41 protein-coding genes, 6 pseudogenes, 1 riboswitch and 1 other annotated feature (2 of these 49 cut by a window edge) are annotated in these 57,671 nt (G+C 49.0%); of the genes and pseudogenes, 41 read left to right on the top strand and 6 right to left on the bottom strand.

Translation table 11 applies throughout. From position 1 onward, the window contains the following. The 5 genes and pseudogenes from hisC to DW965_RS00290 all read left to right on the top strand — a co-directional run. Nucleotides 1-855, top strand: the 3' portion of a protein-coding gene (hisC, locus tag DW965_RS00270; RefSeq protein WP_117510360.1) for a histidinol-phosphate transaminase. Its footprint begins 225 nt before the window's first position; 855 of the gene's 1,080 nt are visible here — the last part of the coding sequence; the start codon falls outside the window, past its left edge; its stop codon occupies nt 853-855. A 160-nt stretch (nt 856-1,015) separates the two neighbouring features. Beyond that, nucleotides 1,016-2,392 carry an MATE family efflux transporter gene (locus tag DW965_RS00275; protein ID WP_117510359.1) on the top strand — a complete coding sequence of 459 codons (1,377 nt, stop codon included), beginning with the start codon at nt 1,016-1,018 and terminating at the stop codon, nt 2,390-2,392. 136 nt (nt 2,393-2,528) lie between these two features. Beyond that, a complete protein-coding gene (locus tag DW965_RS00280) occupies nt 2,529-2,813 on the top strand; it encodes an HPr family phosphocarrier protein (protein WP_117761450.1) in 285 nt (94 codons plus the stop codon). 239 nt (nt 2,814-3,052) lie between these two features. Further along, nucleotides 3,053-3,264 (top strand): annotated as a pseudogene (locus DW965_RS21895) (small, acid-soluble spore protein, alpha/beta type). A 113-nt stretch (nt 3,265-3,377) separates the two neighbouring features. Continuing rightward, nucleotides 3,378-4,181: an alpha/beta hydrolase gene (locus DW965_RS00290; protein ID WP_117761449.1), complete on the top strand. Its 804-nt coding sequence runs from the start codon at nt 3,378-3,380 to the stop codon at nt 4,179-4,181. 116 nt (nt 4,182-4,297) lie between these two features. Here the strand turns inward: DW965_RS00290 and DW965_RS00295 are convergent, their stop codons facing one another. Then, nucleotides 4,298-5,569, bottom strand: a complete 1,272-nt coding sequence (locus DW965_RS00295) for a prolyl oligopeptidase family serine peptidase (protein ID WP_117761448.1) — start codon at nt 5,567-5,569, stop codon at nt 4,298-4,300. Nucleotides 5,570-5,938: 369 nt separating this feature from the next. On the opposite strand from DW965_RS00295, the gene DW965_RS00300 reads away from it, so the two are divergent. From DW965_RS00300 to DW965_RS00320, 5 genes are all read left to right on the top strand, one after another. After that, nucleotides 5,939-7,402, top strand: a complete 1,464-nt coding sequence (locus DW965_RS00300) for an alpha/beta hydrolase domain-containing protein (protein WP_117761447.1) — start codon at nt 5,939-5,941, stop codon at nt 7,400-7,402. 146 nt (nt 7,403-7,548) lie between these two features. Continuing rightward, the gene (locus tag DW965_RS00305; RefSeq protein ID WP_117761446.1) at nt 7,549-9,162 is read left to right on the top strand and encodes an apiosidase-like domain-containing protein; all 1,614 of its coding nucleotides are present in this window, start codon (nt 7,549-7,551) and stop codon (nt 9,160-9,162) included. A 175-nt stretch (nt 9,163-9,337) separates the two neighbouring features. Continuing rightward, complete coding sequence (locus tag DW965_RS00310) at nt 9,338-10,891, top strand: ABC transporter substrate-binding protein (RefSeq protein ID WP_117761445.1); 1,554 nt, start codon at nt 9,338-9,340, stop codon at nt 10,889-10,891. 126 nt (nt 10,892-11,017) lie between these two features. After that, nucleotides 11,018-11,956 carry an ABC transporter permease gene (locus DW965_RS00315; protein WP_117761444.1) on the top strand — a complete coding sequence of 313 codons (939 nt, stop codon included), beginning with the start codon at nt 11,018-11,020 and terminating at the stop codon, nt 11,954-11,956. A gap of 10 nt (nt 11,957-11,966) precedes the next feature. Further along, the gene (locus tag DW965_RS00320) at nt 11,967-12,866 is read left to right on the top strand and encodes a carbohydrate ABC transporter permease (RefSeq protein WP_117761443.1); all 900 of its coding nucleotides are present in this window, start codon (nt 11,967-11,969) and stop codon (nt 12,864-12,866) included. Between the two features lie 65 nt (nt 12,867-12,931). Here DW965_RS00320 and DW965_RS00325 read toward each other — a convergent pair whose 3' ends face one another. Beyond that, the gene (locus DW965_RS00325) at nt 12,932-14,512 is read right to left on the bottom strand and encodes a response regulator transcription factor (RefSeq protein ID WP_119197879.1); all 1,581 of its coding nucleotides are present in this window, start codon (nt 14,510-14,512) and stop codon (nt 12,932-12,934) included. A 36-nt stretch (nt 14,513-14,548) separates the two neighbouring features. Continuing rightward, the gene (locus DW965_RS00330) at nt 14,549-16,264 is read right to left on the bottom strand and encodes a sensor histidine kinase (RefSeq protein ID WP_158568557.1); all 1,716 of its coding nucleotides are present in this window, start codon (nt 16,262-16,264) and stop codon (nt 14,549-14,551) included. 298 nt (nt 16,265-16,562) lie between these two features. On the opposite strand from DW965_RS00330, the gene DW965_RS00335 reads away from it, so the two are divergent. The 18 genes and pseudogenes from DW965_RS00335 to DW965_RS00420 all read left to right on the top strand — a co-directional run bounded on the left by DW965_RS00335 (nt 16,563) and on the right by DW965_RS00420 (nt 44,058). Next, nucleotides 16,563-18,026 (top strand): DUF5060 domain-containing protein, encoded by a 1,464-nt coding sequence (locus DW965_RS00335; RefSeq protein WP_243036227.1) that lies wholly within the window; start codon nt 16,563-16,565, stop codon nt 18,024-18,026. Next, nucleotides 17,999-18,118 (top strand): DUF5605 domain-containing protein, encoded by a 120-nt coding sequence (locus DW965_RS19485; protein WP_243036228.1) that lies wholly within the window; start codon nt 17,999-18,001, stop codon nt 18,116-18,118. Before DW965_RS00335 ends, DW965_RS19485 begins: the two co-directional genes overlap by 28 nt. A gap of 414 nt (nt 18,119-18,532) precedes the next feature. After that, nucleotides 18,533-18,677: a sequence feature (ribosomal protein L10 leader region), on the top strand. A gap of 37 nt (nt 18,678-18,714) precedes the next feature. Then, nucleotides 18,715-19,224, top strand: a complete 510-nt coding sequence (gene rplJ / locus DW965_RS00340; protein WP_055227784.1) for a 50S ribosomal protein L10 — start codon at nt 18,715-18,717, stop codon at nt 19,222-19,224. Between the two features lie 71 nt (nt 19,225-19,295). After that, nucleotides 19,296-19,669 (top strand): annotated as a pseudogene (gene rplL, locus DW965_RS00345) (50S ribosomal protein L7/L12). Between the two features lie 92 nt (nt 19,670-19,761). Next, on the top strand, nt 19,762-20,244 hold the full coding sequence (locus tag DW965_RS00350; protein ID WP_119197880.1) for a helix-turn-helix domain-containing protein: 483 nt from the start codon (nt 19,762-19,764) through the stop codon (nt 20,242-20,244). Between the two features lie 190 nt (nt 20,245-20,434). Continuing rightward, nucleotides 20,435-21,787, top strand: coding sequence for an acyclic terpene utilization AtuA family protein (locus tag DW965_RS00355; RefSeq protein ID WP_119197881.1), 1,353 nt, complete (start codon nt 20,435-20,437; stop codon nt 21,785-21,787). Nucleotides 21,788-21,920: 133 nt separating this feature from the next. Further along, the gene (locus tag DW965_RS00360) at nt 21,921-22,220 is read left to right on the top strand and encodes an AtuA-related protein (RefSeq protein ID WP_119197923.1); all 300 of its coding nucleotides are present in this window, start codon (nt 21,921-21,923) and stop codon (nt 22,218-22,220) included. A gap of 3 nt (nt 22,221-22,223) precedes the next feature. Further along, the gene (locus DW965_RS00365; protein WP_119197882.1) at nt 22,224-23,915 is read left to right on the top strand and encodes a CocE/NonD family hydrolase; all 1,692 of its coding nucleotides are present in this window, start codon (nt 22,224-22,226) and stop codon (nt 23,913-23,915) included. A gap of 149 nt (nt 23,916-24,064) precedes the next feature. Further along, complete coding sequence (locus DW965_RS00370) at nt 24,065-25,738, top strand: alpha-glucosidase (protein ID WP_119197883.1); 1,674 nt, start codon at nt 24,065-24,067, stop codon at nt 25,736-25,738. Nucleotides 25,739-25,974: 236 nt separating this feature from the next. Beyond that, on the top strand, nt 25,975-26,817 hold the full coding sequence (locus DW965_RS00375) for a helix-turn-helix transcriptional regulator (RefSeq protein ID WP_119197884.1): 843 nt from the start codon (nt 25,975-25,977) through the stop codon (nt 26,815-26,817). A 368-nt stretch (nt 26,818-27,185) separates the two neighbouring features. After that, nucleotides 27,186-28,580: an MFS transporter gene (locus tag DW965_RS00385; RefSeq protein ID WP_119197886.1), complete on the top strand. Its 1,395-nt coding sequence runs from the start codon at nt 27,186-27,188 to the stop codon at nt 28,578-28,580. A gap of 100 nt (nt 28,581-28,680) precedes the next feature. Continuing rightward, nucleotides 28,681-31,179 (top strand): GH39 family glycosyl hydrolase, encoded by a 2,499-nt coding sequence (locus DW965_RS00390; protein WP_158582767.1) that lies wholly within the window; start codon nt 28,681-28,683, stop codon nt 31,177-31,179. Nucleotides 31,180-31,344: 165 nt separating this feature from the next. Continuing rightward, nucleotides 31,345-32,895, top strand: coding sequence for a carboxylesterase/lipase family protein (locus DW965_RS00395; RefSeq protein ID WP_117761434.1), 1,551 nt, complete (start codon nt 31,345-31,347; stop codon nt 32,893-32,895). A 350-nt stretch (nt 32,896-33,245) separates the two neighbouring features. After that, nucleotides 33,246-37,083 (top strand): annotated as a pseudogene (gene rpoB / locus DW965_RS21900) (DNA-directed RNA polymerase subunit beta). 38 nt (nt 37,084-37,121) lie between these two features. Beyond that, a pseudogene (gene rpoC / locus DW965_RS00405) lies at nt 37,122-40,837 on the top strand (DNA-directed RNA polymerase subunit beta'). A gap of 129 nt (nt 40,838-40,966) precedes the next feature. After that, nucleotides 40,967-41,200, top strand: a complete 234-nt coding sequence (locus DW965_RS00410; RefSeq protein WP_117804634.1) for a hypothetical protein — start codon at nt 40,967-40,969, stop codon at nt 41,198-41,200. Between the two features lie 159 nt (nt 41,201-41,359). Continuing rightward, the gene (locus tag DW965_RS00415) at nt 41,360-42,586 is read left to right on the top strand and encodes a hypothetical protein (protein ID WP_147342469.1); all 1,227 of its coding nucleotides are present in this window, start codon (nt 41,360-41,362) and stop codon (nt 42,584-42,586) included. 395 nt (nt 42,587-42,981) lie between these two features. Continuing rightward, nucleotides 42,982-44,058 carry a polysaccharide deacetylase family protein gene (locus DW965_RS00420; protein ID WP_158568314.1) on the top strand — a complete coding sequence of 359 codons (1,077 nt, stop codon included), beginning with the start codon at nt 42,982-42,984 and terminating at the stop codon, nt 44,056-44,058. 87 nt (nt 44,059-44,145) lie between these two features. Here the strand turns inward: DW965_RS00420 and typA are convergent, their stop codons facing one another. Further along, nucleotides 44,146-45,975: a translational GTPase TypA gene (typA, locus tag DW965_RS00425; protein WP_119197888.1), complete on the bottom strand. Its 1,830-nt coding sequence runs from the start codon at nt 45,973-45,975 to the stop codon at nt 44,146-44,148. A 405-nt stretch (nt 45,976-46,380) separates the two neighbouring features. On the opposite strand from typA, the gene DW965_RS00430 reads away from it, so the two are divergent. From DW965_RS00430 to dapB, 3 genes are all read left to right on the top strand, one after another. Next, the gene (locus DW965_RS00430) at nt 46,381-47,010 is read left to right on the top strand and encodes a single-stranded DNA-binding protein (RefSeq protein WP_055220802.1); all 630 of its coding nucleotides are present in this window, start codon (nt 46,381-46,383) and stop codon (nt 47,008-47,010) included. A 55-nt stretch (nt 47,011-47,065) separates the two neighbouring features. Then, nucleotides 47,066-47,240: riboswitch (Lysine riboswitch) on the top strand. Between the two features lie 151 nt (nt 47,241-47,391). Continuing rightward, complete coding sequence (dapA, locus tag DW965_RS00435; protein ID WP_022461866.1) at nt 47,392-48,282, top strand: 4-hydroxy-tetrahydrodipicolinate synthase; 891 nt, start codon at nt 47,392-47,394, stop codon at nt 48,280-48,282. Nucleotides 48,283-48,317: 35 nt separating this feature from the next. Continuing rightward, the gene (gene dapB / locus DW965_RS00440; protein ID WP_117510456.1) at nt 48,318-49,079 is read left to right on the top strand and encodes a 4-hydroxy-tetrahydrodipicolinate reductase; all 762 of its coding nucleotides are present in this window, start codon (nt 48,318-48,320) and stop codon (nt 49,077-49,079) included. 148 nt (nt 49,080-49,227) lie between these two features. Here dapB and DW965_RS00445 read toward each other — a convergent pair whose 3' ends face one another. Beyond that, nucleotides 49,228-50,145, bottom strand: coding sequence for a metallophosphoesterase family protein (locus tag DW965_RS00445; RefSeq protein ID WP_119197889.1), 918 nt, complete (start codon nt 50,143-50,145; stop codon nt 49,228-49,230). 109 nt (nt 50,146-50,254) lie between these two features. On the opposite strand from DW965_RS00445, the gene DW965_RS19000 reads away from it, so the two are divergent. Continuing rightward, nucleotides 50,255-50,413: a hypothetical protein gene (locus DW965_RS19000; protein WP_158565022.1), complete on the top strand. Its 159-nt coding sequence runs from the start codon at nt 50,255-50,257 to the stop codon at nt 50,411-50,413. Nucleotides 50,414-50,500: 87 nt separating this feature from the next. Then, nucleotides 50,501-51,144: pseudogene (locus tag DW965_RS00455) on the top strand (DUF4317 family protein). 131 nt (nt 51,145-51,275) lie between these two features. Here the strand turns inward: DW965_RS00455 and DW965_RS00460 are convergent. After that, nucleotides 51,276-51,704 (bottom strand): hypothetical protein, encoded by a 429-nt coding sequence (locus tag DW965_RS00460; protein WP_117761427.1) that lies wholly within the window; start codon nt 51,702-51,704, stop codon nt 51,276-51,278. A 167-nt stretch (nt 51,705-51,871) separates the two neighbouring features. On the opposite strand from DW965_RS00460, the gene DW965_RS00465 reads away from it, so the two are divergent. The 8 genes and pseudogenes from DW965_RS00465 to prmA form a co-directional block, all read left to right on the top strand. Then, the gene (locus DW965_RS00465) at nt 51,872-52,105 is read left to right on the top strand and encodes a MarR family transcriptional regulator (RefSeq protein ID WP_022461854.1); all 234 of its coding nucleotides are present in this window, start codon (nt 51,872-51,874) and stop codon (nt 52,103-52,105) included. Between the two features lie 37 nt (nt 52,106-52,142). Then, nucleotides 52,143-53,366 carry a chloride channel protein gene (locus DW965_RS00470; RefSeq protein WP_022461853.1) on the top strand — a complete coding sequence of 408 codons (1,224 nt, stop codon included), beginning with the start codon at nt 52,143-52,145 and terminating at the stop codon, nt 53,364-53,366. A gap of 265 nt (nt 53,367-53,631) precedes the next feature. Further along, nucleotides 53,632-54,521, top strand: a pseudogene (gene rfbA, locus DW965_RS00475) (glucose-1-phosphate thymidylyltransferase RfbA). A 180-nt stretch (nt 54,522-54,701) separates the two neighbouring features. Further along, on the top strand, nt 54,702-55,571 hold the full coding sequence (rfbD, locus tag DW965_RS00480) for a dTDP-4-dehydrorhamnose reductase (protein WP_119197890.1): 870 nt from the start codon (nt 54,702-54,704) through the stop codon (nt 55,569-55,571). A gap of 337 nt (nt 55,572-55,908) precedes the next feature. Then, entirely contained in the window at nt 55,909-56,739 is an 831-nt protein-coding gene (locus DW965_RS00485; protein ID WP_117804627.1) for an MFS transporter, read from the top strand. Next, nucleotides 56,727-57,059 (top strand): hypothetical protein, encoded by a 333-nt coding sequence (locus DW965_RS00490; protein WP_119197891.1) that lies wholly within the window; start codon nt 56,727-56,729, stop codon nt 57,057-57,059. Before DW965_RS00485 ends, DW965_RS00490 begins: the two co-directional genes overlap by 13 nt. After that, complete coding sequence (locus tag DW965_RS00495) at nt 57,056-57,268, top strand: hypothetical protein (RefSeq protein ID WP_119188685.1); 213 nt, start codon at nt 57,056-57,058, stop codon at nt 57,266-57,268. Before DW965_RS00490 ends, DW965_RS00495 begins: the two co-directional genes overlap by 4 nt. Nucleotides 57,269-57,380: 112 nt before the next feature. Next, nucleotides 57,381-57,671: the start of a 50S ribosomal protein L11 methyltransferase gene (prmA, locus tag DW965_RS00500; protein ID WP_022461849.1), read on the top strand. 666 nt of this gene lie beyond the right edge of the window; 291 of the gene's 957 nt are visible here — the first part of the coding sequence; the start codon lies at nt 57,381-57,383; the stop codon falls past the right edge of the window.

The following is a 57,671-nucleotide window of genomic DNA, read 5'->3' on the forward strand; positions in this document are numbered from 1 at the left end:
AGCACAAAGCAGGTTTTTGTCGGCGTTGGTTCGGATGATGTTCTGGCGATGGCGTTTATGACGTATTTTAACTCTGACAAACCGATTCTTTTCCCGGACATTACGTATTCCTTCTACGATGTCTGGGCGGAGGAATTCCGCATTCCGTACGAGCAGATCCCGCTCGATGAAAATTTCTGCATTGTGCCGGAGCAGTATTTTGCAGAGAATCATCCAAATGGCGGAATCGTGTTCCCGAACCCGAATGCACCGACGGGTGTGGAGCTTTCGCTTTCTGCGATCGAATCGATATTACAGAACAACCCGGATGTGGTTGTAATTGTGGATGAGGCATATGTGGATTTCGGAGCAGCCACTGCGCAGCCGCTGCTGGAAAAATATGAAAATTTGCTGGTTGTGCAGACAACATCAAAATCCCGTTCGCTTGCCGGCATGCGCATCGGCTATGCAATCGGAAATGAGAAGATGATTTCGTATCTGAACGATGTGAAATATTCATTCAATTCCTACACCATGAATCAGACCACAATCGCCGCCGGAGCCGCAGCGATCCGCGATGTGGAATATTTCCGCAAGACGGTGAAAAAAGTGATGGAAACGAGAGAGTGGTCGAAGGAGGAGCTGAAAAAGCTGGGATTTTCTTTCGAAGATTCGAAATCGAACTTTATTTTCGCAACGCACAAAAGCGTACCGGCCGGGAAGATTTTTCAGGCACTCCGGGAACGCCATATTTATGTGCGGTATTTTGAGAAACCCCGCATTGACAATTATTTGCGTATTACGATTGGTACGCGGGAAGAAATGCAGACGCTGTTTGATTTTTTGAAAGATTACTTAACCGAATCAAGCAAGTAGCGAAGCGGATTGCAAATATCCGCTTGCCAAGAGGGATGAAGCAGCTGAAAATATAAAACAGAAGAAGAGTATCTGCAGAGGAGCAGAAGAAAATTTTAAAGGGGGACTGCCGTCGGAATCAGCCATGAGATCCGGCGGCAGTTTTAGAAGGTATTTGGGTATGAACAAAGAGAAGAAAGAAGTAGTAAAGGTAAATCAGATTACAGAGGGTGTTATCTGGCAGCAGATTCTGATCTTTTTCCTGCCGATTCTGTTCGGAACGTTTTTCCAACAGCTTTACAACACGGCAGATGCCATGATTGTCGGACATTTTCTCGGAAAACAGGCACTTGCGGCGGTCGGCGGAACGACAGGTACGCTGATCAATCTGCTGGTCGGATTTTTCGTCGGCCTTTCGAGTGGTGCGACGGTTGTTATTTCACAGCATTACGGAGCCAATAAAGAGGACAAGGTGCAGTGGGCAGTGCACACGTCCATTGCCTTTTCCATTCTCGGAGGTATTGTGCTGACAGTAGTCGGCATTGGATGTTCGAGATGGATGCTCGATCTGATGAACACGCCGGATGATGTTGTAAATTATGCGCTGATTTATATGCGTGTTTATTTCCTTGGAACCATCGGAAACCTGATTTACAACATGGGTTCCGGTATCCTGCGTGCGGTCGGCGACTCGAAACGTCCGCTGCTGTATCTGATCATCTGCTGTATGACCAATATCGCGCTTGACTTTTTATTTGTTGTCGGTTTGCAGATGGGTGTTATGGGCGCGGCGCTTGCGACCATTCTGTCGCAGATCATCAGTGCGGTTCTTGTTATGGGCTCTCTGATGCGGACCAGAGACATTTACCGGCTTCATCTGCGGAAAATCAGCATTGACTGGATTATGCTCAAACGGATTATCCGCATTGGTTTTCCGGCAGGCGTACAGTCAATTCTGTACTCGGTATCGAACGTGATCATTCAGTCTGCTGTCAACTCGCTGGGAACCAACAATGTGGCTGCGTGGGCGGCTTACGGAAAGGTGGACGGTCTTTTCTGGATGATGATCAATGCGCTCGGTATTGCGGCGACAACCTTTGTCGGTCAGAACTACGGTGCGAAAAAGATGGATCGTGTACACCGCGGTGTGCGCACCAGCATGATCATGGCATTCCTGATGACGGGTCTGATGGTTGTGTTTATGTGGTTTATCGGTGATACACTGATTTCTCTGTTTACCACAGATACGGCGGTGCGTGAAATCTGTCACGGACTGATCCATTTCCTGGTGCCGACCTTCTTCACCTATATTTCCATCGAAATCCTTTCCGGTGCACTCCGCGGTGTCGGAGACGCATGGATTCCGATGTTTATCACCGGAATAGGAATCTGCGGAGTACGTATCGTGTGGATGACGGCGGTTCTGCCGCATTTCCACTCCTTAAAAGGAGCGGCCTTCTGCTATCCGCTGTCGTGGGTAATCACAACGATTGCATACTTTATTTATTACCTGTTCTTCAGTCAGCTGAGTAAGCGGAAAGAATTGAGGAGTATCTAACAGAATGTTCAAACTGTTTTAACAAAACTGTGTTATACTATGATGATACCAGGGTCAAAAGGTCAAAAAATGAGTAAGTAGCCATTTTTCAAAGAAAAATGAGCGGATTACAAAGGAAAGACAGGTGGAACGTAAGATGGTAAGTGAAAAAGTAACGATTGTCAATCCGTCAGGACTGCATCTTTTAAACGCGGTAAATTTGTCAAACAGTGTAAGCCGGTACAAATCTTCCATGTCGTTTACCTATGAAAACAACGGGATGCAGGGAACGGTTAATTTAAAGAGTATTTTGAGTATCGTCGCCGCAGGAATCAGGCAGGGAGACACTATTGAGATCTGCAGCAGCGGGGAGGATGAAGAGGAAGCACTTCAGGCGGCCGTTGCCGCAATTAAAAGCGGGCTCGGAGAGACGCCGGAGTGAGGAGATAGGAACATAGAATAGAAATAAAGAAAAGGACCTCGCTTTTTGAAAAACGGAATGGGAAACCGAACCGTGTTTCAAAAGCGAGGTTTTTTCAAATACGCTTTCGGGAAAGCTGCGGTGGTCGGTTTCGCAGACACATCGTCAGAAAAGTTTCCTAAACAGGAGGTATAAGGCCGGAAAAAATGTTCACACTCTGAATAAAGCAAAAAATGCAGAGAAAAGGAGTGCAGAACAAAATGGCAAAGCAGAAGAAAATTGATCTGGGACATATGACGGAGGAAGAAAAGATGAAATACGAAATCGCAGGCGAGCTGGGGCTTTAGACCGCGTGCTGAACGATGGCTGGCGGTCGCTCACTGCAAAAGAGACGGGGCGGATCGGCGGCCTTGTGACACGGCGGAAGCGGCAGATGGCGGCGGAAGAGCAGAAAGAAGCAGGAGAAAGATAACCGGTTCCTTTTTAATTCGTGTCTATTGGAATATCAGAACAAAAGGTTTATACTGAATGCATGGGGCCGCAAAAGGTCAATAAAAATTCTAAAGACAGGAGAAAAATGGAGAAATGGCAAAACTTGTATGTAACTTTATTTCTTATGCGTTAAAAAGAACCGTGGATATCACGGTCGTTCTTCCGAGCGTGACGATTCCGGAAGCAATGCAGCTTCCAATGCCGGGAAAGGAGAACCCGGTGCCGCCGACACATGAGGTGAAAGAAAAATATCCGGTGCTGTACTTACTGCATGGTATGGGAAACAACCACGCACAGTGGACCGGTTATACGAATGTGGAACTGTTTGCAGAAGAGAGAAACATGGCAGTTGTAATGATTTCGGGGGAAAACAAATTCTATCATGATTCTCTGGACGGCGAACCGTTTTTCGATTTCGTAGCAAAAGAAGTTCCGGAATTTGTGACCAATTACTTCCCGATTTCCGCGGAGCCGGAGCACAGCTATATCGCAGGATTATCGATGGGTGGTTACGGCGCACTGCTGCACGGCCTTTCCAATCCGGAACGGTTTGCAGCGATTGGTTCCTTCTCCGGCGCAGTCATGCCGGTGGGCGATCCGGAAAAAGTGGAAGGTCTGATTGACGGTCCTCTCGATGTGAAATGGCTGGTGAAAAAAGCTATTGCGGACGGAAAAAAGATTCCGCCACTGTATGTGACCTGCGGCGAAGAGGATATGCTGTATGAGATTAATACAGAGTTTAAGGATTATCTGAAGGAAAATGGAGTGGATGTCACCTGGGTATCCGTACCGGGATACACCCATGAGTGGAGATTCTGGAATCTGGCAGTCGAGGAGTTTCTAAAATGGATTCCGAGAACCGACGGCTATGCCGCTGGTGGAAAGCGGCAGATCTGATAAGGCCGATGAAAACAGAAAAATGGTGTGGAGACAACCTCTTTGGAGGCGTCTCCGCACCATTTTTTTGACTTTACAGGAAACTTCATTGAAGTGTGCTATACAGTTTTATAAAATTACGCTTTTTTCTGTGCAGCCATCCACTCCAGAATCGGAGTCTCTTTTCCGTCTGTCATAACCGGTTTGCCGTCATAATCAAGAACACATTCATCGTTCAGCATCGGGATCCAGGACCAGTGGCCGATGTATTCGAATGGGGTGCCATCTGCATTTTTCTGTGTTCCGGTGTGATCGAGTACCTTGTCCCAGTAGGTGAAGTGTGCATTCGGGTTGACCTTTGCCAGACGCTCATAGGTCGGAACGACAAAGTCATCCGGAACGACAACGGGGTCGGTTTTTGCGTGTGTAAACCAGATCGGCAGATCTTTGAGCTTCAGGATGTCTTCATCGGAGATAAATGCATCCGCCAGAGCCTCGCAGACCGGATATGCGGCAGCGTAGCGGGACGGGTTGAAAATGATCTGTTTCATGGTCATAAAGCCACCGTTAGAGCAGCCGCCGATGTAGATGCGGGAGCGGTCGATCTGCGGATGGGCATCCACGAAAGCACCGATCAGGGCATCGAGAACTTCGGTATATTTGGAAGAACCGTCTTTGGTATATTCGCCGGTTCCGTCATCCATCCACATGGTCGGAGCCTGCGGAGCGAGCAGGTAGGTCTTGCCGCCGAAAATTTTCTGAACCTTTGGGGAAATCAGGTTTACAACTTTATTTCCGATTGCTGCAATCGGCGGCTCCTGTCCGCCCTCACCTGCGCCGTGCAGCCAGATGATCAGCGGGATTTTTTCATCCGCATCCATTTCCGGCTCGTAGTAAACGTAGGAGAGCGGAATCTGCGGATCCTCGTAGCGGTCTTCTTTGAGCCATTCACCGTAGATGACGCGGTTTCCGCCGTCTACGTCGAACGTCTGCGGAGAAATGGCACCATCGTCTGTTGCAATTTCAGAGACTTGTGTCACATCGTAAGCGACATTGACAAATACATTAAAATTACCATTGAATTTGATGATCGAGCCGATTCCTTCCATGATAAAACACGGCAGCTCCAGCGTCAGGCAGGTGCCGTCCTCGCACGGTGCACCGGTTTTATCAGAAACGTAAACGTTCGAAACGCGGCGGATTCCGTCCATCGAGTCATCTGGTTTGTCGCCCATAAAATTCGGCCATACAAAATCCTCGCCCTCGGTGGATGTACGGGTAACGTGTACCGTAAACTGCTCCGGAGATGGGGCCGCACCCTTCATGCTTTTGCCATAATCCAGAATTACTTTCGAAATATGCGGACCGAAATCAAAAACTTCGGTAATGGTATAATAAGTTCCGTTCATTTGTAAAAACCCTCCTTTGGTACGGAATGTACGCTCAGCGTCTTTCTGCACTCGCTTTTGCGACTGACAAAAATCATCTCACAAAATCAGGTACAGAAAAAGCTTGAGAGTACAGTTGTTTACATGGGCAGAAAAGACGGTATTGGTAATGGTAGAATTTTTTTCTGCCCGACAATATCAGTTTACTACAGACATTTCAAAAGAAAAAGTACAAATCAGAGATAAATTTGCACGGAGATGCTTTTTCATTGCTGTTTCACTGCGTAAGAAACCGCAGAAAAGTGTCAAAAAACCGCAGAATCGTTGTTTTCTGCGTTGAAGCGATATGAAATAATAAAATTATACAAGGTAAAAGGGAGGTTTTACGAGATGATTACAAGACTAGAGGAGATTCCGGTAACGAAAGAAAGCTATCCGTTTGCCAGTGCGGAGCGTTACCTGAAGCTGTCGGAGCGCGGTTATGTGGAGAAGGAATATTATATGTATGGAACGGCCAATGTCTATGAGACTGCAGACGAGCGCGGCGGCGTCCGTGTGCGCACTGTGGATGCGCCGTATACAAACCGCATCATCGTCCGTGCACCGCAGGACACTGCAAAATGCAGCGGAAACGTTGTAGTGGAGATCATCAACCCAACGAGTTTTATGGAGATTGACCGCATGTGGATTCTCGGCTGGAAGAAATTTGTGCGGGACGGAGATATCTATGTGGGAATCACAAGCAAACCGAATACGATCGCCAAAATGGTAGAGTTTGATGAAAAGCGTTACGGCCGTCTTTCCTGGGCCAACCCGACGCCGGATGTGCCGTTCTCGGAGCGACTGCAGGCCACAGGCGGCCTTGGCGATCTGAATCACGACTATGAGACCGGGCTCTTCTGGGATATGCTGACAGATCTTGCGTGGCTGCTGCGAGGTGAAGAGGAGCAGAATCCGATTCGGGAATATAAAAGAGAATACGTCTATTTGACGGGTTGGTCACAGTCGGGATCCTATCTTTTCCGCTATCTGAACAGCTTTGCCTACCGCCCGGATGCAGCACGCGGCGCGCGTGTGTTTGATGGCTATCTTTCCGGTGGCGGAGTCCATTCCCTTGGTATTCCGGTCAACCAGTATGAAACCATGGCTCCGTACCATTACAGTCTGACACGTGTGGAAAAGGCGCGCGAGCCGTTTATCGCTGTGCAGACGGAGAGTGAAAACGGAAGAATGGAAGCATGGCGCATTGCCCAGCCGGACAGCGATGATCCGGAGTTCCTGTTCCGCCAGTATGATATGACGGGTGCAAGCCATGACACTTCCTATAGCTACGTGGACTACTATCAGAACGATCCGGATCTGGTGCGGATCAATCATCTGCCATTTTATATGGGAAAAAATGAGGAAGGAAACGACTATCCGTCCCAGATTCTTTTTGCGGCAGCATTTCGGAATCTCTTTACCTGGGTACGGACAGGCGCAGCTCCGGCGCACTGTGACCGGATTGCGATTGACAGCAACGGAGAGAACAAAAAGGATGCTTTCGGAAATACAATCGGTGGACTGCGTACCTGCCTCCTTGACTATCCGACCGGAAGATACAGCAATACCAGCGATATTGAAAAAGGCCAGAATTTCCTGGATCCGGAATCGGAAAAAGAAGGATTGTTCGGTTATCAGCAGGCGTTTTCGAAAGAAATGATAAAAGAGCTGTATGGAACATTGGCACATTACCGGGAAATGGCGGAGAAAAACACGAAAGAGCAGGTAACGAAAGGCTTTGTCTGCCGCGAGGATGCGGCGGAGCTGGTTGAGATTGCCGTGGAGCTTGCAAAAAAACGCGGGCTGGAATAAAAAAATAACAAACAGATACAGCCGGCTTTTGAACAGAATAAAGGTTGCCGTTCACCGGAAGTGAACGACAACCATAAAATCAGATTTGAGGAGCGTACCCGAAAGAAAAGCCGGGCGCGCTCTGTGCAGATAAAGGAGAAAACAAAATGGGGATGAAAGCAGAACAGTGGAGACAAATTATTTTATCGTTTCAAAGTGAGAAAACATACGACAATCCATTCCTCGATGTTTCGGTCCTGGGAATTTTTACAGGGCCTTCCGGCCGAAAGATCAGAAGAGAAGCATACTGGGACGGCGGAAATACCTATCGGATTGCCTTTGCGCCGACCGAAACCGGAATGTGGAGCTATAGGCTGGAAGCACCGGAGGAGACGGGACTTTCCGGAGTGCAGGGAACAATCGAATGTATTCCATACGAAGGAAAGCTTGCTATCTATCAGCACGGATTTCTGAAAGTGCATCCATCAGGAAAATATCTGACGTATGCAGACGGAACACCGTTTTTCTGGCTCGGCGATACGCACTGGGAATTTGCTTTCGGTGAGCGCTGGGACGAGTCGAACCATCCGCAGATGATGAGCATGTTCCGCGGTATGGCGGACCGCAGGAAGGAGCAGGGCTATAATGTTTATCAGACGAACCTTCGAAGCGACAGCTGGCGGGAGCAGAAGAGCCGTTACTGGGAGGCAGATGCCGCGGACGATGTGCCGAATGTGGCATTCTATCAGAACGAGCTCGACCGCCGTATGCAGTATCTTGCGGATCTCGGCTTCGTCAACGCACTTGGTTTTGCCTGGTCCGGCTCGATCGAGCAGGGCGTGGAGCATCAGAAACATCTGGCGCGTTACATCATCGCGCGTTACGGCGCCCTTCCGGTTGTGTGGACACTGGCAGGCGAAGTGGCAGGCTACTTCCCGGGCGAGCCGCGCGAGCGTGCGATTAAGGGCTGGCGCGAGGTCGCAGAATACGTGGAGGAGATGGACGGCTACGATACCCTGCAGACCGCACATTACACGAATGAGCGTCCGTTTGCAGATTACTATTATGATGAACCGTGGTTTGACTTTGTACTGAACCAGGCCGGTCACGGCGATTTCCCGATCAATGTGTCCTGGTACCGTTCTTATCAGAAAGAGCATGGAACAAAGCCGTTCATCGAGGGCGAGTCTCTATACGAATATTGTTCCACGCTGGAAGAAAACGGAACCCGTCTCTGCACCGATGCCATGCTGCGCCGCGTGGCATACATGGCGATTCAGACTGGTGGCTGCGGCTATACATACGGCGCACAGGGCATCTGGGATAATATCTGGGAGGTAAGTGACATCAACCCGTACTTTAATGCATTCAACAAATTCGGCATCACCTGGGCAAAAGCGATTGATGGACCGGGCGGTGCGCAGATGGGATATCTGAAACGTTTCTATGAAGAGCACCACTTCGAAGAGATGGTGCCGTACGATCCGGCAGAAGCGGAAGAGAACATCAGCCCGTTTTCCAATAAGCTGGCGGCTGCCACCATCAGCCGGGATAAGACGAGAGCGCTGATTTATTACGGCGAGATGGACGGAATGAGCACACGGATTGCAGGCCTTTGCGACGGAATCTATGCAGTTTCCTGGTTTGATCCGAGAACGGGAGAGACAGAAAAAGCAGAAGAACAGGTAGAAGTGCGGCAGGAATCGTGCATTATGCCAAAGAAACCGGCGGCGGGAGACTGGATGCTGATAGCGGAATGTATAGAAAAAACGGAAAAGTGATAAAAAACTATACAAAGTGCAGAAAGAAACCGCAGAAAAGTGCAAATTCATCGCAGAATTGTTCTTTTTTGGAGGTAGGAAAGCCGATATAATAAGATCATCAAATGAGTCACGGCCGAGGCTCAAAACGAAACAGAGAAACAAAACAAAAAGATAAAAAAGCGAGGATGAAAGAATGAAAAAGAAAGTAGCAGCGATTTTCATGGCGTCAATCATGGCATTTTCCCTGGCTGCCTGCGGAAGCAACGGTGGAAGCTCTGATTCCGGCAAAACAGATTCCGGAGATAAGAGTACAGCAGCAAGCACAGCAGATACCGGAAGCGGAGAAGTAGAGAAAATCATCGTAAGCTTCCCAACCTGGACCGGCGCTCCGGCAGATACCGAGAAAGTACAGGAAGCCATCAACGATATCACACGTGATAAGATTGGCGTTGAGGTCGAGCTTTCTATCACTGATTTTGGTTCCTTCAACCAGAACACCACACTGGCACTTTCTGCGAATGAGGAGATTGATGTTCTGGCATGCGTAGGATTTTCTTACACCACAGGAGTCCAGCAGGGATATCTCTCCGATCTGGAAGAGAATGATCTGCTTGCAACATACGGACCGGACATTGCAGATGCAGTAGGACAGCAGAATATTGATGCCTGCCGTGTCGGCGGAGTTCTGTACGGACTTCCAAGCAACCGCGATATTGCACAGGGACGTGGATGTGCAGCAATTGCAACCGAGTATCTGGATGGAATCGGCTACGAAGTAAACAGTGATGATGAGATCGTAAAAATCAGCCTGGATGAATTAAACGATATTTATGCAAAACTGCATGAGGCATATCCGGACAAAGAAGTATATCGTCCGGGGACAGGCTCTATGAATCAGTTCTCCAATGTAGATGCTCTTGGCGGAAACGTATTCGGTGTTCTTCTTGACTACGGTCAGAATCTTGATGTTGTCAACCTGTTTGAGAGCGATTTCTACAAAGACTACTGCGCAAGACTGTACGACTACAACCAGAAAGGCTACATCAGTGCCGATGCATCAACGGATACTACAGCAGTCGGCGAGCTGGTAAAAGCCGGAACCCTGATGAGCTACACCACAGGTGGAAAACCTGGCATCAAAGCACAGGAGACAACCCTGACAGGCCGCGATATGACGATCTTCCAGACTCTGGATGACTATATCGGATCTACTTCCGTGGCAGGTATGCCTTGGACTATTCCGATCTCTGCACAGCACAAAGAAGCAGCCATGAAATTCCTGAATGAATGCTACAGCAATGCCGATGTTGCAAACCTTCTGGCATGGGGCATTGAGGGAACTCACTATAAAATTGGTGATGACGGACTTGCTACTTACGCAGACGGCGTAGACGCATCCAACTCCGGATGGAACCACTCCATGGGATGGATGATGCCGAACCAGTTCCTGACCCATGTATGGGAAGGAAATGATCCGGATCTGTGGGATAAGATGAGAGATTTCAACAACAATGCAAAAGTTTCCAAGGCAAGCGGCTTCTCCTTCGACAGCACAAACGTTGCAAACGAGATCACAGCAGTACAGAATGTATACAACGAGTATCAGACCAGCGTAGAGTACGGCTTCGTAGATCCGGAGACCGGAATTGCCGAAATGAATGACAAGATGATGGCTGCAGGACTTCAGAAGATTATCGACGAGAAAGCAGCACAGCTTGCAGCATGGCAGGAAGCAAACAAAAAGTAAAGAAAGAAAAATGCTGCGCCGTCCGAAATAAGGGCGGCGCAGAGTATAAGAAGTAAAAAAGAAGAAATCTGTCAAAACCGGAACGACAAGGACCGGCTGCGGATGAGAGAAAAGGAGAATGAAAACATGGCAAGAGTGAAAAGTCAGAAGAGCCAGAAAAGACGAAAAGCATTTGTACGCTTTCTGCCGATCTATATTCTGATGCTGCCGGGCCTCATTTATCTGTTTATCAACAATTACATGCCTCTGCCGGGCCTTGTAATTGCATTCAAACAGTACAATGCCGGAAAAGGCATCTACGGAAGTCCATGGGTAGGACTGAAAAACTTTGAATATCTGTTTACAACAAGCGATGCCTTTGTTATTACACGAAATACCATTCTCTACAATGTGGCATTTATCGTAATCAACACAACACTGGCAATCGCAGTAGCTATTATCTTGAGTGAGCTGGAAGGAAAACGGAAAAAAGTTTACCAGAGCGCCATACTTCTTCCGAACCTCCTCTCCACCGTTATCATCGGATATCTTGTTTTTGCATTCTTCAGCGTAGAAAACGGATTCATTAACAACACGATTTTAAAGGCGCTGGGAAAAGATCCGGTTTCCTGGTATTCGGAACCGAAATACTGGCCGTTTATCCTGGTTTTTGTCAGTGCATGGAAGTCGGTTGGTTACAACTGTATTGTATATCTGGCAACACTGATGGGATTTGATAAATCCTTCTATGAGTCAGCCAAAATCGATGGTGCGACGAGATGGCAGCAGATCAAATATATCACCCTGCCGCTTCTGCGTCCGACCATTATCATGCTGACCATGATGGCAATCGGAAGAATTTTCTACTCTGACTTCGGACTCTTTTATCAGGTGCCGATGAACCAGGGAGCCCTGTATTCCACAACAAACACAATTGATACCTACGTATACCGCGGACTGCTTCAGATGGGCAACGTTTCGATGTCTGCCGCAGCCGGTGTTTACCAGTCTATCGTAGGATTTATTCTGGTGCTTGGCGCAAACCTGCTGGTACGTAAAATTGACCGCGACAGCGCGCTGATCTAGGAGGAACGGTATGAAAACAAGAGAAGATAAAATTTATAGCTTTTTCGGTCATCTGGTCATGACAATCCTGACACTGCTCGCGATCATTCCGATTCTGCTGATGTTCATTTCCTCATTGACTGACAATGCAACCCTGTTACAGAATGGCTACTCTTTTCTGCCGGAAAAGTGGAGTACCTACGCTTATGAGTGGGTATTCACATCCAGCAGCTCCATGGTAATCAAAGCCTATGGAATGTCCTTTATCCTGACCGCAACCGGCGTTGTATGCAGCCTTGCATTGACAACCTGTCTGGCCTACGGCCTTTCGAAAAAGGGGCTGCCGGGACGAAATGTCCTGACTTTCCTGGTATTCTTTACCATGTTGTTCAATGGAGGCCTTGTACCGACTTATATCAATTACACGACCGTATTTCATGTGAAAGATACGTTCTTTGGACTGCTGGTTCCGTCTCTGATGATGAGCGCATTTAACGTTCTCCTGATGAAGAGCTACTTTGTCACCGGTGTGCCGGATGAAATTCTCGAGGCTGCCTACATTGACGGTGCAAACGAATTTCAGACCATGTGGAAAATCGCGATTCCGCTGTCCAAACCGATTATCACAACGGTTGCCATGTTCTCCGGTATTGCTTACTGGAACGACTGGAACAATGGTTATATCTATCTGACAAAGAGAACGGATCTCTACAGTATCCAGAACCTGCTGAACCGTCTGATGCAGAACATTCAGGCGCTGACGCAGAACGCCAACAACATGGCGCAGGCAGGCGAAGGTCTCTCCCAGATTCCATCCGGAACGGTTCGTATGGCGATGGCAGCACTTGGTATTCTGCCGATCATGATCATTTATCCGTTCATTCAGAAAAACTTTGTAAAAGGTATTACCCTTGGCGGTGTTAAGGGCTGATAAAAAAATGTGAGTGACTCCAAAAAATCCGGCTTTCCGATATGCAAAAGGAAAACCGGATTTTTTTAATTTTTAAACTGCCGTGGTGTCATGCCCGTCGATTTTTTGAACTGGCGGGAGAAGTACGAAATATTCTGGAAGCCGCAGGTGATGGCAATGTCACGGATGCTCATTTCACCTTTGGCGAGAAGCTCTTTGGAGTGCGCAATCCGGCGGTCGATGATGTAGTTGATCAGAGAACTGCCGGTATCCTTCTTAAAAAGATGGGACAGATAATCGGCGTTCAGGTACACCATGGCTGCAAGCGTATCGCGATCCAGCTCATCGGAGAGGTGCGATTCGATATATGCTTTCACGGTGGCAACAGCTGTATCCTGGGAAGCGGCTGCCTGACGGCTTTGTGTGAACAGCAGAAGGCTGTTGGAAATCCATTCTCTTAAAGCACCAAATGAGGAGAAGGTCTGTTCCGGGGAAGCAACGGTAATCTGGCGGCGGAAGGCTTCGTCTTCGCTGCCCGGATGATCCATCTGGCGGAACAGCAGCTGCAGGAACTGATAGTAAAAGCCGGTCAGAAATTCCCGTGTGGCTGTTCCGGAGCTTTTTAACTGATTCAGAAAAGCAAATACTTCAATCTGAAGCTGTTCTGTTTTTCCGGCAAGAAGAAGATCGGACCAGCGGTCGGATGGGATTGGCTGTGAAGAAGCCGGAACCGCCGTCCGGGTCTCCTGGGCAAGATCAAAAACATGGTTTTCATACGTGACATTTTTGGCAGCAAACTGTTTCAGGGCAAGAAAAGCATCCAGCAGACTTTCCGGCAGACAGATCTTCTGGAAAACAAAAAAATTGATGGAAAACGGAAAATGTGTCACAAAATCTGTCAGCGCCTGGCGGCATCGTCCCACGACAGAATCGCGGGTGTGTGTGGAGGCCGGGAGAAGCAGAAGATAAAAACCATCGAGCACGCGGATCGTCAGCGGCAGCTCGCCGGGTTCAAAAAAATATTCCCGGGCAATATTTTTTAAAGCAAATTCATACAGTGTGCGGTTGTCAGATGCTGCAAAAACACTCTTTTGTCCGGTCTGGATCAGAAGCGGACAGAAGGGCTGATGAATCAGTTCGACATTCAGACGGCGATAGCGGATTTCATCCATCACTTCGGAAGGAGCAGAGGAAATACTGCCATTTAGCAGGTCGAGGAAGAACTGCTCTGCAAGCGGGAGCTCACTTTCCTTCCAGTAATTAGCATGAAGGGTGTTGACGCGGTCCTTCTGCTGCTTTTCACATTGCGCACAGGCTTTGTCAAGGGCTTCCAGAAGGGCATGGTCATCCAGCGGCTTCAACAGATAGTCACTGCTGGAAAGCTTCATGGCGCGGGAAATATATTCAAATTTTGCATAGGCGGTCAGAAAAATACAGACCGTTTCGTAGTGTGCCTGACGGATCTGGTCCAGCAGTTCGAGGCCGGAACCGCCGGGCATCTCGATATCACAAATCATCAGGTCAATCGGATGTGTGGAAAAGATTTCCAATGCCTGCGTCAGATTGTAGGCACAGAAAATCTCAAAAAAGTCCGGCCGCAGTGTGCGGATTTTGTTGGAAATGCTTTCGACGGTATAATATTCATCGTCTACGATTAACAGGTTCATGATAACCTCCCAAAATATATTTTTTTACCGTTCCGGTTATCCGTCGATGCGGAAAAAGGGAACGTAAGGAAAATCAATGGTAATCTGAGCGCCTGCGCCGGAACGGTTGCAAAAAGTAAAAGCCGCGTCGGGAAAAATCTGGCGGAGGCGGAGTACAACGTTTGTGATGCCGATGTGTTCCTGCTCGGAATTTACATAGGTATCAAGATTTTGCAGCACGGCAAGCATATCCTCCGAAAAACCGCGTCCGGTATCCCAGATACAGATATGAAGGCGGGTGCACTGATTTTTTTCTCTGGCGGTGACGTCGATATGGATGTCCAGAACTTTCCCCATAACGACCTCATATTTGACCGTGTTTTCCACAAAGTTCAGAAGCATCAGCGGCACAACCGTTGCATTGTGCAGCGATTCCTCGCAGGAAGGGAGCAGGCGCAGCGAGCCGGGATAGCGGATGGAGGAAAGCTCCACGTAGTTTTTTACAAGCTTCAGCTCTTCTAAAAGCGAAACGGTCTGACCGGAGGAAAGCGTATAGCGCAGATGCACACTCAGGTTCTGAAGCATCTGCCGTGCCAGGTCCGCGTGGTTATTTTCAGTCAGCTGATAAATGGTGTTCAGGCAGTTGATCATAAAATGCGGTGTGATCTGCTGCTTCAGGTAAAGCGCCTCCAGCTTCTGACGGGAGAGCTGTTTTTCGTAATTCTCAATTTTCAGATCATCGATCTCCTCGACCATATCGTTGAAAGCGGTCGTCATTTCCCGGAATTCATCGAGCATAGCGTCGTCGGGGATACGCACCTTGAGATCTCCGCCGCGGAGCTGCTCCAGCGCATGCGTCAGCATGTGAACCGGGTGAAGAACCCAGCGGTACAGGGAGGCAGACAGAAGCAGCCAGACTACGAACAGACCGAGCGAAACAATAAAGGCAATGATATAAAAGTTTGTCTGATATTTGGTATATTCCGAATCCTTCAGAAGCAGGGTCAGCGACAGCGGTGTTTCCTTCAGTTCATGTGAAACCGCCATCCAGGAGGTTCCGTCGATTTCGTAGGAAGGATACCGTCGCCATTTCAAGCGGGGAGCCTCCAGGCGGACATCGTTTGACGGGGTGCGCAGAAGAAGAGAACCATCGGAAAAATACAGAAGGCTGTCCTGCGTTTTTGTATCGACCAGAGTGCCGAGGAGTGTATCCGTGGAAATGTACGCGCCGAGCAGATATCCGTTTAGGTTCAGGATACGGACAAGGTAATATTTCCCGTTGATTTCGTTGAGATTCCATACAGAGGACGGAGCCTCTGTATTGGCGATTCCGCGGATATAGTTCCAGAGGAGCGGTGGCGGGTTGCTGGTCTGGTCGTAGAGAACGAGGGCATCTGTGGCTTCCTGATAACAGAAAAAGCCGTCTACGGTATAGTTCGGTGCTGCGTTTTCAAAGCTTTTTTTGATTCGGTTTAATGTGGTATACCAGCTGGTTGTCTGTGGTTCCGCTGCGCGGAGCGAAAGGAGATCGGTATCATTCAAAGCAAAAACATAGAGATAGGTTTCGGGGCGGGAAAGGTTTTCATCCAGGCTTTTCTGGTACAGAACCAGTGTATTTTCCGAGTTCTCATGGATCCGCTCCAGCATCAGACCGAAAGCGGCTGTGTTGTTGTACACGACAAGCGCGCAAAAAAAGACGATCATGACTGCAAGCAGAACAAAAATACGAAAACCAAGTGAGTGTATGGAAATTTTGGAAAACCGTTTTTTCAAAGAAACATCTCCTCTCCGATACATGTTAGATACATGCTGAATTTTGAGCCAGATAAGAAGAAAAGGCCGGAACTGTTCAGCAAAAGATCCGGCAGACTCTATGGGAAAGTTTACAATAAAAGTGAAAAAACGTCAATAAATACAAGGAAAAAAGAAACGGATACCGGCAAAAGTAATAAAAAAATAACTGAATTATTGTTTAAAAATTAAATTTAAAAAGATTGACTATTCAAAATGTATTTAGTAAAATTAAATTATCACAATACGAAGCGATACTTATTTCAGAAAGGTGGAACGTATGTTACAGTCTTATACCGAACATGTAAAACGATATGGAATCGCAGAGCTGGTTTTCCAGGGACCGTCCGAGGGAAATCCATTTGCGGAGCAGTGGGTGAAAGGAACGATGGCAGGTCAGGCAGAGGAAAAGCATGCCGAGGGCTTTTATGACGGAAACGGCGTATACAAGCTTCGCTTTATGCCATCCGGCGAAGGAACGTATGAGATCACCGCAGCAACAAGCTGGGGCGATGAGGCGAAAGTGACGGTGGAGGTCGGTGCAGCTGATGAAGGCTGTCACGGTCCGGTCCGTGTGGCAAACACCTATCATTTTGCTTACGATGACGGAAAGGAATACTACCCGTGCGGTACGACCTGTTATGTGTGGGAGCTGCAGAGTAAGGAGACACAGGAGAAAACGTATGAGAGTCTTGCGTCCTCTCCGTTTAACAAGATCCGTTTCTGTGTTTTTCCGAAACACTATGTCTACAATTTAAAAGAGCCGGCACAGTATCCGTTTGAAATTCGTGAAAATTCTCCATGGTCTCCGTCTGATTTTGAGACAGAAAAGCTGGAAAAAGCGCCGCGCAATATGTTCGGCGGCATTGATGCCATGATTGAAAACCCGGATGAAGTATGGGATTATACTCGTCCGAATCCTTCTTATTTTGAACATATTGAAAACACGATCGCACGCCTTGGCACCATGGGAATCCAGGCAGATCTGATTTTGTTCCATCCGTACGACCGCTGGGGCTATTCCCGCATGAATCTGGAACAGCAGAACTTTTATTTAAGATACGTTGTCAACCGTTTCAGCGCATACCACAATGTATGGTGGGCTATGGCAAATGAATTTGACCTGTTCCGCTGGAAACCGGTATCCGAGTGGGAATCCAATGCCGAAACCGTTTGCCGTCAGGATCCGTACCGCCATCTGCGCTCCATTCACAACTGTATGACCATGTACGATCATTCCAGGGGATGGATCACGCACTGCAGTCTGCAGAGAATCGATCTGTACCGCACCGCAGAAAATGTGGAAATCTGGCGCCCGCAGTATGGAAAACCGTGCGTGCTCGATGAAATTGCATATGAAGGAAATCTTCCGTTCGGCTGGGGCAATATCAGCGGCGAGGAGATGACACGCCGGTTCTGGGAGGCATACACCAGAGGCGGATATGGACAGCACGGAGAGACGTATGAAAATGAAAACGGTGTGATCTGGTGGTCACACGGCGGAGAGCTGAAGGGCAGCAGTCCGGCGCGGATCCAGTTCCTGCTGGATATCATGAAAGAAAACGGGGGCTATATGGAGCCGCTTCCGGCATTCTTTGATGAGACCTGCTGCACAAACAGCGCAAGCCATCCGAGAAAAGACTGCGTGATGTACTATTACGGTGCCAACCGCCCATGCCGCCGCCCGTTCCACATGCCGGAAGGCAGGAGTTCGATGTGGAAGTCATCGACACCTGGAACATGACCATCACCCCGGCAGGCCGCCACAGCGGAGAATTCACGATCGACATGCCGTCAAGACCGTATATGGCGGTGAGACTGGTGAAAGTGAAATAAAAATGTGGGAGAGGAATCTTGAAATTCGATTCTGCATATGATATAGTATGTGTAGCTGATAAGAGAAATAAGTGACATGTGTTCACAAAGCGAACCCCCAGCAGCGGCAACTGCTGGGGGTTCTTCCCTTTTTACGGAAGGGCATCCGCCTGGGCTAATTGTCGCCATGTTTTCCGTCTAGCCACTTGCAGATATAGTAGCTGATTACACCTGCTACAACGGAAACGATAAGAGAAATAAGTATAGACATGCGCTCACCCCCTTCCTGTTGCCAGTTTGGGAGGCGACAACAAAATAAGTATAACATGGTATAGGAAGAAACGGTTTGAAAAAACAGAACGTATATTTTGATGAAGTTGCACAAATATGAAAAAAGTCTATTTTGATCTTGACAACCCGCCTCACATATGATATCATACCACCTGTATCACGCCGAAGACAGCAGGTGCCGCAAGGCGTAAGTTTCAAACGCCTGCCGAGGAGAAGTTACACAAGGTTCATGTTATGGAATTTTGAGATCTCTTCGCCAATCTTCGCGAAGAGCTTTTTTTATACTTCCAAAGCGTAGGTACGAAATACTACAAGGAGGTGCAATCATGGCAATCAATGCAAAAATCGATCTGAAGAAGCCGGTCCTGGAAGAGATCAGCGCACAGGTAGAAGGCGCACAGTGCGTGCTGCTGGTAAACTACAGCGGATTAACCGTTGCTCAGGATACTCAGCTGCGTAAAGAGTTAAGAGAAGCAGGCGTTCATTACAAAGTATACAAAAATACAATGATGAAACGTGCATTCGCTGGTACTGCTTTCGAGTCTCTTACCAAAGACCTGGATGGCACAAACGCTATCGCAATCAGCAAGGACGATGCAACAGCTCCGGCAAGAATCATCGCTAAATTTGCAAAAACCGCTCCGAAGCTGGAGATGGTTTCTGGTGTTGTAGAAGGAAACTACTACGACAAAGCTGGAATGGAAGCACTGGCAAACGTTCCGTCAAGAGAAGAACTTCTTGGCAAACTGCTTGGAAGCATCCAGTCCCCGATCGCAAACCTGGCTCGCGTCCTCAACCAGATCGCAGAGTCCAAAGGCGGCGCAGCAGAGGCCTAAGCCTCAAGCGGGCAGCGTGAAATACGCAGCCTGAGAACATTATTCAGAAAATATCCAAGGAGGAAAATAAAATGGCAAAGTTAACAACCGCAGAGTTATTGACGCTATCAAAGAGTTATCTGTATTAGAGTTAAACGATCTTGTAAAAGCATGTGAGGAAGAGTTCGGCGTATCCGCAGCAGCAGGCGTTGTAGTTGCAGCAGCAGCAGGCGATGCAGCAGCAGCTGAGGAGAAAGACGAGTTCGACGTAGAGCTGACAGAGGTTGGCCCGAACAAAGTTAAAGTTATCAAAGTTGTACGTGAAGCTACAGGACTTGGCCTGAAAGAAGCTAAAGAAGTAGTTGACGGTGCTCCGAAAGTCCTCAAAGAGGCTGCTTCCAAAGCAGAAGCTGAAGAGCTCAAAACTAAACTTGAGGCTGAAGGCGCTAAAGTTACTCTTAAATAATTTAAGCGTAAATCAGAATCTTTGGACGCACGGCGGGATTTCCTGCCGTGCGTTTTCTTTTGCGTAAATGATGAAAATGGGAGAGATGAAAAATGCAGGTACATTCCGTTCTGGAATCCTTACAGCAGGGCATCCTGATCTGCGACCAGCATAGCCGGATTGTGTTTTTCAATCAGGTCTACGGCGATTTCATCGGTGTTCCGCTCGAAACCGCGAAAGGTCATAAAATTACGGAGTACCGCAAATCTGCCATCGCTCCGGAGGTCATTGAGAGCGGCATTCCGGTCGAGGGAATGGTGCGGAGAGAAGGGGCGCAGGAATATTTTGCAAGTGTTTATCCAATCTGGGAGGAGAACCATATCCGCGGGAGCATCTCGATCGTGACGAGTCTCGTGCAGTTTGAGCAGCGCGAGACGAAAGCCCACATGACGCTGGAAGAGCGGGTGCGGCGGTTCGAACGGCAGGAGATCCAAAATACGCTGTTGCTGTATGGACAGGATATGGAGGGTAAGCGAAAAGCAGCAAAGGAACTCGGAATTTCGCTGGCAACGTTATACAATAAAATGAAAGAATAAAAAATAGCGGAAAGCCGGAAATTCTATTGCGTTGGATCTTTCTATAATGTTTTCCGACCCGGCTGAAAAGCGGTTGATATAAAAAGGGAACCAAATTTCTAAAATTTTAGAAATTCGGTTCCCTTTTGTGGTACCTGCCATGGCTCTGCGTTACAATGACCTCAGATCAAAGAAAGAGAGGCCATTGGATATGAAAAAAATCAGAATCGGAAGCGGCGCGGGCTACGCAGGAGACCGCATTGAGCCGGCAGTGGAGCTGATGGAAAAAGGAGACCTGGACTACATTATTTTCGAGTGTCTGGCGGAGCGTACCGTTGCGATCGGACAGCAGGACAAAGAGAAAGATCCGTCGAAGGGTTACAACCAGCTGCTCGACTACCGAATGGAAAAAATTCTTCCGCTGATGGCGAAAAACAAAGTAAAAGTCATTACCAATATGGGAGCTGCAAACCCGGTATCTGCTGCAGAACGGACGTGTGAAATTGCCAGAAAACTGGGTGTCGGTGGATTGAAAATTGCCTGTGTGACCGGCGATGATATTACAGACGAACTGGATAAGTATGAAAATGAAACAGTGCTGGAGGACGGCACGCTGTTAAAAGAGAAAAAAGATGTTCTGATTTCCGCGAATGTCTACATGGGTGCGGAGGGCATCACGAAAGCGCTGGAGGAAGGCGCTGATCTTGTCATCACCGGCCGTGTTTCCGACCCGGCGCTGACGATCGGACCGCTGGTGCATGAGTTCGGATGGAACATTACCGACAACCCGGATCAGATGGGACAGGCGGTTCTGGCAGGCCATCTGCTGGAGTGCGCGGGACAGGTGACGGGTGGCTATTTCGCTGACCCCGGTTACAAGGATGTGCCGGAGCTGTGGAAACTCGGATTCCCGCTCATTGAGATCGACGAGACAGGCGCATTTACCGTGACAAAGGTTGAGGGAAGTGGCGGACTGGTGAGCGTGGATACCTGTAAAGAGCAGATGATCTACGAAATCCACAACCCAAAGGCTTATCTGACCCCGGATGCGACGGCAGACTTTTCGCAGGTGACGTTCCGTCAGATCGGGGAAAATCAGGTTCGTGCCGAGCATGCGACAACGCATGGAAGACCGGAAACTTTGAAGGTTAGCGTCGGCTACAAGGACTGCTTCATCGGTGAGTGTGAAATTTCCTACGGCGGAAGCAACTGTATGGCACGCGCCGAGCTGGCGGCGGAGATTCTCGAAAAACGGATTGCGCTGACCGGCATCGAGCTGGAGGAGTACCGCACCGATTTCATTGGCTGCAATTCCCTGTACCGCGACGCGATTTCCAAAGAGATCAGCAGCGGAACTCCGTGTGAAGTGCGTCTCCGCGCCGCAGGCAGAACGAAAGACCGGAAAAATGCTGTTCTGCTGGCAAATGAGGTGGAGGCTCTCTACACCAACGGCCCCGCAGGAGGCGGCGGAGCGGTGAAACGGGTGTCCGAGGTTGTCTCGGTCTGCTCGATTTTTGTACCGCGTGATGACGTAACACAGAAGATTCGGTATTTTGAAGTTTGATCGATGCCTCTGATATTACGGTCAGCAGCAGAAGAGCTGGGATTGTTATAAAACGAAGAGATTGCCGGAACGTGTCTGGAAAACCATTTTCCGCAATCAGCAGAGAGTAACGAAGGGCAGGAAAGGAAACAGTATGAAATTAAAAGAAATTGCACATGCGAGAACAGGTGACAAAGGAGAGATCTCCAATATTTCGGTGATCCCGTATGATGAAAATGATTATGAAATGCTGAAAGAAAAAGTAACAGAAGCGCGCGTGGCAGAATATTTTCATGAAATCTGTCACGGTAAGGTAACCCGCTACGAACTGGACGGCATCCATGCGCTGAATTTTGTGCTTGACAAAACGTTAGGTGGCGGTGTCACAAGATCGCTGGCACTGGACAAACATGGAAAGACACTCGGTATGGCACTGCTGGAGATGGAGGTGTAGGCAATGGCAGAAGATTTTATGACGGCTGCGGTAAAACGCGTAGAAGCACAGTTTGAAAAAAGCGGCGTTTCCGAAAACTGTGCAGCATTTGAAAGAAAAGAAAACCAGATCGAGATGCGTGACGGCGTGAAGCTTCACACGATCTATTATTTTCCAAAAGAAGACACGGCAGAAGAAAAAACATATCCTGTCATTCTGACCCGTACCTGCTATCCGGGCAATGACCGCATTCACCGTGCCTACGGAGAAGGACTGGCACGCAGAGGCTACGTATATGTGTACCAGTACTGCCGCGGCCGGGAGAATTCAGAAGGAAAATGGGAACCGAACATCAATGAGCGGAAGGATGGCATTGACACCATGAACTACCTTGTAGAACAGCCATGGTGCGAGATTTTGGGCTACTGGGGCCATTCCTACACAAGTATGACCGGCTGGGCTTTCGCCGATGCTGCGGAGGGGAAAGTTGCCGCAATGTTTCTGGAGGACTATGGAACGGATCGTTTTACATCAGCCTACGAGAAGGGCTGCTTCCGCCACGATATCTTAACCGCCTGGTCGATGGAAAATGCGGAAAAACCAGTGAATGCTGACTATCGCGAAAGCTGCCGTTATCTGCCGCAGATTGAAGTGGACGAGGCGCTGTGGGGACAGCGTGTTCCGTCCTACCGCGAATACATCACAAGCCCGAACCCGGATGCGGCGCTCTGGCAGACGGGCTGGTGGAAACAGTTGCGGGAAATTCCATCAAAAACGAAGGTTCCGATTTATCTTTTAAGCGGTTGGTACGATCATCACCACGGCAGCAGTATGAAAACGTGGGAGCGGCTGAACGAGGAGACAAAACAGCACAGCTGGCTCGAAATCGGCGCCTGGAACCACTTTTTCCAGATCTGCCTCGAGGGCAAAGAGGTGATGCACCCGCAGAATGAAGAAATTCCGAAGATGCTGGAATGGTTTGAGCTGACGCTGAAACAAAAAGAAATCCCGACGCAGCGGATCCGTGCCTATGAAATCGGCGCAGACCGGTGGATGGATACCGTGTCCGACGGACTGGGAGAAAAAGGAACTGCGGGAAGCATGACGTTGTATCTGGATGAGAAAACACTGCGGACAGACACGCCGGAACAGGAAAAAACGAGGAACTACACGTTTGACCCGGCCACTCCCGTCGAGAGCATCGGAGGAGAAGCCCTTCTGCATACGATGCCGCAGATCGGCAGCCATCTCCAGCCGGAACCGGACTATCGTGAGGATGTCCTGAGCTTTGTATCAGAACCGCTGGAAGAAACTTTCACGCTGAACGGAAAAGCCTCCGTCCGCCTGTTCGTGGAAAGTGACTGCGAGGATACTGCATTCACAGCGAAAATCATGGAGGTAACGCCGGAAGGAAAAGCTTACAACATCCGTTCCTCGATTGCAACGCTGGAGCAGGGAAAAACAGAGGCCGGGACCTATGAACCGGGCAGCGTGGCAGAGGTACAGATTACTATGTGGAATATTGTATACACGATTCTAAAGGGTTCCCGCATTCGTGTAGATGTTTCTTCTTCCGATTTTCCACAGTATCATGTTCACAGCAATCAGAAAGGGCTGTGGTCGGAAAAAACAGAGAATAAAATTGCACATCAGACGATCCACACGGGCGGAGTGCACGCATCCTGTGTGATTCTGCCACTGATGAAAAAACAGTGAACTGTAACGGTAAGACGGACATAGGGGAAAATCAAAAAGAAAAAAGTAGCACAATCCATTCTTTTGTGGTATAGTGAAAATACTATAGGTTTTGCGGTAAACCTAACCAGCGGACCGCGTCATGAAATCAAAAGAACAGGAGAAAAGCTATGGAGAAAAAGTGGTGGCATAAAACAGTCGGATATCAGATTTATCCGAAGAGTTTTCAGGATACCAACGGAGATGGAATCGGAGATCTGAAAGGTGTGATCCGTCATCTTGACAAAATAGAAAAACTGGGAGCCAATGTCATCTGGCTCTGTCCGGTGTTTGCATCCCCGATGGTGGACAACGGATACGACATTTCCGATTACATGGACATTGACCCGTCGTTTGGAACGATGGAGGACATGAAGGAACTGATCGCAGAGGCAAAAAAACATGGCATCCGCATCCTGATGGATCTTGTCGTGAACCATTCCTCGGATCAGCACGCATGGTTCCGGGCGGCACTCAAAGATCCGTTTGGAAAATACGGAAAGTATTATGTGTTCCGGGAAGGAAAAGACGGCAAAGAGCCGAACAACTGGCGGTCGATTTTCGGTGGCAGCGCATGGGAGAAAGTACCGGGATATGATAACCTGTATTATCTCCACATTTTCACGAAAGAGCAGCCGGATCTCAATTGGGAGAATCCGGAACTTCGGGAAGAAATTTATGAGATGATTTTAAATTGGATGGATCTGGGACTTGGCGGATTCCGTCTTGATGCGATCAGCCATCTGAAAAAGAATTATCAGTACACCAACCTTCCGCCGGATGGACCGGACGAGTACAATATGGCGTTCGAGTATTTCAACAATGTAGACGGTCTTGCCGACATTTTGCGTGAAATGAAGGAGCGCACCTTTGCGCCGACCGATGCGCTGACGATCGGAGAGTACGATCACATGGCACCGGAGGATGTGGAGGATGTGATTGGGGAAAACGGCAGTTTTTCGTCTGTTTTCGATTTCTGCCACACCTTCGACAATGTGCGCAACCCGAAATGGGGCAATACCGTGGCATTGTTTGACGATTATCGTGATCAGCTTTTTGCGGCGCAGAAAATCGTGGATGGCCGCGGTATGCTCTGTAACTTCCTCGAAAATCATGACAAACCGCGCAGTATTGACCGGTTCCTGATGCCGGAAGACCAGAACCGTTACAGTGAAAAAATGCTTCCGGTCACCAATTTCTTCCTGCCGGGTATTGTATTTCTGTATCAGGGACAGGAGATCGGCATGCGCGACGACCCGAAACAGTCCATTCATGGATTCGTCGACAAACCGACGTTTGCTATTTATGACCGTCTGATTGCCGAAGGAAAAACGGATGCGCAAGCGCTCGAGCAGATCAATCGTGAGAGCCGCGAGCACAGCAGAACTCCGATGCAGTGGGATGCATCTGCCGAAGCGGGATTCACAACAGGTACGCCGTGGTTCCCGGTGAATAAAAACTATACGGAACTGAACTATGAGGCCGAGGAAAAAGATCCTGATTCCCTGCTGTGGTTCTACCGCAAAATGGTGGCAGTAAGACGACGTGAAGATCTGGAAGAAACCTTCCTCTATGGAACGCTGATTCCGGAATACGAGACAGTAAGCGGCGTTCTGGCGTACCGTAGAAAGGATGAGAAGAATCACATTCTGATTCTGACCACTTCTCTCGCAGATGGCATGGCACTGCCATTTGCAGATACAATCGAAGAAGTACTTCTGAATAACTATGACACCTGCGAGGCGGGCGAGGGAACGATCCGTCTGCAGCCGTATCAGTGTCTGGTGCTGAAGGTGAAGGAATAGTTGCAAAAACTATAGCAAGACCCGAAAATAATGCAAAAAAGGCAGTGCTGCAGAGCTGAATTTTTTGCATTATTTTCGGGGATTGCTATAAAACAAAAACTGCGGTTCTGCGGGAGCATATGCTTTGCGGAACCGCAGTTTTTTCACAGATAGTGAATTAAAATCTCCCCTTGACATACTCCCTGGAAAACGTAAAAATAGAATTAAAATGTGTGGGAGAGCAAAAGGAAAAGAGTATGAAAAAACAGGAGAAAAAAACAGGTCTGGAAGAATTCCTGAAAGGGGGTCAGGAGACGCTGCCGGGATTTCGGTTTCAGATCTATCGGGCAGAAGAAAAAAGATCACTATGGAATGCGGATTTTGAGCTTCTCTTTCTGCTGAAAGGTGACGGAAGAGTCAGCTACGAAGATGGTGTTGTGTATCAGATTAGGGAGAAAGATCTTTTTGTTGTGAATGGATTTCAGATTTGTTCGATTGATCTGAATGAGCAGGGGATTCTGCTGTCGCTGAAAATGAGTGCAGATGCGATTGCGTCCGTTCATATTGAGTTTTTAAAATATGAGATTGAATGCAGATCCTTTTTGTTCACGGAGGAGCAACAGGAAGTGTTTGATATAATCCGCAGTGATCTGGCGCGGGTTTTTCAGGAAGCATACAAAAACGATATGATGCAGCCTGTTAATGCGCGCAGTCGGATAACGGCGCTTCTTGAGGATCTTTCGAGGTATTTTGCTGCCGGTGAACGGGTGAAACATTCCAGGAGCGGTCGTGAACGGATTCAGATGGCGTCGGATTATATTCTGCAGCATTATAAAGAAGCAGTCACGCTAGAGGATTTGGCGGACCATATTTATCTGATTCGGACATATATTTCGCGGAGCTTCCCGCGGTATTTTGGTGTTTCGTTTCTGGAATACATAACGCAGGTACGTCTGGCGCATGCAATTCTTGATATGCATGGAGATGCGACGCTCACGGAGATCGCGTACAATAACGGATTTTCCAATGCTATAAGATTACGCGCGAACAGGGCAGCCCATATGACTGCTGGGCGGCAATGGGTGCGCCGGAGGCAATGACATCGGAAGAGAAGGAAATGATATGTCACAGTGCAGATCCGGAGTACCGTGTCTGGCGGGAAACGGTGGGAGAGGAACAGGTTCTTTCTGTTCAGGAACATTTGAAGGTACATGAGGTTGCATGTATAGAGATAATTTGCCTGAATCATCATCGATAATTGCACTAAAAAATATGAAAACATGATAATAAAACAGAAAAAGACAAGAAAATGAGAAACAGCGTGTGGAAAGTGAGTAGAAAATTGCCCCAAAAATCCCTATACTGAGAAACAGAACAAAGGTCGTAGGCGCATGGTACGGCCGCAAAGAGGGCGGAAGAGAGAAGGAGATTCATCCGTAGCCTCAAAAAGGTATGGGAGGACAAAACAATGGCAGCAAAAGAACAAACTTCAGCCAGGCAGAGCCTGACCGAAAAAATCAGCACGAAAGAAAAGATCAGCTACGGATGCGGAGATCTGGCCAGTAACCTGATTCTCGTGCTGACATCCACATTTGTAGCGTATTTCTACACCGACGCACTGGGATTAAACGCAGCAATCATCGGAAGCATCATGATGTTTTCCCGTTTTGCAGACGGTGTCACCGACATGCTCATGGGATATGTCATGGACCGCGTCAAAACGAAATACGGAAAGGCAAGACCATGGCTGTTATGGCTGGCAATACCGATTGCCGTAGCATGTGTGCTTGTATTTCTCGTTCCAAACACCGGAACCGTCGGAAAGTATATTTACGTAACGATTACATATAACCTCGTTACCACTTTCCTTTACACGATGATCAACATTCCTTACGGCGCACTGACATCCTTGATGAGCCGTGATCAGGGACAGAGAACGGTCATCAACGTTTTCCGTATGTTCATGGCACAGTTTGGTTCCCTTATCATCAATGCTTCTACCCTTCCACTGGTCAACAAAATGGGCGGAAGCAGCCACCAGAAGAGCTGGATTATCGTATCTGCTATTTACGCAGTCGTTGCAGCAATTCTGTTCCTGGTCTGCTTCAAAAACACCAAAGAGCGTGTTACCGTATCTTCCGAGCAGAAAGAAGGAGTCAACTTTGTGCAGTCTCTGAAACTGATCTTCAAAAACAGCCAGTGGCTGCTGCTCTGCGGCATCTGGATTACCATGTGCCTTGGCATGGGTGCCAGCGGTGCGGTTGGAACCTACTATGCAAAATATATCCTGATGAATGAGAACATGGCAGGATTTATCTCATCTGTTTCCATTATTCCGGTGTTGATTCTGATGCCGTTCTGTGTACCGCTCAGTCTGAAATACGGAAAACGAAATGTAGCTCTGGCTGGAACATTCTTCAGCATTGCAGGACAGATTCTGATGGTTATCAATCCGACCAACGGAACATGGCTTCTGGTATGCTCTTTGATCAAAGGTGTCGGATCTGCAACTCTGACAGGAACCATCTTCGCCATGGTAGCCGATACCATTGAGTATGGCGAGTGGAAAACAGGAACTCGTGTGGAAGGTATGCTGTATTCGACCACAACCTTCGGCGCAAAAGTGGGAAGCGGACTTGCGAGCGCCGTTGCACTGTGGATTATCTCAGCAGCAGGCTATGACGGACTTGCTGCAACTCAGACCGCAAGTGCACTTTCTGCAATCAAAACCCTGTATCTGTGGGTTCCGATTCCGTTTTATGCAATTATGATTCTCTTCTATGTATTTTACAAACTTGACAAGATTTATCCGCAGGTAATGGAAGAACTGAAGGCAAGAGAGGCAGCAAAAGAAAAATACTAAAACAAAAACCGAAAAATTGGTCCCACAAAAGGAGAAGATCTTTTTGCGGGACCTTTTTTGTGGTACAATACAACAAAAAAAATCTATCATGAGGTGTGAAATGGAAAGAGACAACAGAGACGAAGACATGATGCTGAAAGGAACAAAACAGGAAATGCCGGGATTTCGTTTTCGGCTACTCCGGCCGGAGAAGAAACGGGAACTGTGGAATCCGGATTTTGAACTTTTATTTCTGCTTCGTGGGAGCGGAAGAGTCAGCTACGAGGACGGGGAAGTTCACAATCTCCCGATGGGATCTATCTTTGCGATCAACCGGTTTCAGATCTGTGACCTGGATCTGGACGAAGACGGACTTGCTCTGTCGCTCTGCGTTTCAGCGGAGACGATTGATTCATTTCACATTAAGCTGCTGAAATGTGAAGTCAAATGTCAGTCGTTTTTTTATATGGAAGATCAGCAGGAAAAATTTGATTTGATCCGGCGGGATATGGCACGGATCTTTCTTGAGATGTACAAGAATAATGAGGAACAACCGATCTATATGAAAAGCCGTGTGACGGCGCTTCTGGAGGATCTGCTTTTTTACTTTACATCCGGGGAAAAGGTGGAACAGGGCCGGGGCGGAAGGGAACGCATTCAGCGGGCATCAGACTATATTCTGCAGCATTGCCGGGAAGAGATTACGCTGGAGGATCTGGCGGATCATCTTTATCTGAGCCGTGCCTATATTTCACGGAGCTTTCCGCAGTATTTCGGTGTATCATTTCGGGAGTACGTGACGCAGGTGCGCCTGGCGCATGCCGTACAGGAAATGCACAGCGGCGCAACGCTGACGGAGATTGCCTATCACAATGGATTTGTCAATGAGACGGCGATGATCCGCGCATTCCGCAAATACCGCGGTATGACACCGAGCGAATACCGGAAGCAGATGGAATATACAGTAAAACAGCGTGAAAAGAAAGGAAAAGAGCGGGAAGAGGCGGCGGGAGACCATGATATTTTCCAGAGTCTCCTGCAGTATGCAGCGGTCACGGAGCAGGAGATTGAGACGATAAATGAGAGTGCCGTTTCCGTGACAGCGGCAGTAAACGGACGGAAACCAAGAGTGGCAGGCCACTGGAAGCGCGTGATCAATGCCGGCTATGCGGCAAGTGTGCTGAACCGCGAGGTGCAGGATGAGCTGGAACAGCTGGTGCAGGAGCTCGGCTATGAGCTGATCCGCGTAAAAGGAATTCTTGATGATGATATGTGCGTATTTCGGCGGAATATGTGGGGCGAGATTCAGTTCTGCTGGAACTATATTGATGAGGTGATCGATTTCATCCTTTCCACGGGAGCGAAGCCGTTGCTGGAATTCGGCCATATGCCGTTGCTGCTGGCAAAAACAGACCCGGGAAGAACGATGCGTCCGGCGCTAAGCAGCTCTCCGCGGGATCTGGCTGAGTGGCGCATGCTGATCAAAAACCTGATGGAACATCTAAGGGAACGGTATGGAATCAACCAGATGCGGCGCTGGATTTTCAACCCGTGGATCAGCGGAGACGTGATCACGATTGATGGAGGAGATGAGTTCTTTGAGACGTGGAAAGCATCGTACGAGGAGATGAAACGTGTGAGCCCGGATCTTGTAACATGTCTTTCCTTTGGTCTTGGACCGGAGGAACATCTCAAAGCCTTTATCGAAACTATGAAGGAAAAGGAATGTGTGCCGGAAATTTTTGCATTCCGCTCGTTTGGCACGGTGATCTATGGAGAGGAAGAGGAGAAAATGAATCTGATCCAGAACAACGAGAGCGTCAATATGATTGTGAGCCGCGACCCGGATTTTCTGCGGAACCGCGGGGAGAAGGTAAAAGGTCTGCTGCAGAAGGCTGGGCTTGGTGCACTGCCGGTTCTGGTGGATGAGTGCAGCAGCAACATCTGGCAGAGGGATCTGTGCAACGATACCTGTTATAAAGCGGCATGGCTGTTTAAAAATCTTCTGGAAAATGAAGAGGCGCTGCAGGGAATTGCGTATTTCTCGGTCAATGACCGTTTGGATGAAGTATTTCCGGCGCGGGAAACGTATCATGGAGGTTTTGGGCTGTTCACGATGAACGGCATTCCAAAGGCGGTCTGCACTGCGCTGCGGCTGCTCGGCAGAATGGGATCTCGTCTGGTGAAGCGTGGGGACGGCTATTTTATCAGCACGGAGCCGGAGAAAAACCAAAGCCAGATTTACCTGTACAACTATGTTCACTACGATATGCTGTACCGCTACCGCCATGCCGTGAATATTTCCCGCACGGATCGTTACCGCGTATTCAATATGGGGGAAATCCGGACCTTTTCAGTGAAACTGACCGGACTGGAACCGGGAAAATATTGCCTGCGGCTGTATAAAGTGACAAAAGAGCACGGCAGCAGCTACGATGCGTGGGTGCGGATGGGAGCTCCGGAGCGGATGAACCGGATGGAGCGCGCGATGCTGTGCCACAGTGCGGACCCGGAATACCGTGTCTGGGAGCAGGAAACCGACCCGGAAGGCAGCCTCACGGTGCAGGAACGCCTGGAGCCGCACGAGACGGCGCTGATTGAGGTGGAGCAGATTCTGTAAAATCTTCAAAAAATTGCACTCGCGGTGGGAGAATACAGAGAAAGAGTGGAAAAAAAGCAACAATATAAGAAGATCTTGCGACAATTCGAGTAGAAAAGGACGAAAATATTGTTTATACTGAAAACAACATAAATGCTAAATTCTACAGAAAAGAGGTATTTCAAAATGGGGAAAATATTTGATTACGATGGCGTGCCGGTGCTGCATACCACATCCGGCGATTTAAAAGGTTATTTTTATGACGGTGTTTACATTTACAAAGGAATTCCGTATGCATACGCAGACCGTTTCCAGATGCCGGTTCCGTCCAAATGGGATGGCGTGAAGGATGCGACAAACTACGGCTTTGTATGCCCGCTTCAGAACCAAGATACACCGAACGGCGAGCTTATGGTTCCGCACCGCTACTGGCCGCAGGATGAGCACTGCCAGTCCTTAAATATCTGGACAAACAAACTTGATCCGGAAGCCAAAAAACCGGTTCTCGTATGGTTCCACGGCGGTGGATACGCAGCGGGATCTTCCATCGAGCAGGTTGCGTATGACGGCGTCAGCATCGCAAAGAAAGGTGATTCGATTCTTGTTTCTGTCAACCACAGACTGAATATTTTAGGATATCTGGATCTGTCTCCGTTTGGGGAAAAATACAAAAACTCCGCAAACGCAGGCCACGCCGATATGGTGGCAGCCCTGCAGTGGGTACATGACAATATTGCCCTGTTCGGCGGCGATCCGGAGAATGTAACCATTTTCGGCCAGTCCGGCGGCGGAATGAAGGTGATTGACCTGATGCAGATTCCATCAGCAGACGGCCTGTTCCAGAAAGGCCTTGTCATGAGCGGTGTTATGGAGGACGATCCGCTCGGCGCAGGAGAGAAAGACGGCACGGAGATTATTACGGCAATGATGAAAGCGCTCGGCTTTGACGATGTGGCTCAGCTGGAAACTGTACCGTATCCGCAGCTTGCTGCTGCATATGCAAAAGTGGCTCCGGCGATTGCACAGAGTGGCGGCTACATCGGCGGCGGCCCGAAAAAGGGCGATTACTTCTATGGAAATCCATTCGACGCAGGCTTCCGTGAGCATGCACATCAGATTCCGATGATGATCGGAACCGTATACGGCGAGTTCGCAACGTTTGCACCGGCAGCTTATGATAAGAACAAACTGACAGCGGAAGAGATTCTGGAAATCCTCAAAAAGGTTTATGGAGACAATGCCGAAAAGGTTCTGGACGCTTTCAAAGAAGCATATCCGGAGAAGAACGGCGTAGATGTTCTTGCCATCGACCGTGCAATGCGTGAGCCGACCGTAAAACTTGCCAAACTGTTCGCAAAAGGCGGCGGCAAAGCATATCTCTACAACTTCGCTCTGGAATTCCCGTTCCAGCACGGCAAGCCGGCATGGCACTGCTCCGATATCCCATATTTCTTCGGAAACGCAGATCTCGTAGAAATTTGTGGCATCCCGGATGTCAGCGATAAACTGGAAAGCGAAATCTTCGGAGCACTTCTTGCCTTCGCAAAGAACGGCACCCCGGATCATGCCGGACTCCCGCACTGGCCGGAAGTAGAAGCAGAGGATGCGGATACCATGGTGTTTGACCGCAAAACGGAAGTAAAACACAACTACGATGATAAAGTGTTTGCAGAGATCAACAAAGTTCTGAAACCATGGAGCTTTATGGACATGATGGCTGACAATATTCAGCATTAAAAAGAACGATTCGACGCGGCATAAGCGAAATCGGGATGGAGCTCTGAAATATTAAAAAATTAGAATAAAAAAACCGCCTGTTTGATTTGAAAAATAAAAAAATCAAACAGGCGGTTTTTTCTGAAAATTCGGTGCTTTCAATCACATCTAAAGTATTATTCTAACAGGGTCACGGAAGAAAAACCAGTAAAAAACAGATTGTACTGAAAAAAATACAATCTGTTTTGTTGACACACTTGAAAAAACATGATAATCTAGAAAATGCACTATTATGGCAAGATATGCCTAAAACCTTTTGTTCAGGCATGAGCGGTAATAAATATATTATAACACAAGGGGTGACAACGTCAATGGAGAAAAACAGAATACGTCCGATACCTACCGGAAAAAGTATGCGAATGAGTTACCAGAGACAAAAAGAAGTATTGGAAATGCCCAACTTGATTGAAGTCCAGAAGGATTCCTATGACTGGTTCCTGAGAAGCGGACTCAAGGAAGTCTTTGATGACATTTCACCAATCTCCGACTACGGCGGACGGCTGAGCCTTGAATTCGTAGACTTTACACTGTGTGAAGATGACGTAAAATACTCAATCGAAGAGTGTAAACAGCGTGACGCTACTTATGCGGCACCGTTAAAGGTAAAAGTAAGATTATATAATAAGGAAAAAGACGAGATCACAGAGCACGAAATTTTCATGGGTGATCTGCCGTTGATGACAGCAACAGGAACATTCGTTATCAATGGTGCAGAGCGAGTAATCGTCAGCCAGCTGGTACGTTCCCCTGGTATTTATTACGGCATCGCACATGATAAGCTCGGAAAGAGACTGTTCTCCTGTACCGTAATCCCGAACCGTGGAGCATGGCTGGAGTACGAGACCGATTCCAACGACGTCTTCTATGTCCGCGTAGACCGTACCAGAAAAGTTCCGATCACAGTCCTCATCCGTGCACTTGGAGTAAGCTCCAATGCAGAGATCGTAGAGCTGTTCGGTGAAGAGCCGAAGATTCTTGCAAGCTTCACCAAAGATACTTCCACCAACTATCAGGAAGGTCTTCTCGAGCTGTACAAGAAAATTCGTCCGGGCGAGCCTCTCGCAGTAGAAAATGCAGAGAGCCTCATCATGAGCATGTTCTTTGACCCGCGTCGCTATGACCTGGCAAAGGTAGGCCGTTATAAATTCAACAAGAAACTTGCACTGCGCAGCCGTATCCGCAACCAGATCCTCGCTGAGGATGTTGTAGATCCGTCCACCGGTGAAATCCTTGCAGAAAAAGGCACCACCGTTACTCTGGAACTCGCAGACAAGATTCAGAACGCAGCAGTACCGTATGTATGGATTCAGACAGAGGAGAGAAACGTAAAAGTTCTTTCCAACTTAATGGTAGATCTGAAAGCATGGGTAGATGTTGACGAGGAAGAACTTGGCATCAACGAGAAAGTATACTATCCGGTTCTGGAAAAGATCCTGGAGGAAAATACCGATATCGAAGAGATCAAACAGGCGATCAAACGTGACATTCACGACCTGATTCCGAAACATATCACAAAGGAAGATATTTTCGCTTCCATCAACTACAACATGCATCTGGAATACGGCGCAGGAAATGCCGATGATATCGACCACCTGGCAACCGTAGAATCCGTGCCGTAGGTGAGCTGCTTCAGAACCAGTACCGCATCGGTCTGTCCCGTATGGAGCGTGTGGTACGTGAGCGCATGACAACACAGGACATCGACGGAATTTCTCCGCAGTCCCTGATCAATATCAAACCGGTTACAGCTGCAATCAAAGAGTTCTTCGGATCTTCCCAGCTGTCCCAGTTCATGGATCAGAATAACCCGCTTGGAGAGCTGACGCACAAGAGACGTCTTTCCGCCCTTGGACCTGGCGGTCTGTCCCGTGACCGTGCCGGATTCGAGGTTCGAGACGTACACTACTCCCATTACGGAAGAATGTGCCCGATCGAGACTCCTGAGGGACCGAACATCGGTCTGATCAACTCTCTGGCATCGTATGCGCGCATCAACGAGTATGGCTTCGTTGAGGCTCCATACAGAAGAATTGACAAATCAGATCCGAAAAATCCGCGTGTTACCGACGAAGTAGTCTACATGACCGCAGATGAAGAGGATAATTACCATGTAGCACAGGCAAATGAGCCGCTGGATGCAGAAGGACACTTCCTCAACAAGAACGTTTCCGGACGTTATCTGGATGAGACCCAGTCCTACGAGCCGCACATGTTTGATTACATGGACGTGTCTCCGAAGATGGTATTCTCCGTTGCTACGGCGCTGATCCCGTTCCTTCAGAACGACGATGCGAACCGTGCGCTGATGGGATCCAACATGCAGCGTCAGGCCGTACCGCTGATGATCACCGATGCTCCTGTTGTAGGAACCGGTATCGAAGCAAAAGCAGCCGTAGACTCCGGTGTCTGCGTCGTTGCAAAAAAAGCAGGAACCATTTCCTATTCCTGCTCCAACGAGATCCGCATGAACAATGATGACGGAACAAAAGATGTTTACCATCTGACCAAATTCATGCGAAGCAACCAGAGCAACTGCTACAACCAGAAACCGATCGTATTTAAAGGTGACCATGTAGAGGCCGGCGAAGTAATCGCAGACGGTCCGTCTACTTACCAGGGCGAGCTTGCTCTTGGTAAAAACCCGCTGATCGGATTTATGACCTGGGAAGGATATAACTACGAGGACGCCGTTCTTCTTAGCGAGCGTCTGGTACAGGATGATGTTTACACTTCCATCCACATCGAGGAGTACGAGGCAGAGGCCCGTGACACCAAGCTTGGACCGGAAGAGATCACAAAAGACGTTCCGGGCGTCGGCGATGAAGCCTTAAAAGACCTGGACGAGCGTGGAATCATCCGCATCGGTGCAGAGGTACGTGCCGGTGATATTCTGGTCGGAAAAGTAACTCCGAAGGGAGAAACCGAGCTGACCGCAGAGGAGCGTCTGCTCCGTGCCATCTTTGGCGAGAAAGCAAGAGAAGTACGTGATACTTCCCTGAAAGTACCGCACGGTGAGTATGGTATCATCGTGGACGCCAAAGTATTTACCCGTGAAAACGGCGACGAACTTTCTCCTGGAGTAAACCAGGCAGTCCGCATCTACATCGCACAGAAGAGAAAAATCTCTGTCGGCGATAAGATGGCTGGTCGTCACGGAAACAAGGGTGTCGTTTCCCGTGTACTTCCTGTAGAGGATATGCCGTTCCTGCCGAACGGACGTCCGCTGGACATCGTGCTGAACCCTCTGGGTGTGCCGTCCCGTATGAACATCGGACAGGTGCTGGAGATCCACCTGAGCCTTGCAGCAGCAGCGCTGGATTTAACGTATCCACCCCGATTTTCGACGGCGCAAACGAGAAAGATATTCAGGATACCCTGGAACTGGCAAACGATTATGTAAACATGGAATGGGATGCATTCTCCGAGAAATATAAAGATGTTCTGCTTCCGGAAGTATATCAGTACTTGGAAGAGCACCTGGATCACAGAGAACTGTGGAAGGGCGTTGATATCGCAAGAGACGGTAAGGTACAGCTCCGCGACGGACGTACCGGTGAGCCGTTTGATGGAAGAACCACCATCGGACACATGCATTACCTGAAACTGCATCACCTGGTAGACGATAAGATCCATGCACGTTCTACCGGCCCATACTCCCTCGTTACACAGCAGCCGCTGGGTGGTAAAGCTCAGTTCGGTGGACAGCGTTTCGGAGAGATGGAGGTTTGGGCTCTTGAGGCGTACGGTGCATCCTACACGCTGCAGGAGATCCTGACTGTGAAGTCTGACGATGTGGTTGGCCGTGTGAAGACATACGAAGCCATCATCAAGGGCGACAATATTCCGGAGCCTGGTATTCCGGAATCCTTCAAAGTATTGTTGAAAGAGCTGCAGTCCCTGGCACTCGATGTCCGCGTACTGCGTGATGACAATACCGAAGTTAAAATTATGGAATCAGTTGATTACGGTGATACCAATCTGAACCACATCATCGAGGGAGACCGTTACTCTGACAGAGAGGACGAGAGATTTGGTGACTATGGATTCTCCAAGAAAGAGTTTGACGGAGAAGAAATGGTAGATGTGGAAGAGGATGAAGAAGAAGACTCTTATCTTGATCTGGATGAAAGTTCAGATGATGACATGTAACTTGTAGATCTTCGCTTTGCGAGGAAAGGGGTAATCAAATGCCAGAAACAGCAAAAAAAGAAAATTACCAGATGAGCTTTGATGCCATCAAAATAGGACTTGCCTCCCCGGAGAAAATCCGGGAGTGGTCCCATGGCGAGGTAAAAAAACCGGAGACCATCAACTACAGAACGCTGAAACCGGAAAAAGACGGTCTGTTCTGTGAAAGAATCTTCGGACCAAGCAAAGACTGGGAGTGCCATTGCGGTAAATATAAGAAAATTCGCTACAAAGGCGTAATCTGCGACCGATGCGGCGTAGAAGTAACAAAATCCAGTGTGCGCCGTGAGCGTATGGGACACATTGAGCTGGCAGCTCCGGTATCCCACATCTGGTATTTCAAAGGAATTCCGTCCCGTATGGGACTGATCCTGGATCTGTCTCCGAGAACTCTGGAAAAGGTTCTGTATTTCGCAAACTACATCGTTCTTGATGCAGGCGATACCAAATTACAGTACAAACAGGTTCTGACCGAGAAAGAATACCAGGATGCCAGAGAGGAGTTCGGAAACAGCTTCCGTGCAGGTATGGGTGCGGAATCCATCAAAGAGCTTCTGATGGCAATCGATCTGGAAAAAGAGTCTGCTGAATTAAAGGCAGGTCTTAAAGATTCTACCGGACAGAAGAGAGCCCGCATCATCAAGAGACTTGAGGTTGTTGAGGCATTCCGTGAGTCCGGAAACCGTCCGGAGTGGATGATTCTTGATGCGGTTCCGGTTATTCCGCCGGATCTGCGTCCTATGGTACAGCTTGACGGAGGACGTTTTGCAACATCCGACCTGAATGATCTGTACCGCCGTATCATCAACCGTAACAACCGTCTGAAGAGACTGCTGGAGCTCGGTGCACCGGATATCATCGTGCGCAACGAGAAACGTATGCTCCAGGAGGCAGTTGATGCCCTGATCGACAACGGCCGCCGCGGCCGTCCGGTAACCGGTCCTGGAAACCGTCCTCTGAAATCTCTGTCCGACATGCTGAAAGGTAAATCCGGCCGTTTCCGTCAGAACCTTCTTGGTAAACGTGTTGACTACTCCGGCCGTTCTGTTATCGTCGTAGGACCGGAACTGAAGATTTACCAGTGCGGTCTGCCGAAAGAAATGGCAATCGAGCTGTTTAAACCGTTCGTTATGAAAGAGCTGGTTTCCAACGGCACTGCACATAACATCAAAAATGCAAAGAAAATGGTCGAGAAACTCGAGCCGCAGGTATGGGACGTTCTCGAGGACGTCATCAAAGAGCATCCGGTTATGCTGAACCGTGCCCCTACCCTGCATCGTCTGGGTATCCAGGCGTTCGAGCCGATTCTGGTAGAAGGTAAAGCGATTAAGCTGCACCCGCTGGTTTGTACCGCATTCAACGCCGACTTCGACGGTGACCAGATGGCTGTCCATCTGCCGCTGTCTGTAGAAGCGCAGGCAGAGTGCCGTTTCATGCTTCTTTCTCCGAACAACCTGCTGAAACCGTCCGATGGTGGTCCGGTAGCCGTTCCTTCCCAGGATATGGTTCTTGGTATCTACTATCTGACACAGGAGCGTCCGGGCGAGAAGGGCGAAGGAAGCTTCTTCCGCGATATGAACGAAGCCATCCTGGCATACGAGAACGGATACATTACCCTGCAGACCAAGATTACCATCCGCTGCGAAAAAGAGATGGAAGATGGTACTGTAATGCAGCAGAACGTAAGCTCCACACTCGGAAGATTCCTCTTCAATGAGATTCTGCCGCAGGATCTGGGATACGTAGACCGTACGGTTCCGGGTAACGAGCTTGCGCTTGAGGTTGATTTCCTCGTTGCAAAGAAACAGCTGAAACAGATTCTGGAAAAAGTCATCAATACACACGGAGCTACCAAGACCGCAGAGGTTCTGGACTATATCAAGGCAACCGGATATAAATACTCCACCCGTGCAGCCATGACCGTATCCATTTCCGATATGACCGTGCCGCCGCAGAAGCCGGAGATGCTCGCCGAAGCACAGGCAACGGTAGACAAGATTACAAGAAACTTCAAACGTGGTCTGATTACAGACGAAGAGCGTTACAAAGAGGTTGTAGATACCTGGAAGAAGACCGACGATGCGCTGACAAAAGCACTGCTCGACGGACTGGATAAATACAACAACATCTTCATGATGGCTGACTCCGGAGCCCGTGGTTCCGATAAGCAGATCAAACAGCTGGCCGGTATGCGAGGACTGATGGCCGATACAACCGGACATACCATCGAGCTGCCGATCAAGTCAAACTTCCGTGAAGGTCTTCAGGTACTGGAATACTTCATGTCCGCACATGGAGCACGAAAAGGTATGTCCGATACCGCGCTTCGTACCGCCGACTCTGGTTACCTGACCCGTCGTCTGGTAGACGTTTCTCAGGACCTGATCATCCGTGAAATCGACTGTGCCGAGGGCAAGGACGAAATTCCGGGTATGTGGGTCAGCGAGTTCACAGACGGAAAAGAGCAGATCGAGAGTCTGCAGGATCGTATCACAGGCCGTTTCTCCTGCGAGACGATCAAAGACAAGGACGGCAACGTCATTGTAAAAGCAAACCATATGATCACCCCGAAACGTGCTGCCCGTGTCATCAAAGACGGCATCAACGAGAACGGTGAGCATTATACAAAAGTAAAAATCCGTACCATTCTTACCTGCCGTTCCGGTAACGGAATCTGCGCAAAATGCTATGGTGCCAACATGGCAACCGGCGAGGCAGTACAGGTTGGTGAGTCTGTCGGAATTATCGCAGCACAGTCGATCGGTGAGCCTGGTACACAGCTGACCATGCGTACCTTCCATACCGGTGGTGTTGCCGGTGGAGATATCACACAGGGTCTTCCTCGTGTCGAGGAGCTTTTCGAGCAAGAAAGCCGAAAGGACTTGCCATCATCACCGAAATCGCCGGTGTTGCACAGATCAAAGACACCAAGAAGAAACGCGAAATCGTTGTTACCAATCCGGAAGACGGCGTATCCAAGACATACCTGATCCCTTACGGATCCCGTATTAAGATCGCAGACGGAACAGTTCTGGAAGCCGGAGACGAGCTGACCGAGGGTTCTGTCAACCCGCATGATATCCTGAAGATCAAAGGTGTACGTGCCGTTCAGGATTACATGATCCGCGAGGTACAGCGAGTTTACCGTCTGCAGGGTGTAGAAATCAACGATAAGCATATCGAGGTTATCGTTCGCCAGATGCTGAAGAAGATCCGCATCGAGGAAAACGGAGATACCGAATTCCTTCCGGGCGACATGGTAGACTTCCTGGATTACGACGAGACCAACAAAGCTCTGATCGCAGAAGGCAAAGAGCCGGCAGAAGGAAAACAGGTACTGCTTGGTATCACCAAAGCATCCCTGGCATCCGATTCCTTCCTGTCCGCAGCATCCTTCCAGGAGACCACCAAGGTTCTGACCGACGCTGCTATCAAGGGTAAGGTTGACCATCTGGTGGGCTTAAAAGAGAACGTTATCATCGGTAAACCGATCCCGGCCGGTACCGGTATGAAGTGTTACAGCAACATTCATCTGAATACCGACAGCATGATCGAGGAAGAAGAGGACGAGGATCTGATTCTGACCGAAGATCTTGAGGACGATGCTCCGGCAGCAGAAGCTCCGGTTGAAGAACCGTCAGCTGAAGAGGAAGAGCCGATGCTTGACTTCGACTTTGAGGAAATGATTCCGTCAAAGGATGATACCGAGGAGTAAACCCTTTCAGGTTAAAAAATAAATATGTCATTTGTGGAAAGCAGAGAATTTCCGGTTCGCCGGGGTCTCTGCTTTCCTTGTATTTTCGGGAGCATTTTGTTACAATGGAGACAGAAAAGAGGGAAGCCTATGTGGATAAAAAAATTACCTGGCATCGTGGCAAATGCGGCGGTACTGATTCTGAATGTGTTTGCGATTCTGATGATCGTGGGGCTGTTTCTTCATCAGGGAACGACGGGGGAGCGTGTGAAAGAGACGATTACGCGTTTTTCCACGACGTCGCAGGAGTATTATGCGGAAGGCGAGGCATACAGCCAGACGAGTGACCGGGTGCATACGTATTCGGTGGAAGAAACAAGGTAATTATTCAGAGCCCCATCTCGATTCCGCTTACGCTGCATCTCGATGTGGCTTGTCGCCATATGAAATTCCAGAAAAAACTGCTCATTCATGCAAGCATGATTCGCAATTTTTTCTTCCATTTCGCATGGCTCTGAATAATTACCAAATAAAGAGGAAAAGATGAGGAAAACTATGCTCCAAGAGTGGAAAAGAAAAGGAAAAAAATTCCGCCATGTGGAAAAAGATGGAGAAGAGACGACGGAGCTTTCTGTGAAAATACGGGCGGCAAAATTTCGTGATCTGCCGATGAGTCTGCGGATTCTGATCGTGAATCTCAGTCTGTTTCTGATTCTGTGCGCCGTATTTTTTATGGCAGGCGCGTATCTGTATGCGCCGCAGGCGGCAGGACGGAATTACGTGGAAGCATGCCTGGCAGGAGACTGGAACAGTGCATACGATGTATGCCAGTTCCCGGACAGCACGTTTCTGTCGCGGAAGAACTACGTCAATGCAATGACCTGGAAAGCAAAACAGGACGGCACTGACGGGCAGGGAACACCGGAGATCAAGAGCTTTTTCATGCGCAGAAAACAGAATCTTGAGACCGGGGAAAACAGGATTTATACTGTGCGGTACACGTTAAAAGGCATGAGCGACTCGCAGGAAGAAACATTGGAGATCGCCGCCGGGGATACCGTAAAATGGAACTTCAAAGAGTGGTACGTTGTGCCGAAAGACAGCTGCGTGACGGATGTCGAAATCACCGTCCCGGCGGATGCCTCGTTCTATCTGGACGGCGTGCAGGTCGGGAAAAAGTATTTAAAAGAGACGGCAGATAACGTCAGCATCTACAAAATCCCGTATCTCTTCCTCGGCGGCCACACCATTGAACTGACCGAAAAACAGAAAGACCCATACCGCGAGATCGTCCTCGTGCAGGACAACAGCAGCATGGAATTCCTGCCGGATTTAAAACTCAACGATTCCACCGGCAAAACCATCGCCGACCGCGCAGAAGAGTCCCTGGACAAGGTATTCACAGCCGCAGCCGCCGGAAAATCCTTCAGCACCATCAAAAATGAATTTTCCGCCGACACCGCCGTACAGAAAACCGCCAAAGAACAGTACCAGCAGCTCTGCGATGCCTACCTGAACAGCGACACCAACACCGGAATCACCAGCATCACCGTGAGCAGCGTCTCCACAACCGTAACCAACGAATCCAACCAGATGAAGATCGAAACCAACGTGACCGCTGCGATCGAGCGACGAACCCGTTTCCTCCATTTCTTCCGCAAAACCAAAATAGAGACCGTCACCTGGAAACTCGAGTCCGTTGTGACGCTGGAAAACGAAAAATGGGTGATGGGCAGCGATTTCCTGACTAAAATAGGACATGAGGCATAAGGTGTTTGCTTCTGTTGTTCTGGCAACGTTAAAATTTTGCAGTTACTCTTAAGCAGAGAGGATAATCAGGCTGGACAGGTGGAAGACCTGTGATTTGGTGGCAAAGCACCAGAAAGAAACCAGGTTTTTTAAAAGAGAGTGACAAAGAGTGATTTTGTATCCGCTTTTACCATGGGTGCAGAGTCACTCTTTTTTTGTGACAAGATGTTAAGAAACGATAAACATTAATTTACCAGAAGTGGAAAAATGTAAGAATTTGTGCCTTGCATCTTAGGTCAGATCACGTTATGATAGTAAGTAGAAAAATGTCGAAAAACGTTTGTGTTACGATGGAAGAAAGTTCCGCAAAGGGGCGGGACGATGGAGTATAAACAGATCATATGGAAAGAAAATCATTGAAACAGAGAAGAAAGCAGATGCGCCGCAGACAGATGATGCAGAAAGTATCACGGATTTCCCTGTGTGTGGTAATCGGCCTTCTTTTTCTTGCGCTTATCTGGAAATTTGCGGGAGCGCAGCTTGCGAAAAAAGGAATTGTACTGAGTAATGACACAGCCGCAAAGACGGTGAGCGAGACGGCGCCGGAGGCGGAGGACGGATCGGGAAATGCGGGAATTAAGAAGCTTGCGGAGACCACGCCGCCGAATGAGACGCCGGGATGGCAGTACAGCTCGTCGGGCTGGTGGTACGCAACGGATGCCACAACGTACTACGTCAACGGCTGGGCAGATATCGACGGAAACCAGTACCATTTTGATTCCAATGGTTACATGGCGACCGGCTGGAAAGCGATCGGCGGAAAAGGCTGTTACTTTGATGACCAGGGTGTTTACCAGCCAGACCGCAACGGCTCGATGATGGTAGCCCTGACCTTTGATGACGGCCCAGGCGTCTATACCAGCACGCTTCTCGATACGCTGGAGCAGTACGGGGCACAGGCGACGTTCTTTATGCTCGGCAGCAATGTGGAAAAATACGGTGCAGATGTGATCCCGCGTATGGCGGCGATCGGCTGTGAGCTTGGAAACCACTCCTATGCGCATCCGAATATGAAAGAACTGAGCACCGACGACGGCCTTGCCCAGTTCCAGATGACGGATGATCTGATCGCCCAGTACAACAACGGACAGGGTGCAACTGTCATCCGTTTCCCGTATGGAAACAGCACCGATGAACTGCTCGCATCTATCGGCCGCCCGAGCATCATGTGGGATGTCGATACCCTGGACTGGCAGACGAAAAATGTACAGGCAAACATCAGCGCCGTTCTCGACAGTGTAAGCCCGGGAGACATTATCCTGATGCATGATATCCACGAGACGACCGTAGAATCGTGTGCAACGATCGTGCCGGAGCTGATCAACCGCGGGTATGAGCTTGTCACGATTCATACTCTTGCAGCGGCAAACGGCGTGGATCTTGCAGCGGGAGAGACGTATTACGGCTTCCATGGCGGAACGACAAACGAATAGAAAACAGAATGGAAAAACGACAAAGAACCGCCGGTTTACTCTCGAATCAAGAGTGAACCGGCGGTTCTTATGTCATTTTATGAAAATTTATTTCATTGCCGCTCTCTTACGAAGTCTGGAATCCAGCTCTTTCTTACGGATACGTAAGGAAACCGGAGTAACCTCAAGAAGCTCGTCCTTGTCGATGAAGTCCAGAGCCTGCTCGAGGGAAAGGATTCTCGGCGGAGTCAGACGCAGTGCCTCGTCGGAGGAGGACGTACGGGTGTTGGTCAGGTGCTTCGTTTTGCAGACGTTCAGCTCGATATCCTCGGCTTTTCCGTTCTGTCCGATGACCATACCGGCGTAAACCTTCTCGCCAGGTCCGATGAACAGAGTACCGCGCTCCTGTGCGGAGTACAGACCGTAGGTAACGGACTCGCCTGCCTCGAAAGCGATCAGGGAACCTTGTTTGCGGTATTCAATGTCGCCCTTGTACGGTGCGTAATCTTCAAACTCGGTGTTCAGGATACCAGTTCCTTTGGTGGAGGTCATGAAGAGTCCACGGAAACCAATCAGGCCTCGTGCCGGGATTTCGAACTCCAGACGGGTGGAACCATCGCTTGCGCGGCTCATGCCGTGAAGCTCGCCTTTACGCTCGCTGAGGAGCTGGATGACAGTACCGGAGAACTCGTCCGGAACGTCAACGTATGCGATTTCCATTGGCTCGAGTTTGCGTCCGCGCTCGTCCTCTTTGTAGATAACCTCTGCCTTACTTACTGCGAACTCATATCCCTCACGGCGCATGTTTTCGATCAGGACGGACAGATGCAGCTCACCACGGCCGGAAACCTTGAAGCAGTCTGCGGAATCAGTCTCCTCGACGCGGAGAGAAACGTCAGTGTTCAGCTCACGCATCAGACGGTCACGCAGGTGGCGGGAAGTTACGTATTTACCTTCTTTACCGGCCAGCGGGCTGTCGTTTACGATGAAGTTCATGGAAATAGTCGGCTCGGAGATTTTCTGGAACGGGATGGAAACCGGGTTGTCCAGATCGCCGCAGAGAGTATCTCCGATGTGGATATCCGGGATACCGGAAACAGCAACGATAGAACCGATGCCTGCCTCAGTAACCTCTACTTTTTTCAGTCCGTCAAATTCATACAGTTTGCTGACCTTTACTTTTTTCTTCTTGGTCAGATCGTGGTGGTTGACCAGCATAACGTCCTGGTTCACGCGGATCGTTCCGTTTTCAACTTTGCCGACACCGATACGTCCAACGTATTCGTTGTAGTCGATGGTACTGATCAGAAGCTGTGTGCCAGCTTCCGGATCGCCGGTCGGAGCCGGGATGTATTTCAGGATGGTCTCGAACAGAGGAGTCATATCCTTCGGGGTATCGTTCAGATCGAGTACGGCATGACCCATCTTTGCGGATGCGTACAGAAACGGACAGTCAAGCTGTTCGTCAGATGCATCGAGGTCCATCAGAAGCTCGAGCACTTCGTCGATAACTTCATCCGGGCGTGCTTCCGGGCGGTCGATCTTGTTGATGCAGACGATAACGGACAGATCCAGCTCGAGTGCTTTTTTCAGCACGAATTTGGTCTGCGGCATAGCGCCCTCGAATGCGTCTACAACCAGAATAACGCCGTCTACCATTTTCAGAACTCGCTCAACCTCGCCGCCGAAGTCCGCATGGCCTGGGGTGTCGATGATGTTGATTTTCGTTCCTTTGTAGTAAACTGCTGTATTTTTGGAAAGAATGGTGATTCCACGCTCACGCTCGATATCGTTCGAGTCCATGACACGTTCCTGAACCTCCTGATTGGCACGGAAAACGCCGCTCTGTTTCAGAAGCTCGTCTACCAGTGTAGTTTTACCATGATCGACATGGGCGATGATGGCAACGTTTCTTACATCTTCTCTCGTTGTTTTCATTTCTTCATTCCTCTTCCTATGAGTTGACCCTGCCGGGTTCAATTTTTCAAAATTTCAAGCCGGCCGGGAATGTTTATCACAGCACAAAGGCAGGTGCCTTGCCGTTTTGTCTCTGCTGGATGCCTGCCTATCTGAACTATTATAGCACAGAACAGAGAAAAAAAACAGGGAAGATGTGACATTTTTTGTATTGCAATGGTAGAAAATACGAAGCATGTGGTGCGGTTTTTACAGAAACATATACAAAAAATTGGGCAGAATGCTGATTTGAATAGAAATAAAAAAATCTGGAAAAAAGTGGTTCTGAAAAAGAAATGTGGTTCATACATTAGGATTATAGATCAGCAAAGTACCGATCAGAAATCAATATTCAGAAAGAAAAGACAAAGGAAGGGGATTTTCATTATGGCAGACAAGATGATTGAAAACAATCAGGTGGTTATCATGGGAGAGATTGTCTCCCCGTTTACATTCAGCCATCAGGTATTCGGAGAGGGCTTTTACCTCGTCGATGTGATGGTCAAGCGGTTGAGTGAATCGCAGGACATCATTCCGGTGATGGTCTCCGAGCGGCTGGTGGACGTATCACAGGATTACCAGGGTGAGTGGATCTGCATCAGCGGTCAGTTCCGGTCCTACAACCGCCACGAGGAGAAGAAGAACCGTCTGGTACTCTCCGTATTTGCGCGGGAATTAAGCTTCGTGGAGGAAGAGGACGATTCCGTCAAATCCAACCAGATTTACCTCGATGGATACATATGTAAACCGCCGGTCTACCGGAAAACACCTCTGGGAAGAGAGATCGCCGACCTTCTGATCGCGGTCAACCGTCCGTATGGAAAATCAGATTATATCCCGTGCATCTGCTGGGGACGGAATGCGCGGTATGCCTCTGCGTTTGCCGTGGGCGGCCACGTTCTCATCTGGGGACGGATCCAGAGCCGGGAATATATGAAGCGGCTGAGCGAGACGGAAATGGAAAAGCGGACTGCATATGAGGTTTCGGTGAGCAAGCTGGAATATAGTGAGAGTTAAAGCGCGATCCGCTGTTGACAAGAAAATTTAATGATGCTATAGTAAAAGCAGAACTGAAGTGGATAGAGGTCGCATTACTTCAAGAGTACCTTTTCGGATGCCTCAGCAGCAAAAGAAGAAGAGGAAAAGGGAAGAATGCCGAAGGACATCCGGCGCTGAACCGGTATGCTCCTGGGCGCAGGTTGAAAAAATCTGCGACTGTCATCGAGAGATGGAGAGCTATCTGATCATAGATACTGCGTATGTGTGAATTTGGAGGCGATCTTATCTGGGATGAGGCGCCTCTTTTTTAAACGGAAAGTGAAATTTTCCGTGGGAGATAAGCTCCGGCGACTGATTTCTTATGGTTTTATCTGACACAACATACAGGAGGAAAAGAGAATGTCTATTTTTAAAGGTGCAGCTGTTGCAATTATCACACCGATGACCGAAACACAGGAAGTGAATTACGAAAAACTCGGAGAACTGATTGAGGAGCAGATCGCCGGCGGAACCGACGCCATCGTTATCTGCGGAACCACCGGTGAGGCTTCGACCCTGTCCCATGAGGAGCATCTGGATGCCATCAAATATACCGTGGAAAAAGTAAATCACAGAATCCCGGTAATTGCAGGAACCGGCTCCAACAGCACGGAGACAGCAATTTATCTGTCTCAGGAAGCAGAAAAATACGGCGTGGACGGACTTCTTCTCGTTTCTCCGTATTACAATAAAGCAACACAGAAGGGCCTGATTGCACACTTTACCGCAATCGCAGACAGCGTCAAAGTGCCGGTCATCCTTTACAACATTCAGGGCAGAACCGGCGTAAACATTGCACCGGAAACGATCGTCTATCTGTTCAACAACGTTGAGAATATCGTTGCAGTCAAAGAGGCTTCCGGAAACATTTCCCAGGTCGCAAAAATTATGCAGCTGACCGATGGAAAGATCGATCTGTACTCCGGAAACGACGATCAGGTTGTGCCGATCCTTTCCCTTGGCGGAAGCGGTGTAATCTCCGTTCTTTCCAACGTAGCACCGCGTGAGACCCACGACATGGTACAGAAATTCCTCGACGGCGATGTGGCCGGATCCAGAGAAATCCAGCTGAGAGCACTGCCGCTCATCGATGCGCTGTTCTGCGAAGTAAACCCGATTCCGGTAAAAGCAGCGCTGAACCTGATGGGCAAAGAGGTTGGACCGCTTCGCCTGCCGTTGACCGAGATGGAGCCGCAGAACCAGGAGCGCCTGGCAAAGGCTATGAAAGATTTTGGAATCAAACTGGCTTAAGTTAAGAATACACGAAGTAAAGAAGGAAAAAGACAATGGTTAAAATTATTATGCATGGCTGCAACGGCCATATGGGACAGGTCATCACCGGCCTGGTAAAAGAAGATGCAAATGCAGAAATCATAGCCGGAATCGATATGAACGACAACGGCCAGAACGATTATCCGGTATTCAAAAGCCTGGCAGAATGCGATGTTCCGGCAGACGTAGTCGTTGACTTTTCTTCCTACAAGGCAGCCGACGCACTGCTCGATGCCTGCAAGGAGAAAAAACTTCCACTCGTCCTCTGCACCACAGGCCTCACCGAGGATCAGCTCAAAAAAGTGCAGGAGACCAGCAAAGAAATCCCGGTTCTCCGCTCTGCAAATATGTCCCTTGGTGTGAATACGCTGATGAAACTGGTACAGGCAGCTGCAAAAGTGCTTGCCGAAGCAGGCTTTGATATGGAGATCGTGGAGAAACACCACAAACTGAAATGCGACGCTCCAAGCGGAACCGCCATCGCCCTGGCAGACAGCCTGAACGCGGCAATGGACAACCAGTACCACTACGTATACGACAGAAGCCAGCGCCACGAGCAGCGTGACCCGAAAGAAATCGGAATCTCTGCTGTACGCGGCGGCACCATCGTCGGCGACCACGACGTCATCTTCGCAGGCCCGGACGAGGTTGTTACCCTGTCCCACAGAGCATATTCCAAGGGAGTTTTTGGAAAAGGTGCAGTAGAGGCCGCAAAATTCCTGGCTGGAAAGCCAGCCGGTATGTATGATATGCAGGATGTGATTGCTGCGAAGTAAGGCAGAAGCAGGAAATAGAAAAGATAAAAAAGAAGGCAGGCTGTGTGCAGTTGCACAGCCTGCTTTCTTTCGAGCTGCTTTTCTGTTTTAGCCAATGAGTTTTTTCACTTATGCAGTGTAATAGGAATACGTTCCTCTGTCAAAAAATCTATTTCAGCTCCCGTTCCGCTTTTTCCCAGAGCTCTTCGTCAAGATCAGTCAGCGCCAGTGCATCCGCAAGTTCCCGCACCCGTTTTACCGTGAGATAAAAGTAATTGATACCGCAGGTCAGCGTCCGCTTTAAGGAGCGGGCAAGTACACTGCCGTGGGTTTCCAGTTCGGCACGGTCGAACTCGGCGAGATAGCCCTCGAGATCATAGGGGATCTGAAAACATTCGATCTGCCATGTGCTGTTTTCCAACGTCAGAATTGCGAAGTGCGCATGGCCGCCGACATCATCAAGCGCAAGCCCAAGGGATCCTGGATTCAGATACGTTTTTCCTGCGTATTCTTTCTGTTCCTGCTTGTGGCTGTGGCCGCCAAGCAGGATGGAGGCATCGAGATTTTCCAGATGAGAAAGCAGGAGCTCCGGATGCAGCCCGAAATTCCCTCGGATTTCACCAGGTGCGCCGTGGCAGAGCCGAAGTGCCGGGAAAAGGGATTCACGGCAGGTGTCCGGTGTAACTTCTTCCTGCGGCACAAAAACGGGAACCAGTTTCCCGGCTTCATCCAGCTTTCCAATCAGAACACCGTCTGTCGGCAGCTGCTCAAAAAATTTTAGATCCTGCTCGGTAAGATTCCGAAACGTGTAATCCAGAAGCCCGCTCGTCGAAGAACCCGCCTTCCAGTTCTGCGGCTGCCAGAGATTCTCAAGCAGATATTCCTCCCGGTTGCCGCGCACCAGATAGCACGGAAACTCCTCCTGCATTTCGCGGAGCACCCCCATCATCCTCTGCGGAAACGGCCCATCCGTCACAAAATCCCCCAGCCCGATGATACCGTCAATTTGCTGCCTGCGAAGAAACTCCATCACCTCCGAGAGTGCATAATAATTCCCATGAAGATCACTGATTACTGCTAATGTCATGTGTTTTCCTTTCTATGTCAAAATCATAAAATGCGAGATACTGTCTTGATTTTATCAAATGGTGAGAAGGAACGCAATTTATAAAAATATAAGCCAGGCAATTGATGAAATGATGGAAGACAGCAAAACGGAAGGCATTGAAAAAGGCAAACTTGAGGTGTTATCAAATTTATTAAAAAAAGGAACGATCAGCATTCAGGATGCCGCCGACTGTATGGCAGTGTCTGTGGCGGAATTTAAGAAGCTGGTCAATAAGTATCCCATCTGATTCCGAAAAACTTGCTGACAGAAAAAGCATGTTATGATAAGATCAAAGGCAGAGAGTTTCGAATATATTTACTGTCGGAGGGAATGTATGATTAATCGGGAAGACATGCTGGAGCTGACGAGGAGGATGACGCCGGCGCGGACTTCGTTTGTGCGGATGGCGGGTTGCTATACGGATTCGGATGGGGAGTATGACGGCAGTTTCAACATTCATTTTCTGAAACTGTCCGGTTCGGAAAAGGCCAGGAATCTGGCGATTGCCAAGAAAATTCCGTTTGCGGAATCGAATGAGAAGCTGCGGGAATACCGTTTCCGGAAACATCCCAGGGGCCGGGCAGTATCTGGCAGATGCTGATGGCGCTGCGGGAATGCGGACTGAAGAACGATGCGCTGTTGGAAACGTTCTATGATATCCTGATCGAAGGATTGCAGATTCACGGGGCTTATGCCATTTACATGTTTTATGACCGGTATGATATTCCTGCAAAGGCTTCCGATAAAGAGCGCCTGGGGGAATCCGAGGAGATGTTCCCCTATCTGATCTGCGCTGTCTGCCCGCTGGTTGGAGAATACGAGCCGGGAAATCCTATCTGTGGATTCCTGTTCCCTGCCTTTGTGGACCGGAGCGGAGATCTGGAACGGGTTGATATTTATGCAGAGCGTGCAGCGTGGGGCGATCGGATGGCCAGCATTCTTGGCGCGAAGGGCAGAAAATTCAGATGCGGTCTGTAAAAGAAAAAATCAAAATTGACGGATTAAACCAGGTGCTGATGTGCCTGGCAGTAAAAAAACTTCCCGGCGAACCTGCATATATCGTTCGCCAAGGGAAGTTTTTTAGATACGGGAGCAGCAGAAGTGCATATTTACTGTGCCATCCCCGCTCCATTCTGTGTAGTTGCTCCGTTTTCCTGCGGATTCTGCGTCTCATTGTCGCCGCCGCTTACCACATCGTCCACCGCGCGGCCGACATCCTCAACGCCCTCACCGACACCACGGGTCACATCTTCAGCGGCGTCGCCGACATCATCCCCAAGGGTATTTCCATCCCCGGTATTTGTACCGTTCGTACCGTTGGCATTCCCATCGGTGCCCTCCGTCACATCATTTACATTGTCGTTTGACGGCATCTCTGTCGTATTGACATCGTTTCTGTTATCCGTCTGTCCCATGTCGCTCTCCGTGTTGGTATTGCCATTTCCGGTGTCATTCGTGGTGTTGTTTCCACAGGCCGTCATCCCGGCCAGTAATACCGCCAATGCCAGCGTCATATACACTCTTCTGATTTTTCTCATCTTCAAAATCTCCTTTCCCTAACAGTGTCTGGACAGTTGCTAGTATTTGAAAAATGCCGGAAAATATACGGAAAAAAGAGGCTTTTGGAAATCTTGACAAAGGAAGAAAAAAACACTAAAACAAAAAGTACGAAAACGGACTAAAAACGAAAACAGGATATATCGAAATGGAAGTCAATCCGGCAAACCGGCGGGAAAAAATCATCAGTCTGACTGAAACGGGAAAACAGTATGCGAGAGAGCTGGTTCTTCCGCTGTTTCAGTCCGAGGAGGAAGCTGCGGCGCAGTTTACGGAGCAGGAGATGACAGAAGCAATCCGGATGCAGGAAAAATTTGCCGACGCACTGGCAAAGAGTATGGAGGAAAAGGTATCCATAGTTCACAATCTGTCCGCTTCGTGATATGATAACAGCAGAATTCGAAAAGGAGAGAAAGAGAATGAAAGAAGAACTGAAGAAATCCCTTCGCACCTACGGCGCCCTGCTGCTGCTCGGTGTGACCGGCGTTCCGCTCGGTGCGGCAGTCGGTCTGATTGAGGCGCTGTTCTGCCGTCTGCTTTTGAAAGTCACGGCTATTCGCGTGGCACATCTTTTCTGGTGTCTGCCGTTTCTCGCTATGGCAGGTCTTGTGATCGTGGCAGTCAATCAGAAATTCGGTGGCAGGGGAAAAGGAGGCATGAGTCTGATTTTTGATGTAGCGTATGAGGAGGAGACAGAGCTTCCGCTTTGCATGATTCCGCTGGCAATGCTCTCAACGGCGTTGACGCATCTGTTCGGTGGAAGTGCCGGCAGGGAGGGTGTTGCCGTTCAGATCGGTGCTGTGTTTTCCTATTTTGCCGGTAAAAAATTACCGTTTAAAAACGCGCCCGGTATCTTTCTGGTAACCGGTATGGCTGCCGGCTTTGCGGGCATGTTCGGAACGCCGATTGCAGCTGTGATCTTTGCAGTAGAAGTGCTCGCTGCAGGTGAAATGCGGTACGAGGCACTGCTTCCGGCGTTTACCGCATCTTTCTCTGCGAGCGCTGTAGCTTCCCTGCTTGGAATCCGCAAAGAAAATCTGGCTGTCCACATCAGCGAAAGCCTGACACCGTTCCTGCTGGTGCGTCTGATTACACTTGGTATTATTTTTGGAATCACAGGCGGCCTCTTCGCCTGGTGCTTAAAGCACACGAAAAAATATCTCGGCGAAAAAATCAAAAATCCGCTGGTGCGTGTTTTCTCCATCGGTGTTATCCTTAGCATTCTGTTCCTGCTTCTGTACCGCGGACGGTATTGCGGCTTTGGAACGAATCTGGTGGAAGCGGTATTTCATGGGGAAAAGGTATATGCATATGACTGGGCGCTGAAATTTATCCTGACAATTCTGACGCTGTCCGCCGGGTTTCAGGGCGGCGAGGTAACACCGCTGTTTACCATCGGAGCAACCCTGGGAGCAGTCCTTGGCAATCTGTTCGGTATTCCGGTGGAGCTTTCCGCGGCGCTTGGCTATGCGGCGGTTTTCGGCGGCGGAACCAATACCTTACTGGCGGCTATTTTCATCGGCGGCGAGATTTTTGGCTACGATTATCTGCCATATTTCTTTATTGTCTGCACCGCGGCCTACGTATTCAACCGCAACAGCTCGATCTATTCCCGCCAGAAACTGACGAAATACAGCTGCTGATAACAGAAACGTCACAAAGTTATCACACACCGTTACGTGTTACAGTTCACTGGTGCCCAGCGAACTGTAACATTCGCAACCCTCATTTAAAGTTTTGCTTCGCAAAAGGAGGGTTGCTCACACCTGAAACATGTTCTTACGCAGCGAAACAGCAAGTGTTTCACTGCTGAGTGAACAGTAACGGTTACGTTACGATACGGGTTGACGCGTTTCCGGGAATGAGGTTATACTAGAGGTATCATATACGAAAAAGGAGTAACGAATTATGAAAGGTATCGTACTTGCCGGAGGTTCCGGCACACGTCTTTATCCGTTAACTATGGTAACATCGAAACAGCTTCTCCCGATCTATGACAAGCCGATGATCTATTATCCGCTGTCTGTTCTTATGAATGCAGGCATCCGCGACATCCTGATCATCTCCACCCCGCAGGACACCCCGCGTTTCGAGGCACTGCTCGGTGACGGCCATCAGTTCGGTGTACAGCTTTCCTACAAGGTACAGCCAAGCCCGGACGGACTGGCACAGGCCTTCATCATCGGCGAGGAGTTCATCGGGGATGATTCCGTTGCCATGGTGCTCGGCGACAACATCTTCTTCGGACACGGTCTGAACAAACGCCTGAAAGCAGCAGTAGAAAACGCTGAGACCGGAAAGGCGCAACCGTATTCGGCTATTATGTAGATGATCCGGAGCGTTTCGGGATCGTAGAATTTGACTCCGAGGGAAAAGCCATCTCCATCGAAGAGAAACCGGAGAAACCGAAATCAAACTATTGTGTTACAGGTCTGTACTTCTATGACAACAAAGTCGTAGAGTATGCAAAGAACCTGAAACCGTCACCGCGCGGAGAACTTGAGATCACCGACCTGAACCGGATCTATCTGGAAGACGGCAGCCTGAACGTTGAGCTTCTTGGACAGGGCTTTACCTGGCTGGATACCGGTACACATGAGAGTCTGGTAGAGGCAACCAACTTCGTAAAAACCATCGAGACGCATCAGCACCGCAAGATTGCGTGCCTCGAGGAGATCGGTTACCTGAACGGCTGGATCGGCAAAGACCAGCTTCTGACCGACATCGAGCCACTGAAGAAAAACCAGTACGGCCAGTACTTGATGGATGTGATGAACGGAAAATATATCGACAAATAAAAGCGAACAGCGTTGAAGAAAACTGCCCCGGAAGAAAAATCCGGGGCAGTTTTTGAAAAAAGTGCTTGACCATGACATAACGTCATCCTTTATACTCATGGTACAAACAGAAAATCAGACTGAAAAACAAGAGACAGACAAAACATAACGATAACAAAATCAGAAAAAAGGAGAACCATTATGAGAGTATTTGTAACAGGTGTAAAAGGCCAGCTCGGCCATGACGTCATGAATGAACTTGCAAAACGCGGTCATGAAGGAATCGGCGTTGATATTGAAGAAATGGATATCACCGATGCAGAAAGCGTAAGAAAAGTCATTACCGAAGCAAACCCGGATGGCGTAATCCACTGTGCAGCATGGACCGCTGTAGACCTTGCTGAGGATGATGACAAAAAAGAAAAAGTACATCAGGTCAATGCAGTCGGAACCGAGAACATCGCAAAAGTCTGCCATGACCTTGACTGCAAAATGATCTACATCTCCACCGACTACGTATTCGACGGCCAGGGTACCCGCCCGTGGGAGCCGGATGATGAGCGTCATCCGCTGAACGTATACGGCCAGACGAAATACGAGGGAGAGCTCGCGGTAGAGAAATGGGTGAAAAAATTCTACATCGTCCGCATCGCATGGGTATTCGGCGTGAACGGAAAGAACTTCATCAAGACCATGCTGAACCTTGGAAAGACACACGATCATCTGACTGTTGTAGATGATCAGGTAGGAAGCCCGACCTACACCTACGACCTGTCCCGCCTGCTTGTTGACATGGCAGAGAAAGAGAACTACGGCCGCTACCATGCAACAAACGAGGGACTCTGCTCCTGGTATGAGTTCGCCTGCGAGATTTTCAAACAGGCCGCTGAGATCGATCCGGCTTACGGAAAAGTAAGTGTATCACCGGTAAGCTCTGACCAGTACCCGGCAAAAGCAAAACGTCCGTCCAACAGCCGCATGAGCAAAGAGAAACTGACCGAGAACGGATTCGAAAAACTGCCGACCTGGCAGGATGCGCTGCACAGATATCTGCGCGAGATCGAATTCTGATAGCAAACCCCGAAAATAATGCAAAAAAGCAGTTCTGAATTTTTTTATCCTCTTCCGGCAAGAAGACACGTTCTGCGGTGGGAGATGAATTTGGTTTCTGAGATTGCTATAAACATTTCCAATAGGCGGAGCCCCAGGTAAAACGGGGGCTCCTTTTTCTTATGCCAAACCCATGCATTCAACAGGAAGAATGCCCTTTTTTCTTTTGTGAATATTGACAGAAAATGCCGTTAAAATTCTCACATCGGATCCGGGTATTTCTGTTGACATTTGAACATGCAATTGCCATTATGAAAGCAGAATCTTTACGTATCCGGCAGGGGGCAGGAACGTGAAGATGACAAAAGAAGGCATGGGGGATGAAGCAATGAAAAAGAGTCTGTTTTACCGGGCAAAAAAGATGCCGCCATCTGCGCAGATCATGCTGCTGTTTGCCGTCGAGGGTGTATTTCTGCAATATATCACATCGATTAACGGTTTCGGTCTGAATCTGTATGCGACAAACATGGGTGCAACCGACAGTCAGATCGGCATTATCCAGATGGTGCCGAACATTGTAGCGTGTGCAGCATTGCTGCCGCTTGGAATTCTGGCGGATCGTCTGAAGTCGACAAAGACGATACCGATGCTTACGCTTCTTGTGATGTGTGCCGGCTATGCATTTCTTGGAAGTGTACCGGCACTCGGCGAGAGACGTATGGAGCTGTTTTTTGTATCACTGGCATTTACTGCGGGGGCACTTGCTATTTACAATGCGCAGTGGCAGGCAATGTTCGGTGCTGCGGTTTCACTGCGGCAGCGAAACGATGTCTATGCCTTTCGGAATCAGTTCATGTTTGTGATTGGCATTCTTGCACCGGTGATCTGCGGGATTCTGATGGGAAGATGCCACACGGCCGATGGAAAACTTCTGGTACTCCGAAGCTTCTTTTATCTGTGTGCTGTCTGCGTTTTGTTGCAGGCCGCTGCAATCAAAAAAATTCCGGTGAAACAGCAGGAGGAGGGCAAAGCTCCGGCAGAAGCGGGAAATGCATCCTCACGTTTTTCTGTTTCTGACCTGCTGGAGGCGATCACAAGTGTGGGAAAAATAAAGCATTGCGCTGGTTCTTCGTGCCGGTGGTCTTTTTCTATATCACCTGGCAGCTTGACTGGAGCATGTGGTATTTAGGACAGGTCAAATACTGCAAAATGTCGGAGATGACACTTTCCATCTGCAACGGTGTTTTCAATATCGGTCAGCTTGCGGCAGTTGGAATGATCGCGAAGGTTGTCCGGAAAAAATCGCCGGATTTTGCACTGATTTTCGCCGGGATCGGTCTTTGCTTCTGCCCGGTTATTATGATTTTGGTTCCACATTTACCGTTGGCGTACCGCGGGGTTACTTTTATTGTTCTGATGACGGTTCTGAACGCTCCACAGTGTGCCGTTGCACTCTGCACGGTACAGATTCTTTTAAATGCCGCACCGGAAAAGAACCGTTCGCTTTGATCAGCCTCTTTACGATGATGACGACGCTGACCAACAGTGTTCTGCCGTTGCTTGGTGTCCGTCTGTATACGGCACTTGGGGCAGATCTTACGGCACTGTACCGGTTCAACCTGATAGATCTTGGGGTTCGCATTTTATCCACACTCGGGCTGATATGGCGTTATCAGAAGGCGAAAAAAGATGGCTTTCTGACAAAGATTTCGGATTGAGACGGGCCGTAAAAGCCGAAAATAACATTTACAACAGGAACGATATCGTGTATGATAAATGTGGTTTTCTTTGCACGTATGGAAAAGAGAAGCGCAAAAAGGAGTTTAAACAATGAAATGGAATAAATTTACATTAAAAACAAGATCGGAAGTGGAAGACATTGTGATCTCCACTCTGGCCGATGTGGGAATCGAAGGCGTGGAAATTCAGGACAAACAGCCTTTGACCGAGAGCGACAAACAGCAGATGTTCGTGGATATCATGCCGGATATTCCGGATGACGACGGCATTGCCTACCTGAATTTTTACCTCGATGTGGATGAGGACAAGGAGAAGGTTCTTGCAGATGTCCGCGCGGCACTTGCAGAAATGCAGGAGTTCCTGGACCTTGGAGAGTGCACC

The sequence above is a fragment of the Blautia sp. AM47-4 genome (assembly GCF_003479865.1).
GTDB classification, from domain to species: domain Bacteria; phylum Bacillota; class Clostridia; order Lachnospirales; family Lachnospiraceae; genus Fusicatenibacter; species Fusicatenibacter saccharivorans.

What these genes read in the sequence shown, in the direction of transcription:
- DW965_RS00275 (WP_117510359.1), top strand. Translation starts at nt 1,016, where the DNA reads ATGAACAAAGAGAAGAAAGAAGTAGTAAAGGTAAATCAGATTACAGAG.
- DW965_RS00280 (WP_117761450.1), top strand. Translation starts at nt 2,529, where the DNA reads ATGGTAAGTGAAAAAGTAACGATTGTCAATCCGTCAGGACTGCATCTT.
- DW965_RS00290 (WP_117761449.1), top strand. Translation starts at nt 3,378, where the DNA reads ATGGCAAAACTTGTATGTAACTTTATTTCTTATGCGTTAAAAAGAACC.
- DW965_RS00295 (WP_117761448.1), bottom strand. Translation starts at nt 5,569, where the DNA reads ATGAACGGAACTTATTATACCATTACCGAAGTTTTTGATTTCGGTCCG.
- DW965_RS00300 (WP_117761447.1), top strand. Translation starts at nt 5,939, where the DNA reads ATGATTACAAGACTAGAGGAGATTCCGGTAACGAAAGAAAGCTATCCG.
- DW965_RS00305 (WP_117761446.1), top strand. Translation starts at nt 7,549, where the DNA reads ATGGGGATGAAAGCAGAACAGTGGAGACAAATTATTTTATCGTTTCAA.
- DW965_RS00310 (WP_117761445.1), top strand. Translation starts at nt 9,338, where the DNA reads ATGAAAAAGAAAGTAGCAGCGATTTTCATGGCGTCAATCATGGCATTT.
- DW965_RS00315 (WP_117761444.1), top strand. Translation starts at nt 11,018, where the DNA reads ATGGCAAGAGTGAAAAGTCAGAAGAGCCAGAAAAGACGAAAAGCATTT.
- DW965_RS00320 (WP_117761443.1), top strand. Translation starts at nt 11,967, where the DNA reads ATGAAAACAAGAGAAGATAAAATTTATAGCTTTTTCGGTCATCTGGTC.
- DW965_RS00325 (WP_119197879.1), bottom strand. Translation starts at nt 14,512, where the DNA reads ATGAACCTGTTAATCGTAGACGATGAATATTATACCGTCGAAAGCATT.
- DW965_RS00335 (WP_243036227.1), top strand. Translation starts at nt 16,563, where the DNA reads ATGTTACAGTCTTATACCGAACATGTAAAACGATATGGAATCGCAGAG.
- rplJ (WP_055227784.1), top strand. Translation starts at nt 18,715, where the DNA reads ATGGCAATCAATGCAAAAATCGATCTGAAGAAGCCGGTCCTGGAAGAG.
- DW965_RS00350 (WP_119197880.1), top strand. Translation starts at nt 19,762, where the DNA reads ATGCAGGTACATTCCGTTCTGGAATCCTTACAGCAGGGCATCCTGATC.
- DW965_RS00355 (WP_119197881.1), top strand. Translation starts at nt 20,435, where the DNA reads ATGAAAAAAATCAGAATCGGAAGCGGCGCGGGCTACGCAGGAGACCGC.
- DW965_RS00360 (WP_119197923.1), top strand. Translation starts at nt 21,921, where the DNA reads ATGAAATTAAAAGAAATTGCACATGCGAGAACAGGTGACAAAGGAGAG.
- DW965_RS00365 (WP_119197882.1), top strand. Translation starts at nt 22,224, where the DNA reads ATGGCAGAAGATTTTATGACGGCTGCGGTAAAACGCGTAGAAGCACAG.
- DW965_RS00370 (WP_119197883.1), top strand. Translation starts at nt 24,065, where the DNA reads ATGGAGAAAAAGTGGTGGCATAAAACAGTCGGATATCAGATTTATCCG.
- DW965_RS00375 (WP_119197884.1), top strand. Translation starts at nt 25,975, where the DNA reads ATGAAAAAACAGGAGAAAAAAACAGGTCTGGAAGAATTCCTGAAAGGG.
- DW965_RS00385 (WP_119197886.1), top strand. Translation starts at nt 27,186, where the DNA reads ATGGCAGCAAAAGAACAAACTTCAGCCAGGCAGAGCCTGACCGAAAAA.
- DW965_RS00390 (WP_158582767.1), top strand. Translation starts at nt 28,681, where the DNA reads ATGGAAAGAGACAACAGAGACGAAGACATGATGCTGAAAGGAACAAAA.
- DW965_RS00395 (WP_117761434.1), top strand. Translation starts at nt 31,345, where the DNA reads ATGGGGAAAATATTTGATTACGATGGCGTGCCGGTGCTGCATACCACA.
- DW965_RS00410 (WP_117804634.1), top strand. Translation starts at nt 40,967, where the DNA reads ATGTGGATAAAAAAATTACCTGGCATCGTGGCAAATGCGGCGGTACTG.
- DW965_RS00415 (WP_147342469.1), top strand. Translation starts at nt 41,360, where the DNA reads ATGAGGAAAACTATGCTCCAAGAGTGGAAAAGAAAAGGAAAAAAATTC.
- typA (WP_119197888.1), bottom strand. Translation starts at nt 45,975, where the DNA reads ATGAAAACAACGAGAGAAGATGTAAGAAACGTTGCCATCATCGCCCAT.
- DW965_RS00430 (WP_055220802.1), top strand. Translation starts at nt 46,381, where the DNA reads ATGGCAGACAAGATGATTGAAAACAATCAGGTGGTTATCATGGGAGAG.
- dapA (WP_022461866.1), top strand. Translation starts at nt 47,392, where the DNA reads ATGTCTATTTTTAAAGGTGCAGCTGTTGCAATTATCACACCGATGACC.
- dapB (WP_117510456.1), top strand. Translation starts at nt 48,318, where the DNA reads ATGGTTAAAATTATTATGCATGGCTGCAACGGCCATATGGGACAGGTC.
- DW965_RS00445 (WP_119197889.1), bottom strand. Translation starts at nt 50,145, where the DNA reads ATGACATTAGCAGTAATCAGTGATCTTCATGGGAATTATTATGCACTC.
- DW965_RS19000 (WP_158565022.1), top strand. Translation starts at nt 50,255, where the DNA reads ATGATGGAAGACAGCAAAACGGAAGGCATTGAAAAAGGCAAACTTGAG.
- DW965_RS00460 (WP_117761427.1), bottom strand. Translation starts at nt 51,704, where the DNA reads ATGAGAAAAATCAGAAGAGTGTATATGACGCTGGCATTGGCGGTATTA.
- DW965_RS00465 (WP_022461854.1), top strand. Translation starts at nt 51,872, where the DNA reads ATGGAAGTCAATCCGGCAAACCGGCGGGAAAAAATCATCAGTCTGACT.
- DW965_RS00470 (WP_022461853.1), top strand. Translation starts at nt 52,143, where the DNA reads ATGAAAGAAGAACTGAAGAAATCCCTTCGCACCTACGGCGCCCTGCTG.
- rfbD (WP_119197890.1), top strand. Translation starts at nt 54,702, where the DNA reads ATGAGAGTATTTGTAACAGGTGTAAAAGGCCAGCTCGGCCATGACGTC.
- DW965_RS00485 (WP_117804627.1), top strand. Translation starts at nt 55,909, where the DNA reads ATGACAAAAGAAGGCATGGGGGATGAAGCAATGAAAAAGAGTCTGTTT.
- DW965_RS00490 (WP_119197891.1), top strand. Translation starts at nt 56,727, where the DNA reads ATGTGGTATTTAGGACAGGTCAAATACTGCAAAATGTCGGAGATGACA.